Consider the following 57671-nt stretch of genomic DNA (forward strand, 5'->3'; position numbering starts at 1 on the left):
ACCAGGTCTGTTTGGAGAACCAGGTCTATTTGAATTGCCTTGCCTATTAAAGGAGCCAGGTCTGCCTTGATCTGAAGGTTTGTTTCTTAAACCAGGCCTATTGGGCATACCAGGTCTGTTTGGAGAACCAGGTCTATTTGAATTGCCTTGCCTATTAAAGGAGCCAGGTCTGCCTTGATCTGAAGGTTTGTTTCTTAAACCAGGCCTATTGGGCATACCAGGTCTGTTGGGAGAACCAGGTCTGTTTGATGTAGTTTGTTTAAAAGCAATGTTTTGCCTATGATTATTTTGCTTATTAGGATTTATTTTTGGATCTTCTCTTCTAATTGGAGCTCCTACAAGCTCAGGGGTCTTCATTCTATTATCAAAATTTTTTGTTTTAGGTTTGTTGGTATTTTGATCAGGTTTGTTCGATAGTCGTCTTTTATCCCCTGCACTGGAGATGTTCTGGGAAGATTCATTAGATTTAACATTATTGTTAATATTTTTAGGCTTTGCAATTAATTGAATAGGTGGTTTTGCCGGACTTTTGATAGTTGGGGTTGTGTTATTTTCGAGAGTTTTTTTATCTTGGTTGAAATTTTGTGAAGGTTTTTTATTGGAATTTGTAAGATTTGATCGGGATTGTGAACTGTTAACAAAATTAGGTTTATTGGGATTTTGTAGTTGATTTGAAATTATTTTTACATTCTCAGGCTTATTAAGTGGTTTTATCAATAATGGTTTTATGTTTGAATTATCTTTGAGGGGTTTCCCTTTTTTGGGAGAGATAACAGGAGATTTATCTTCCTTGTTTTGTTTATAGTTATCTTTTTTAATTGAAGGTTTGTTAATGGAAAGTATTTTTTTATCTGAATTCTTTTTATTAATAAGATTTTTAATTTTTTTTGCCTCTTCTGCACTAATAGAACTGCTATGGCTTTTTACTGAAATTGAAAGTTTTTGAGCGGCATCAAGTATATCTTTATTTTCCAGATTTAAGTCTCTGGAAAGTTCGTAAATTCTGATTTTATCGCTGATAGTCATTTAATCTGATTTGTACTCTTTTTTTTTGAAATAGAAGAGGAATTAATTTAATTATATTCCCTTAATGGGGGTAGTTATTGTAGCTTGTAATTTCTTTTTCAAAAATTTCAATAAATTCAGTTTCTAAAGATGTTTTTAAAGCTTTTTGAAGCTTTTTTTTGATCTTTGAATCTGAGTAGCATTTTTTTGACTTGCAAATGTAAGCTGATCTCCCCATTCCCTTTTGAAGCATGATGCCTTGCTTATGATCTTTAGTAATCTTTAAAAGATCTTTCCGGTCATATGTTTTTCTACATGAAATGCATACACGCAAAACAGGGATTTGTTGTATCACCGTTTTTTCTCCTCTTTGGCGGATATTTCACCATCTTGAATAGTCTCTAATTGATCGCTATTTGAGAAGGTCTCTTCTTCATATGATTCTTGTCCATATTCATCATCATCTTCAGGAAGTGGATAAAGCTCTCTTAATCTTGCATCTTCTGCAGCACGCTCAGCTTGTTCTGCTTCTAATCTAAGCTCAGCTTCTCGCTGGAGATTTTCTTCATCTTCTCTTTGAATGATTAATTCAGAGACTGCAGCATCTTCTGCTTCTTGATCGTATTCATGTGAGTTTTTAACATCAATCTTCCAACCAGTTAATCTTGCTGCAAGTCTTACATTTTGTCCTTCTCTACCTATTGCGAGACTTAACTGATCGGGAGGAACTAGTACATGAGCATGTTGACCTTCTGGGTCAACGAGTCTCACAAGATCGACTTTCGCAGGACTTAGGGAGTTTAAAATATATTGTATTGGGTCAGATGACCATTTAATAACATCAATTTTTTCTCCTCTTAATTCATTTACTACTTGTTGGATTCTTGCCCCTCTCGCTCCTATACAAGCACCTACAGGGTCAACTTCTTGTTCAACACTATCTACAGCTACTTTCGTTCTTGGCCCAACAGCTCTTGAAGGAGGATTCGCTTCTCTTGAAACAGCAACAATTTTTATTGTACCTTCTTGAATTTCTGGAACTTCATTTTCAAATAAATAAACGACTAATCCAGCATTTGCTCTGCTTACAAAAAGTTGTGGTCCTTTTCTGGCTATTTCGCTAACTTCTTTCAAGAATACTTTGAAAGTTGCATTAGCTCTGTAATTATCATTTGGTAATTGATCTCTTTTAGGAAGTTCGGCCTCTACTTCAGGTCTACCAATACCTGAACTAACTCCCATTATTACTGATTGTCTTTCAAATCTTATAACTCTTGCAGTTAAAACGGGATCTTCCAAATCTGCAAATTCTTCTTGGATCATTTTTCTTTGTTGATCTCTTAATTTTTGCGCTAAAACTTGCTTTGTGGTTGAAGCAGCCATTCGTCCAAAATCCTCTTTTTCTGGAGTAACGTCTAAAACAACCGTGTCTCCTATTTGAGCATCATCAGCCACTTGTTTAACTTCTACCAAAGATATTTGATGATCTTCGCTTTCAACTTCTTCCACAATTATCTTACTTGATAGAATCCTATAACCTTCTTCATCTAGATCTAGTCCAACATCAAAATTACTAAAGTATTCTTCATCAAATGGATCTTCGTTAATTCCAATGTAAAAAGTTCTTCTATATTTTTCGTATCCTTTTAATAAGGCTTCGCGCAAGGCTGCTTCTACGATATTAGGAGGTAACTTTTTTTCCTCACTAATATCTTCAATAAGATTGTTTAAACCTGGGAGAATAACTAATGCCATCTATGATGGGAAAATTGAATAATGTTTGAAAAATAATTAATCTTTTAAGGTACAAAGACTAATTTTTAATACTTCATCGAAAGGGATTTTCTTTATCCTACCTTTAATGTTAATGGCTAAATAATCATTAGACTTTTCATAAAGTAAACCATTCACGAATTTTATTTTTGAATTCTTTTGGTTTAACTCAACATTAACTGGAAAACCCTTAAAAGTTTTGAAGTCTCTTTCTGAGGTTAATTCATCACTGACCCCTTGACTACTAATTTCTAACACATATGAACAATTTAAAAGATTTGATTTTTCTATCTCGTCAGATGCTGGGTTATTAAATAGCGCACAATCATCTAAGGAAATGTCATTCCCATTAGTTTTTCTTATAGTTATTTCAATAACAATTGGAATTTGATTGGTTTGTATATTTAAACCGCAGATTTCTAAATCCCTTTCATTAGCAACTTTTTTTATTAGAGCCTCTAGTTTACTTTTGTTTTCTTTATTCAAATTTATTTATAAATCTATTTAAAATTTATTTTCACACATTAAAGAAGTTTTTTCTATAGAAAAAAATTTAAAATTTGTATTTTATGGATGTAAACAAAAAAACAACAATAATCCTTTTCTTCAATTAGATTTATCAAATAAAGTTAAAAATATTAATTAAATGAAGTTTCTCAAGATTAAATTTATTAATTTAATCCAAACATTCTTTATTATTTGTTTTTGTGTACTCAGTTTATTTCAAAATTCTCATGTTTTAGCTTTAACTTCTTTTGAAGGTAATAACTTCGTATCTTCTGCAGTTAAAAAAATCAGTCCTGCAGTAGTAAAAATTGACACTGAGCGGTTGGTAGAAAGGCAGCAATTTGATCCTAATTTACTTGATCCTTTATTAAGAGATTTACTTGGCGACCAAGGAATTACTCCTGAAAGAGAAAGAGGACAAGGCTCTGGAGTGATCATTAATGATAATGGTTTGGTCCTTACAAATGCTCATGTCGTGGAAAGAGTGGATAATGTTTTAGTTACTTTGGCAGATGGATCTATTTGTGATGGTCAAGTTTTGGGCACAGATGCAGTAACTGATCTAGCTTTAGTAAAAATTGATGAAGATGCTTATTATAGTTTTGCTCCACTTGGAAATTCTGAAGATCTTGAAGTTGGGGATTGGGCAATAGCTCTTGGTACTCCCTATGGTCTTGAAAAAACAGTTACCTTAGGGATTGTTAGCAGTCTGCACAGAGACATTAATAGTTTGGGGTTTTCAGATAAAAGGCTAGATCTGATTCAGACTGATGCGGCAATAAATCCTGGAAATTCTGGCGGTCCACTCATAAATTCAAATGGTGAGGTAATAGGAATCAATACATTAGTAAGAAGTGGTCCTGGAGCTGGTTTGGGTTTTGCGATTCCTATTAATCTAGCTAAAAGTGTTTCTGATCAGCTTCTTAAAAATGGGAAAGTTATACATCCATATTTGGGTGTACAATTGATTTCTTTAAATCCTAGAATTGCTAAAGAACATAATCGAGACCCCAATTCGCTAGTTCAATTACCTGAAAGAAACGGAGCTCTAATTCAATCAGTAATACCCAATAGCCCAGCTGAAAAAGCTGGTTTAAGACGAGGTGATTTAGTAATAGCAGCTGAAAATTTATCTATAAAAGAACCTAAAGCTTTACTGGATGAAGTAGAAAAAGCTCAGATAGGAAAAGTCTTGCTCTTAAATATTTTGAGAGATAATAAGGAGATACAGATAAATATTAAACCAGAACCTCTTCCAGGTTTGACATAAAGCCCCCATTGAAATTTAATAATTTATAACCATTAGAGAAAAGATTTTGGATACACAAACTCAAATGAAACAAGTAGTTGCTGATGCAGCAATAAGTGAAGTAAAGAGTGACATGGTTCTCGGATTAGGATCTGGATCTACAGCTGCGTTAATGATAAAAAGCCTTGCTGATGAAATACGTTCCGGAAAACTTCAAAATATAAGAGGTGTTGCAACTTCTTTTCAATCAGAAGTTTTAGCGCTTGAACTGGATATCCCGCTTATCGATTTAGCTTCTCTTTCTCAAATTGATTTAGCTATCGATGGAGCAGATGAAGTTGATCCAGGATTTCAATTAATTAAAGGAGGAGGAGCATGCCATGTTAGAGAAAAGTTAGTGGCATCTAAAGCTAATCAATTATTGATTGTTGTTGATGAAACTAAACTTGTACAAAATCTAAATAAATCTTTCCCTTTGCCTGTAGAAGTTCTTCCAAATGCTTGGAAGCAAGTTCAGGAAGTCATTTCAGAAATGAATGGCAATTCTTCTTTAAGAATGGCTACTAAAAAAGCTGGCCCAGTTGTTACTGACCAAGGAAACCTCATCCTAGATGTTTTTTTTAATGATGGTATTAAAAATCCAAAAGACATTGAAATGAAGATTAATAATATTCCTGGAGTATTAGAAAATGGATTATTTGTTGATCTTACAGACAAAGTATTAGTTGGTAAAATTGAAAACAACATTCCAGTCGTTTACTCACCCTCAAGAGCTAGCTAATCTTCAAATCTTATTTGTACAGAGTTAGCGTGGCTATGTAATCCCTCACTTTTAGCAAGATTAATAATATCAAGGCTATTAACTTTTAAACTTTCTTCATTAAATTCTATTATTGAAGTATTTTTCATAAAAGTTTCAACCCCTAAAGAACCACTAAATCTAGAATTACCTGACGTGGGTAAAGTATGATTTGGTCCAGCAAGATAATCTCCAACAGCTTCTGGGGTCCATTGTCCCAAAAATATCGCTCCTGCGTTTTCTATACCTGCGAGAATTTTTTTTGAATCTACAGTAAGAATTTCAAGATGTTCAGGGGCAAAGTTATTGCTTAGTTCAACACATGATTCGTTATTTTCGCAAATCACAATTAGACCCCAATTTTTTATTGATTGCATGCAAATTTCTTTTCTTGGATGATCATCTATTTTTTTATAAAGTTCTTCTAAAACTTCTTTTGCCTGGTTTTTTGATGTAGTGAGAAGTATCGATGAAGCTAAAGGATCATGTTCTGCTTGCGCTAGTAGATCAGATGCTATATGAGTGCTTTGAGCTGTTTCATCTGCAATGATTAATATTTCACTTGGACCAGCTAAAGAATCAATCCCTGTAGAGCCATAAATGAGTTTTTTCGCAGTTGTAACATATATATTTCCTGGACCTGAAATAACATCAACTTTATTGATTTGATTTGTGCCAAATGCTAAAGCACCAATTGCTTGAGCTCCTCCAATTCTAAATACTTTACTGACCCCTGATAAGTGAGCTGCAGCTAAAACAGTTTTGTTTATTTCCCCTTCTTTATTCCCAGGAGATACCATTATAATTTCTTCTACTCCTGCTACTTTTGCAGGTATTGCATTCATCAATACCGTACTTGGATAAGCAGCTCTACCTCCAGGAATATAAATACCTGCATTTTTAACTGGCCTCCATCTTCTTTGGACGATATCACCATATTCACCTTTTATAGTGAAAGATTGAGGAATTTCTTTTTCATGGAATTTTTGAATTCTTTTATGAGCTACCACAAGTGATTGCTTCAAATTGTTATCAATTTCGTCCCATGAATTCTTTATTTGATCCCTACTCACTTGCATGGGGTCAGGGTCGAAACCATCAAATTTTTTTGTATATTTTTCTACTGCTACATCTCCAGAAATTTTCACCTCTTTAAGAATTCCTTCAACAATTGTGTTTATCTTATTATTGTTATCTGAATTAGTTCGAGTAGAAATCCTTTTTAATTCTTCAATAGCTTCTTCTTTATTATTTATGATCTTCATTTGCTTAATTTTTTCAAATAGAAAGGCTCAAAACCAAGTTTAATAACTTCTAAATTATATATGATTGATTTGTAGTCGATTTATTTGTTATGATAAATATCTTCTATTTATGCATACTCTGTGGCCAACAACAAATCAGCAAAAAAGAGAATACAAATTGCCGAAAGAAATCGTTTAATAAATAAGTCATATAAATCTACTGTTAGGACTTTAACCAAAAAAACCTTAGAGAACTGCGAAAAATATGCAAAAAACCCTAATGAAGATAACAAAAATTTAGTGAAAACAAGTCTTAATAAAACTTTTAGCTTAATTGATAAAGCAATTAAAAAAAATGTTCTTCACAAGAATAACGGTGCTAATAAAAAATCGAAAATCAACAATTTTGTAAAAACTACTCTTACCACAAAGTAAAAAGACAGATCATATTATGAGCGATATAGAACTCATAGACTCCCACTGTCATTTAATATTTGAAAATTTTGAGAAAGATCTTGAAGACGTTGTTTTAAGATTGCGTTCAAGAGGTGTAAGAAAATTAGTTCATGCTTGTTGTGATTTAACAGAAATTCCAAAGTTGAAAAAAATATCCCATGATTTTAATGAAATTTACTATTCAGTTGGTTTGCATCCTTTAGAAGCAAAAAAATGGGAAAAAAGTTCAAAATCTCTTCTAAGAAAATCAGCTCTAGAAGATAGACGAGTTGTAGCTATAGGGGAATTAGGTTTGGATTTTTTTAAAAATGAAAATAAAACTCAGCAGATTGAAGCACTTATTCCGCAAATGGAGTTAGCTTATGAACTGCAATTGCCTGTAATTATCCATTGCAGAGATGCTGCAAATGAAATGATTGAAATTTGTAGTGATCTCTCTAAAAAAGGAAAATGTCCTAATGGTGTACTTCATTGTTGGACAGGAACTCAAAAAGAAATGAAGCAATTTTTGAAGCTTGGATTTTACATAAGTTTTAGTGGTATAGTCACTTTCCCAAAAGCACATGAAATTCATGAGTGTGCCAAAATAGTTCCAAATGATAAATACTTAATTGAAACTGACTCACCATTTTTAGCGCCTGTCCCTTTCAGAGGTAAAAGAAATGAACCTGCATTTGTTGAAAATGTTGCCAATTATATGGCAGTTTTAAGATCTACTGAATTAACCACAATTGCTAAAGAATCATATAAGAATGCTGAAGATTTGTTTAAATTTGACTTGTTAAGTAGACGCAGCAGCTGTTAATATTAAGAATTACTGGAAATTTTTCTTAATTTTTTTGACTTTAACTTGCACAGTTAATGATTTATCAACATTAAACAAAATTTAATTCTTCTGTATTAGATGGTTTATTTGTTGAAATCGAGATTTATTTGTTGATTTCATTTTAAGTGAAATGTTAAAGAACTAATTTATTGAGTAGATTTAAAGTAAATAGTAAATCTCACAAAATCGCAGTTTTCTTGGATGAGCAGTAGCGCTTTACAGGTAGCAAAAACAGCTACTTATCTACCAGATTTAGTTGAAGTACAAAGAGCAAGCTTTAAATGGTTTTTGGAAAAGGGTTTAATAGAAGAATTACAAAATTTTTCTCCCATTTCTGATTACACAGGTAAACTAGAATTACATTTTATCGGCGAAGAGTACAGGTTAAAAAGACCTAGACATGATGTTGAGGAAGCCAAAAGAAGAGATGCTACATTTGCATCCCAAATGTACGTAATTTGCAGATTAATTAATAAAGAGACAGGGGAAATTAAGGAACAAGAAGTATTTATTGGCGAATTACCATTAATGACTGAAAGAGGAACTTTCATTATCAATGGTGCCGAAAGAGTTATTGTTAATCAAATTGTTCGAAGTCCCGGAGTATATTTCAAAGATGAACTGGATAAAAATGGTCGAAGAACTTACAATGCTAGCGTTATTCCTAATAGAGGAGCATGGTTAAAATTTGAGACTGACAAAAATAATTTACTTTATGTGAGAGTTGATAAAACTAGAAAAATTAATGCTCATGTACTTATGAGAGCGATGGGCCTTTCAGATAATGATGTGGTCGATAAACTTAGGCATCCCGAATTTTATCAAAACTCAATTGATTCAGCTAATGACGAGGGTATTAATTCAGAAGATCAGGCATTACTTGAACTATACAAGAAGCTACGTCCTGGTGAACCACCCTCTGTTTCTGGCGGACAACAGTTATTACACAGTAGATTCTTTGATCCCAAAAGATATGATTTAGGCCGAGTCGGTAGATATAAAATAAATAAAAAATTGAGACTTACCGTTCCAGATGATGTTAGAACACTTACCCATGAGGATGTTCTTTCTACCATTGATTATTTAATTAATCTTGAGTTGGATATTGGCGGCGCTAGTTTGGATGATATTGACCATCTTGGTAATCGAAGAGTTAGATCTGTAGGAGAACTTCTTCAAAATCAAGTAAGGGTGGGACTTAATCGTTTAGAGAGAATTATCAAAGAAAGAATGACTGTGGGAGAAACAGATTCTTTAACTCCCGCTCAACTAGTCAATCCCAAACCTTTGGTTGCTGCCATAAAGGAATTTTTTGGCTCTAGTCAATTAAGTCAGTTCATGGATCAAACTAATCCTTTAGCTGAATTAACACACAAGAGAAGAATCTCAGCATTAGGTCCAGGCGGTTTAACTCGTGAAAGAGCAGGCTTTGCGGTAAGAGATATTCACCCTTCACATTATGGAAGATTATGTCCTATCGAGACTCCTGAAGGTCCTAATGCAGGACTTATAAATTCTTTAGCTACCCATGCAAGAGTTAATGAGTACGGTTTTATTGAAACGCCTTTTTGGGAAGTTAATAACGGTAAAGTTCATAAGGAAGGTAATCCGGTTTATCTTTCAGCTGATTTAGAAGATGAGTGTAGGGTTGCGCCAGGAGACGTAGCAACTGACAAGGACGGCAATATAATTGCAGATCTAATACCAGTAAGATATAGACAGGATTTTGAAAAAGTACCTCCTCACCAAGTTGATTACGTTCAGCTTTCTCCAGTTCAGGTAATTTCAGTTGCTACTTCACTTATTCCTTTTCTAGAACATGATGATGCTAATAGAGCTCTCATGGGATCTAATATGCAACGCCAAGCCGTTCCATTACTAAGGCCAGAACGTCCTTTAGTTGGGACAGGTTTAGAATCTCAAGTTGCAAGAGATTCGGGAATGGTTCCCATAACAAAAGTCAATGGAACTGTATCTTATGTAGATGCTAATGAGATTGTCGTTAAAGATGATAATGGTAATGAACATTTTCACTATCTTCAGAAATATCAAAGATCAAATCAAGATACCTGCCTCAACCAAAGGCCTATAGTGAAAATTGGAGATAAAGTTATATCTGGTCAGGTTTTAGCAGATGGATCCGCATGTGAAGGAGGGGAAATAGCACTTGGTCAAAACGTTTTAATTGCCTACATGCCCTGGGAAGGATACAACTACGAAGATGCCATACTTGTTAGCGAGAGAATGGTAACTGACGATTTATATACCTCAGTACATATTGAAAAATATGAAATTGAAGCAAGACAAACGAAGCTAGGACCTGAAGAAATCACAAGAGAGATTCCTAATATTTCTGAAGAAAGCTTGAATAATCTTGATGAGATGGGAATTATTAGGATTGGTGCTTTTGTCGAGAGTGGAGATATTCTTGTAGGGAAAGTGACTCCAAAAGGGGAATCAGACCAACCCCCTGAAGAAAAACTGTTAAGAGCTATTTTCGGTGAAAAGGCTCGAGATGTGAGAGATAATTCCCTAAGGGTACCTAAAACTGAAAAGGGAAGGGTGTTGGATGTTCGTATTTATACAAGAGAACAAGGTGATGAATTACCTCCTGGGGCCAACATGGTTGTTAGAGTTTATGTAGCTCAGAGGAGAAAGATTCAAGTGGGTGACAAAATGGCTGGGAGGCATGGGAATAAAGGAATAATTAGCAGAATCTTACCAAGAGAAGATATGCCTTATTTACCTGATGGAACCCCTGTGGACATAGTTCTTAATCCTTTAGGAGTACCAAGTAGGATGAATGTTGGTCAAGTGTTTGAATTATTGATGGGCTGGGCAGCCTCTAACTTAAATTGCCGGGTTAAAGTTGTTCCATTTGATGAAATGTATGGTGCTGAAAAATCACATCAAACTGTTCAAGCATTTTTAGAGGAAGCTTCAAAACAGCCAGGTAAAGCATGGGTTTACAATCCTGAAGATCCTGGGAAGTTATTACTTAAAGATGGTAGAACAGGGGAACCATTCGATCAGCCAGTTGCTGTGGGATACTCTCACTTCCTTAAATTAGTCCATTTGGTTGATGATAAAATTCATGCAAGATCTACTGGTCCTTACTCTTTGGTTACGCAGCAACCCTTGGGCGGTAAAGCTCAGCAAGGTGGACAAAGGCTTGGGGAAATGGAAGTATGGGCACTTGAAGCTTACGGAGCCGCTTATACTCTTCAGGAATTGTTAACAGTTAAATCCGATGATATGCAAGGAAGAAATGAAGCGCTTAATGCGATCGTAAAAGGTAAACCGATCCCAAGGCCTGGTACTCCTGAGTCATTTAAAGTTCTCATGAGGGAATTACAATCTTTAGGCTTGGATATAGGGGTTTATACAGACGAAGGAAAAGAGGTAGATTTAATGCAAGACGTTAATCCGAGAAGAAATACTCCATCGAGACCGACTTACGAATCACTCGGAACCTCTGAATATGAGGAAGATTAAATACTCAATTAAAACTTTTTAATTAAAAATCGCCTAAAATGACAAACAGCAACTTAAGAACTGAAAATCACTTTGATTACGTCAAAATTTCAATAGCTTCTCCACAGAGAATAATGGATTGGGGTCAGAGGACATTACCCAATGGACAAGTAGTTGGTGAAGTTACGAAACCTGAAACTATCAATTACAGGACACTTAAACCAGAAATGGATGGATTATTTTGTGAAAAGATTTTTGGGCCATCTAAAGATTGGGAATGCCATTGTGGAAAGTATAAGAGAGTAAGACATCGCGGCATTGTTTGTGAGAGATGTGGGGTTGAAGTAACTGAAAGTAGAGTCAGAAGACATAGGATGGGCTACATAAAACTCGCTGCACCAGTTTCTCATGTTTGGTATTTGAAAGGAATCCCCAGTTATGTAGCAATACTGTTGGATATTCCGCTCAGGGATGTAGAACAAATAGTTTATTTTAATTGTTATGTCGTCTTAGATCCAGGAGATCATAAAGAACTTAAATATAAGCAATTACTCACTGAGGATGAATGGCTGGAAATTGAAGATGAAATTTATGCTGAAGATTCAACTATAGAAAATGAACCTTTTGTTGGAATTGGTGCTGAGGCACTGAAGCAATTACTTGAGGACCTTGATTTAAATCAGGTTGCTGAGGAACTGAGAGAAGAAATTACTAATAGCAAAGGGCAAAAGAGGGCAAAACTTATAAAAAGGATAAGAGTTATTGATAATTTCATTGCAACTAATGCAAAACCAGAATGGATGGTTTTAGATGCAATACCAGTTATACCTCCTGATCTTAGACCTATGGTTCAGCTTGACGGAGGAAGATTTGCAACTTCAGATTTAAATGATTTATATAGAAGAGTTATAAATAGAAATAATAGACTAGCTAGGCTTCAAGAAATTTTAGCTCCTGAAATTATAGTAAGAAATGAAAAAAGAATGCTTCAGGAGGCAGTTGATGCCCTTATAGATAATGGCAGAAGAGGGAGGACGGTTGTTGGAGCAAATAATCGAGCTCTTAAGTCCTTAAGTGACATAATTGAAGGAAAACAAGGAAGATTTAGACAGAATCTTCTTGGAAAGCGTGTTGACTATTCAGGAAGATCTGTAATAGTTGTGGGTCCTAAGTTAAAAATGCATCAGTGTGGCCTCCCAAAAGAAATGGCAATAGAGCTCTTTCAGCCTTTTGTAATCCATAGATTGATACGACAAAATATTGTGAATAATATTAAAGCTGCAAAAAAATTAATACAAAAAGCTGATGACGAAGTTATGCAGGTACTTCAGGAAGTTATTGAAGGTCATCCAATACTCTTAAATAGAGCTCCTACGCTGCATCGTTTAGGAATTCAAGCTTTTGAACCGAAATTAGTTGGAGGTAGAGCAATACAACTTCATCCTTTGGTTTGTCCTGCATTCAATGCTGACTTTGATGGAGATCAAATGGCAGTTCATGTTCCTTTAGCTTTAGAGGCACAAACTGAAGCACGCATGCTTATGTTGGCTAGTAATAATATTCTTTCTCCTGCTACTGGGGAACCAATTGTGACTCCATCACAAGATATGGTTTTAGGATCTTATTATCTGACGGCTTTGCAACCGAATTATCAAAAACCAGAATTTGGAGATAATAAGACTACTTTTGCTTCATTAGAAGATGTCATTTTTGCCTTTGAAGATAAAAGACTCAGCTTGCATGAATGGGTTTGGGTTAGATTTAATGGAGAAGTTGAAGATGAAGAAGAAATGCTTAGCCCACAAAAAACTAAAGAGCTAGAAGATGGCTCAAGATTAGAAATCTGGAATTTAAGAAGAGATAGATTTGACTCTGATAATAATTTAATAAGTAGATTTGTGCTGACAACTGTTGGGAGAGTAGTTATGAACTATACCATCATCGATTCTGTATCTCAAACGTAATCTTTAAGAACTATTTTTCACTTATTTAAAAATCATGACTTCATCTAAACCTAAAAAAACATCCAGAGTACGTAAAACTACTAAAAACTCAAAAAAGAACAATCCAGTTAAAATGCCTGCGCTCGCTAAAACGCCTCCATCATTTAAAAATAAGGTAGTTGATAAGAAAGCCTTAAAAAATTTAGTCTCCTGGGCTTATAAAACTCATGGAACAGCTATAACTGCAGCCATGGCAGATAATCTAAAGGATTTAGGATTTAAATATGCTACCCAAGCTGCGGTCTCTATATCAGTAGATGACTTAAAAGTACCTGAAGCTAAGCAAGATTTAATAGGACAAGCTGAAGAACAAATATCTGCTACAGAAGAATGCTATAGACTTGGTGAAATTACCGAAGTTGAAAGGCACACAAAAGTTATAGATACCTGGACTGAAACTAATGAAAGATTGGTAGATGCTGTAAAGAATAATTTTAATCAAAATGATCCACTAAATTCCGTTTGGATGATGGCTAATTCAGGAGCAAGAGGTAATATGTCTCAGGTAAGACAACTTGTTGGTATGAGGGGATTGATGGCTAATCCTCAAGGAGAAATCATTGACCTTCCAATAAGAACTAATTTTAGAGAAGGACTTACTGTTACTGAATATGTAATTTCTTCTTATGGAGCAAGGAAAGGTTTGGTGGATACTGCCTTAAGAACTGCAGACTCTGGTTATTTGACTCGAAGATTAGTTGATGTTGCTCAAGATGTAATTGTACGAGAAGAAGATTGTGGAACGGAACGATCAATAGTTATTGAAGCTGAAGATGGTAAATTTGGGGCAAGGCTTCTTGGTAGGCTTACAGCTGAGGATATTTTTGATGCTGAAGAAAACCTTGTTGTTCCTCAAAACACTGCTATAGATCCTTCATTGTCGCTAGAAATTGAGAAATCATCTATTCGTGAAGTAAAAATAAGATCCCCATTAACATGTGAAGCCAACCGATCAGTTTGTAGGAGGTGCTACGGATGGGCGTTGGCTCATAATCATTTGGTTGATTTAGGCGAGGCAGTTGGAATTATTGCTGCTCAATCCATTGGCGAGCCAGGAACTCAATTGACAATGAGAACTTTCCATACTGGAGGTGTATCAACTGCCGAAAGTGGAGTTGTAAGATCAAAAATTTCTGGTAAGGTTGAATTTAGTTCAAAAGCAAAGATTAGAGGTTATAGAACTCCACATGGCGTAGAAGCAAAACAAGCGGAAGTTGATTTTATAGTCAAGATAGTTCCTCAAGGAAATAATTCTGGCAAAGCTCAAAAAATTGAAGTTTCTAGTGGATCGCTTTTATTTGTAGATGACGGTGAAGAAATTAGTTCTGATATAACTGTTGCACAGATTACTGCTGGAGCCGTTAAAAAGAGTGTTGAAAAAGCAACTAAAGATGTTGTTTGTGATTTAGCTGGTCAAGTTAAGTACGACAAGGTTATTCAACCAAAGGAGGTAACAGATAGGCAGGGTAACATTACCTTAAAAGCTCAAAGATTAGGCAGATTGTGGGTTTTAGCTGGAGATGTATATAACTTGCCACCAAATGCGAGACCGGTTGTATCATCTGGAAAATCTGTAGATGAAGGGACAGTTTTGGCAGAAGCAAGTCAATCAAGTGAGTTTGGCGGACAAGTTCGATTAAGAGAATCAATAGGAGATTCAAGAGAAGTTCAGATAGTTACTACTTCAATGTCCTTAACTAATTTTAAATTAATTGAAGAAACTACTCACTCAGGTCAAATATATAATTTGGAATCTAGTGAAGGAACATCTTATCGTTTAAACGTTTCCCCAGGAAGTAAAATCAGTAATGGTGAGGTAATAGCAGATTTAACGGATGAAAGGTTCCGCACTAAAACTGGTGGTCTAGTAAAATATGCACCGGGATTAAGCGTCAAAAAAGCGAGATCATCTAAGAATGGTTTTGAAGTAAGTCAGGGAGGGACATTGCTCTGGATTCCGCAAGAAACACATGAAATCAATAAGGATATATCTCTTCTAATGATTGAAGATATGAAATGGATTGAAGCTGGAACAGAAGTTGTAAAAGATATTTTTAGTCAAACATCTGGCATTGTAAGTGTTACTCAAAAAAATGATATCCTTCGCGAAATAACTGTAAGAAATGGAACTTTTCATGAGTGTGATGATGAAGAAGTTTTGAATAGATTTTCAGAAGAAGGAAATCTAGTAAATCCAGGCGAAAAGATTTTAGATGGTGTTGATAATCAAGAAATTCTATTTGTTCAAAAATTAGAAACACCTAAATGTCGAGGCTTGTTATTAAGAACCGTTGAAGAATTTACTATTCCTGACCAGGCGGAATTACCCCAGCTATCACATGTTAAACAGGAAAAAGGTCCACATTTAGGCTTAAAAGCTATCCAAAGGCTTACCTACAAAGACGGCGAATTGATAAAATCAGTTGAAGGGGTTGAATTACTTAGAACACATCTAAGTATTGAAAGTTTTAATGCTACTCCTCAGATGACTATTGACGTCGAGTCAATTGAAGATAAAAATGACAAATCAATCAATAGATTAAATTTAGTAATATTGGAGTCTATTCTTGTAAGAAGAGATACTATGTCTGATTCCAGTCACGGCTCAACACATACAGAACTGCAAGTCAATAATGACCAAATGGTAAAGGAAGGAGATGTAATAGCTACTACTCAAATTCTTTGCAAAGAGAAGGGGTTGGTTCAATTACCAAATGTTGTTGATGATGAGCCAATAAGAAGGTTAATTGTTGAAAGAGAAGAAGATAAAATTAAAATTCAAATTAGTGGTAAAGCAGTAGTTAAAGTTGGTGATCGTGTAGTTGATGGTGATCCTATTTCTGATTCTGTAAAATCAACTTCTTGTGGAGAAATAGAAGAAATTTCTAATAGTTCAGTAATCTTAAGACTTGGTAGGCCTTATATGGTTTCTCCTGATTCAGTTTTACATGTTAAAGACGGAGATTTGGTTCTTAGGGGAGATGGTTTAGCTTTACTTGTTTTTGAAAGGCAGAAAACTGGAGATATCGTACAAGGTTTACCTCGTATTGAAGAGTTATTAGAAGCTAGGAGACCTAGAGATTCAGCAATCCTATGTAAAAAATCTGGAATTGTTCAGATTAAACAAGGTAATGATGAAGAATCAGTTTCTTTATCAGTTATTGAAAAAGATGATTTAGTGAATGAATATCAACTATTAATTGGGAAAAATATAATGGTTAGTGATGGACAACAAGTTAAAGGTGGAGAATCTTTAACTGATGGTCCAATTAATCCACATGAATTATTAGATTGCTATTTTAATGATTTAAAAGATCAAAAACCTCTAATAGATGCAGCGCGAGAATCTATATCAAAATTACAAAGAAGTATGGTAGGTGAGGTACAAAATGTTTATAAGTCGCAGGGTGTAGCAATCGATGATAAGCATATTGAAGTTATTGTTAGACAGATGACAAGTAAAGTCCGTATAGAAGATGCTGGAGACACTACTCTTTTACCTGGTGAACTCATAGAGTTGAGGCAAGTTGAAGATACAAACCAAGCAATGGCAATTACAGGAGGAGCTCCAGCAGAATTTACTCCTGTTTTGTTGGGCATTACTAAAGCCTCTCTCAATACAGATAGCTTTATTTCAGCAGCATCGTTCCAAGAAACAACAAGGGTTCTTACAGAAGCTGCGATTGAAGGTAAATCTGATTGGTTAAGAGGTTTAAAAGAAAATGTTATTATCGGTAGATTAATACCTGCAGGTACAGGTTTTAGTGGTTTTGTGGAGGAATTAGCCTCAGAGGCTGGTCCTCATCCCGATATTCTTGCAGAAGAATCTGGTGGCTACAGAAGGTCACAGAACTTAAGGCCAGATTATACAGTTGATATGCCACAATCACCTGCCGTTAGCTCTACTTCAATACTTGATGATCCTAGTGATGAAGATTTGGAGACAACGAGAAATCGACATGGAATCGATCCTTCTTCGAGTAATTTTGCAGCCTTCGCAAGGCCTAATGCTGAAAATCAATTTTCTGAAGATCAATTACCAGATCCTGCCGCATTGGAGGGATTGCAGGAGGAGGGTCTTCTTTCTGATGAATAAATATTGTCTATTATTGTTTTTAGTGACTAGAATGATTTTTTGAATTTGTAAGTGATGATTAAGCCAGAGATTGTACCCAAAAGAAAATTACCCCGTTATGGTTTCCATTTTTATAATGAAAGACTTAATGGAAGAATGGCCATGATTGGTTTTATTGCCCTTATTCTTACAGAATTCTTTCTAAAACACGGTTTGCTGTTATGGTGAAAATAGTTTTTAAATAAAGACTACTAAATTTGAAAAATCTTCTTGGAAGTAGTATTAAGGACTTAGAAACTGTAGCTTTAGATTATGGGCAGGCTGCTTTTAGGGGTCGCCAAATATATTCTTGGATTTATAACTATAGAAATAAGAACAAAAATATTGATCAAATAGAAGTTTTACCTTTAGATTTTAGAAAGAAGTTAAAGCATGATGGCTTTAAGGTAAGTGAGCTGATTGTTAAAGAAAGAAACTTAGCTAAAGATGGCACTTTAAAGTTGTTACTTTCTACAGACGATAATGAAAGTATTGAGTGCGTTGGTATACCAACTGAAAAAAGATTAACTGCTTGTCTTTCTAGTCAAGTTGGTTGCCCAATGGACTGCAAATTTTGTGCAACTGGCAAGGAAGGTTTGAAGAGATCTTTAAAAGCAAGTGAAATTTTAGATCAAATTTTATTTATCGAAAATGAAATGAATAGAAAAGTGACTAATATTGTTTTCATGGGTATGGGCGAGCCATTGTTGAATATTGATGACTTACTTTTGTCAATTAGATCTATAAATAATGATTTTAAGATCAGTCAGAGAAGGATAACTGTAAGCACAGTAGCTGTTCCAAAAATGATAAGTAAACTATCAACAAAGTCTTTTCAAATTTTGGGTAATTGTCAATTTACATTAGCAATTAGCCTTCATGCTTCAAACCAAAAAACAAGAGAGACGATAATACCTAGTGCAAAAAACTATGAAATCAAAAATATAATCGAAGACTGTAAGAAATTCGTAAAAGAAACTGGTCGTAGGGTAAGTTTTGAATATTTAATGCTAAGTGGGGTGAATGACAAATTTGAACATGCTTATGAATTAAGTAATTTGCTGAAGGGTTTTCAATGTCACGTAAATTTAATACAGTATAACCAAATTGACGAGGTTGAATTTAAACGAACCTCTCTAAAAAATCTCCAATTATTTCAATCTAGACTTATTAACAGTGGCATCGCTGTTAGCTTGCGAAAAAGCAGAGGTCTTGATAAAAATGCTGCATGTGGTCAGCTAAGACAAAATTCAAAAATTAAATAATATTATCTAATAAAAATTTTTTAAAAGTCTCATAAACAGGGTATTATTGTGTTAATTATTCTAAAATCTTTGAGTTTTATTAAAACAAAAATTTTACCTTTCGCTATCGTTTCACTCTTTGGGATTGCTTTCTTTGCGGTTAGCGCGAGAATTTGGTTGCCAGGAGATATGATGTCTCCTGCCCCTATAAATTAATATTTTTAGTTTTTCAAAATGACACAAAATAAAGATCCTAATAAAGAAAGCTTAGTTGATATCGCCGTTGATCCAGATGTTTTAGCGAGAGAATTGGCCTTAGAAATTGAAATAGATCCTCTAGAACAAATTGATGAAGATTCTTTTACAAAAGGTTTAGACATAACTCAGGAGTGCAATGAAGCTTTAAAAATGCTAAAAGGTAACAGAGAAGAAAGAATACAGGGATTAAGAATATTTTGTGAGTATAGAGATTCAAGATCTTTTCCCTTTTTGTTACCGTTACTTGATCAACCTTGTCCTGTTGAAAGAATGAGTGTTGTATATGCTTTGGGTCGTAATCCATGTCCTACCGCAGTCGAAAAACTTGTTAGTCTTTTGGAGACTGACGATAATGCTTATGTCAGAAGAGCGACAGCATGGAGCTTAGCAAATTATGATAATCAAATTGTTTTGGAGCCATTAATAAATGCTTTGAAGAACGATGTAGCTGCGGTAAGGTTATGGTCATCTAGTTCTCTAGCTGAAATCGGAAATGTTTCTTTGGAAAATGCACAATTGGCAGCAGAACAACTTTTAATCAGTTTAAAAATAGATAATGAACCGGGTGTAAGAAGTAATTGCATTTGGTCATTGTGTAGATTGTACGAAAAATTAAATAATTCATTTCAAGAAAGTTTCGTTGATGAATGTACCAAAATAGCTCTTTTCGATAAAGAACCCTCCGTTATGGAAGAAGCAAAAACTGCCTTGGATTCAATGGGGATGCAAGGCTTTTATAACTAAATTCCTTAATTTTTTTATAAGCACATGATTGAAAAAGTTTATTTATTAGATATTCAATATAAAAATTAAAATTAATTAACTTGTACCAACTGAAACAAAAAAATTTCGTTATTCTATATAAAGTAAAAGTACTTAGTACTTGAATTTAATGCCTCAAAAAACATTGAGATTCAAAATTCATCAAGACGGAAGAGTTGAAGAGACAGTAGAAGGTTTTACTGGTAGTTCATGCAATGATGCTACAAAAAATCTTGAAAATGCTCTTGGCAAAGTAACAGTTAAAAATAAAACTTCTGATGCTTTCATCTCTAATCAAAATGAAAAATTAAAACAATTCAACCAAGAATCTAATGTCACACTTTAGTACGATCAAAACTCAGCTCAAAGATGCAGAGCCATTAATTAAAGCCCTAAATAATCTTGGTTACATAATCAACCCAGAAGAAAAGTTTGTTAAAGGCTATAAAGGTAGGTTTACATCTGTTGATATAAGTATGAATCTACCTGGTAATACCAAAGTAGGATTTAAGTGGAACAATAGTTCAAACGCATATGAACTAGTTACTGATTTAGATCTATGGAAATTTGATCTCCCAGTAGAAAGATTTATTTCTAAAGTTACTCAAATGTATGCTTACGAAACAATTATTTCCAAAACGAAAGAGGATGGTTATCAAATTGTAGAGCAAAAAAACCAAAATGATGGCTCTATTGAATTGGTTTTAACCAAGTGGGAAAATTAATGTCATATTATGGATTTAACCAATCCATTCGATAATCTTAAAGAAAATATTGAAATTTCTGGTTTTGAGCCAGTATTAGGTGGTCAATTAGCCGAAAAAGCTGTTTGGGTTGATGAAGCTAAATGCATTGGTTGTCAATACTGTGTACACGTTGCTTCAAACACTTTCTTAGTTGACGAATTTCATGGTAGAAGCCGAGCAATGAGACAAGATGGTGATAGTGTTGATGTTATACAAGAGGCAATAGATACTTGCCCTGTTGATTGTATTCATTGGGTCAAGTTTGAAGAATTAAATGATTTAGAGAATAGCCTTGATAGGGACATGTTTCAAACATTTGGAAAGCCACCGAGAATGAATAAGCACTAATATCAAAAAGATGCAATATCGTAGATTTGGTAGAACCAATCTGAAGATTCCTGTTTTATCTTTAGGTGGAATGAGATTTCAAAAAAGTTGGGATCAATTAGATTTTTCTGAGGTTTCATACGAAGAACAAATTAAAGTAGAAAATTTATTAGATCTTGCAACACAACATGGCTTAAGTCATGTAGAAACCGCCAAGTACTATGGAACTTCTGAGGTGCAATTAGGGATGTGTTTTAAGAATACTAAGAAAATCCCAAATATAATTCAAACAAAGATTCCACCTAATAGTGATCCGGAAATTTTTGAACGCGATGTATTAACTAGTATTGAAAAATTGCAAGTTAAAAAAATTGATTTGTTAGCAATACATGGAATTAATACAGATGAACATTTACATCAGGCTATTCGAGATGGAGGTTGCATTGATATTTTGAGGAATTTTCAAAAAGAAAATTTAATTGGATCTATTGGATTTTCAACCCATGGAAAATCTTCACTTATTGAAAAGGCCATATCAACAAACTTATTTGATTATGTAAATTTACATTGGTATTTCATTAATCAGGAAAATACAAAGGTTATTAATTTAGCCAATAAGAATGATCTTGGGGTTTTCATAATAAGTCCCACTGATAAAGGGGGGCATCTTCATACTCCCTCAAGAAAAATGTTGGAATTTTGTAAACCACTTCATCCTATAGTTTTTAATGATCTTTTTTGCTTAAGAAATCAAAATGTCCATACTTTGAGTGTGGGTATTGCAAAAGAGACAGATTTCGCTCTGCATTTAGAAGCTGTCTCGTTGTTATCAGAATCTGAGAAGTATGTGCCTAGGATAATTAACAAATTAAGGCAGGAATCAATTAATAGCTTAGGTCTAGAGTGGCATCAAAATTGGAATAGAAATTTACCAAGTTGGGAATATACGCCGGGAAATATTAATATTCCTGTTCTGCTTTGGCTTTCAAATTTAATTGATTGGTTGGGTATGGAAGGATATGCAAGAGCTAGATATCAATTGCTTGGTAATGGAAGCCACTGGTTCCCAGGATTCAATGCAAATTTACTAGATGTAGATGTTTCTGAAGGACAATTATTGAAAGTATTAGAAGGTCATATAAATCCAAAAAAAGTTATAAGAAAATTGAGAAATTTAAAAGAACAGTTTGGAGATAAGAATGCTAGAAGATTATCAAAAAAATAATTTCATAATGGATTTTTTTCAGGTTTGCCAACTTTTCTTGGGTAAATTTCAGGGCATAATCTTTTTTGTTGAATAAGAATTATATTTCGGGTGCCTCTATTTCTTGGTAATAGTATCTCTTTTTTATCTTTAACTTTCCCTTCTAAAATTTCTAAAGTTTTATCTAGATTTTTGCTTTCTTCATTCGTCCATTTGCCACAATATAAAACTCCAAACCCTTCTTTTTTTAACATTGGTAGTATATACTCTGAAACTGTTGATGGATTACTAACTGCTCTAGTTGCTGCAATATTAAAATTATTTCGCATTGACGATTGGTGGGCTAAGTTCTCAATACGATCGTTGATTACATGAATATTGTTTTTAAAATTGATCTGTTCAACTAAAAATTTTATTGCATCTGTTTTCTTTTTCAAAGAATCAATTAGATATATCTCAGAATTAGGATGAGTTATCGCATAAGCTAAACCTGGGAAGCCACAGCCTGATCCAATATCTAAAAATTTTTTATTATCAAAATTAATATTCGTGAAAGCTTTGAATGGCCAAATGCTGTCAAAAACTTGAGATACCCAATAATCGTCCCCATCAGTTAATCTTGTCAGATTGGTTTTATTATTTAATTCTTTAATTTTAATTTGTAACTCTTGAAATAAATTGATTTCTTCTTCAGTTATTAAGGAAAGAATTTCTTCTGGAATGTTTTGTTTTTTCATTTCGTTATAAATATTAATTTTAACCATCCATTAAATACATTCTATTTAGTAAAAATTTATTAGAATTACAATATTAATAAAAGATTATTTTGAAAGGGAAAACTTCCTATTACAAAATTTTAGGTGTAAATGAAAATGCATCCAATCATGAATTAAGAAAGGCATTTTGTAAACTTTCTATTGAGTTGCATCCCGATACAACTTCATTAGAAATAGACGTTGCTAAAAGGAAATTTCAAGAAGTTCTTGAAGCTTATGAACATTTAAATAATAGTAATTTAAGGAAAATATATGATGACAAACTAAAAGAAAACTCTAGAAGTACAAATAATACTATCGTTTTAAATAATTTAGTAATAGATTCTAATAATCAAAATTTATTAGGAAATAGAAGACCTTTTTCAAATGGAGAATTGTTTTCGTTGTTTCTTTTAATTATCATCATTTCTATAAGTTTAATTTGTTCAATTTTTATTGCTTCTTTTACTGGAAAAGAATTAGAGACAATACCGCTTTGGCTAATTAAATAATTTTTTTAAAAAGTCTGTGAATCCCTCTAAAAAACCTATCAATCAAAATTCACTGCAATCATTGGAATTGTGGTTAACTGATTTAGGTGCTGTAAAGGATATTAATAATCCATCTAAATGGTATTTGTTACTTTCAAATTGGAATGCAACTATTATTTTTGAACAAGAAGATTTAAGTGTGATCTGGGAAAGCGAAGGACAAGAAACTAAAAGACTATTTTCCTATTGCATTAATAGAGAAGATGTGGAAAATGCAATACTGCAGGGACCTTAAATTTCTATCTAAAGATTTTTTAAGATTTGCCTTATTATCCAGTAACTTTTTTCTAATTGATCATCGGTTATACAGAGAGGTGGCAAGAGATAAATAACATTCCCGAGGGGTCTAATAAATAAACCTTGCTCCATTGCAAGACTCTTTATTTCTTTCCCAATATTATTGAAATAACCTTTTTTGCTTCCAATATCTAAATCGAAGGCAGAAATTGTGCCTGATACCCTTATTTTTTTTATATAAGGTAAGTTTTTAAATTTAATTAAGTGAGATAAATGTTTTTCTTCAAATGAAAGGTATTTGTGTGGTTCTTTTTCTAATAAATCAAGGCTAGCATTTGCTGCGGCACAACCTAAAGGATTAGCAGTAAAACTATGTCCATGCCAAAAAGTTTTTCTTGGGGAATCATCAATAAAGGATTGAAAAATTTTTTCTTTACATAAAGTTATTCCCATTGGTAAGAATCCACCAGTTAAGCCTTTTGAAATACTTATTAAATCAGGAACGATTTTTGCCTTTTGAAACGCAAAAAGACTTCCACATCTTCCAAACCCAGTCAAAACTTCATCAGCAATTAACAAAGAATTATTATTTTTTATAATTTCTGAAACTTTATTAATAAACTGAGGCCTAACCATATTCATTCCTCCTGCCCCTTGAACAAGTGGCTCAAGGATTACTGCAACTGTGGGAGTTTTAAGTAGATTTTCTAATTTTTGGATCGCCTCATTTTCTTTATTTTCTACTTCTTCATCGTTAATCCAAGTTGAAGGCCAGGGGACTCTCCTAACTGGGAACATAAGATTATCGAAATTCTCATTAAAAATATTTCTTTCACCTAAAGCCATTGCTCCAAATGTATCACCATGATAGGCTCCATCAAAAGCTACTATTTGAGTCCTTGTTTCTCCTCTATTTTGCCATGATTGGAAGGCAATTTTTAAAGCGACTTCCACTGCAGTAGAACCGTTATCAGAAAAAAATAATCTTTCTAGTTTTGTTAATTTACTAAGTCTTTCCCCTAATTTTTTTGCCTGTGGATGTAAGAAATCAGCAAATATAACTTGCTCAAGTTTTTTTGATTGATCGAAAATGGCATCCGCAATATATTCGTTACTATGACCATGAAGAGTTACCCACCAACTACTAATTGCATCTATTAATTCTTTTTCAGGATTTTTAGTAAATAGGAGGGCATCTCTACCATGAGTTACTTCTATTTGCGGTTTGCTGCTATTGATTTGTGTAAAAGGTGGCCAAATATTTGGGTGCCATTCTTGATTTGGAGTTTTTGAATCCAAAGATTTCATTTAACTTATTTTTGAGTTTAAAAGTGAGATTAACTTATTTTTAATTTCAAGTTCTTTCCATAGTATATCTAAATTATTTGGGTCCATTTTTTTAATGTAAGGAAATTCAGCAATTAAAGGAATACCACTAAAATCAACTAGGGTTTTGGGATTATCTAGGTGTTTTTCGCCATTGACTACTAAACCTAAAATCTCAATATTTCTTCGTTTTAAGGCCTCAATACTAAGCAGGGTATGGTTAAGAGTGCCAAGTGAGCTCTTACATACAAGTATTACTGGAAGATTCCATTGTTTTATTTGATCTATTTGCAAAAAATTGCGTGTTATTGGAACCATTAATCCACCTGCAGTTTCCACAATTAATGAGCCCTTTACTTTAGGCAATTTCAACATGTCAAAGTTAATAGTTTTTTGATCTATTTCAGCAGCCCAATGAGGAGATAGAGGTTTTGTAAAGACATAAGCTTCTTTAATTATTTTCTCTTTACTTACTTGTGAAAGTTTTTCAACAGTTTGACTATCAGTTTGAGATTCAATACCACTTTGAATAGGCTTCCAATAAAAGGAATTTAATCCTTTAACGAAAAAAGAGCTTATTAAAGTTTTCCCAATATCAGTATCTGTTCCACAAATTATAAATTTGAAAATATTTTTGTGACTACTCATAATTTCTTTATAATTTGAATCTCAATTTGCCATGAAAGGTTCACTGTATCATTGTAATTCTTTGGCCAAAACTTTTGAATTTCCTTTAACTCTTTCACTGTTTTGCGTTTACAATTTGTTGATTGTGCTCCTACATTCCTTATGCTTCTAAAAAGCTCATATATATTTTTAAAATTTTCAAGATAATTAAACTGTTCAGAATAATGTATTTCAGTTGATTTGAAATCTTTTATTAATTCTTTAGAGCAAAGGAAATTAAGACCACTATATTCAGTATCAATTTTTTTACAAGTTTCTTTCCATTCAGGAAAACAATCTTTTGTTGGATATGAAATGATTAAAAAACCTCCAGGTGTTAATTTGCTAAACCAATTTTTTATTATCTTTTTTGGGTTGTTTAACCAATGTATGCAAAAGTTAGATGTTAATAGAGAACAGTTATTTATTTCAGGAGGTAAATTATTATTCAAATCCCATAAGATTTTTTTTCTAGATAATTTATTCTCAAGAAGCATTTTTTTGCTGAAATCAATTCTGGATACTTTTTGAGAAGAAAATTTTTTTTCTATTTCATCTGCTAATAGTCCTGGTCCTGATCCTAGATCTATCCATTCACCTTTTTTGGGAGGATTTAATTCTTTGATAAATTGAACAATCTTTTTTGCAAAAAATTTCTGAATATTTGAATGCTCTAAATACCTATATGCAGCATCATTGAAATTATTTTTTATTTTCTCATTCCACTTCTTACTATCCATTTTAATCATTAAGTGTATGAAGTAAGATCTCGTATAAATTTAAATTATTCAAGCAATGACCTTGTTGATCTAATTTAATTAAAATTGGCTTCCTATCAAGTGTTTTATTTAAGTAATCAAAAAAGTTATTATTTGATTCGTTGTCAAGAATTAAATCATTTTCTGACTTTATAAAAATAATTTTGCAATCTTTTCTTAAAAATACTGGAAAATCTCTATTGATGTAAAGTTGTTTTAAATCACTTAAAAGAAGAGTTTTATTTAAACTCTCTAGACTTTTATAAAAGATATTTTTAAAACTATTATTCATATGATTTGGCATAAATGATCTATTTATAAATTCTTTCAACATATCCTTATGTTCATCTTTTATGATTTTTGTTTCCATTCTTTTCAGAGATCTCAAAATAAAGTTTCTCTTATTACTTGAAGGAAGAAAATTATTAAAAGAATTTATAAGAACAATATGAGTTGCTTCTTTTAAAATTTTTTTTTGCATTAAATGAAAACCAAATGAATGGCATAAAGTCATTCTGATTTCTTTTTTAGATTCGCTTTTAATCCATTTTGCTTGATAATTATTTTTCGAAAAATAGCCCCTTTCATTATCTTGCCAATGCCAATTATTATTTAAAAAATCAACTTTATAATCATCCCAGAAATATTTATTTAGTCCCCACCCATGTTGAGTAATAATTTGTTTCATTTAAACTCTTTTAATACTGCAATGAAATTCTTTAGCAAATTAAAATCTAAGTTTCTTCGTATTGTTATTCTGATTCTTGATTGCCCCACTGGCACAGTTGGAGGTCTTATCGCAATTGCTAAAAACCCATTTTCTTCGAGATATTTTTGTAGATAAATTGCCTTCTCTTCTTGGCCAACAATAATTGACAAAATGTGAGAATCTCCCTGAACTGGAAAACGTAGATTTTTAGTAATTTCATCTTTCCATACATTCGCAGAAGATAATAAATCATTACCCCATTCTTTATTTTTTAAAATTTTTTTTAAACCTTCTAACGCCCCAGCAGCTAAAGATGGCGCAAGTGCGGTTGTATATCTAAATGCACCACTTGTTTGGATAAGATATTCTCCAATTTCTGAGTTGGAAGCTATAAAAGCTCCACCGCTTCCAAATGCTTTCCCAAAAGTTCCAGTAACCATAGTTATATCTGAACGACAATTAAAACTTAAACCCCTACCTTCAGGGCCCAAGATTCCAATTGCATGAGCTTCGTCAACTAATAATTGAACATTATTTTTTTTGCAAATTTCCGTTATTTCTCTGAGCGGAGAAATCGATCCCTCCATGCTATAAAGAGATTCAACAATAACTAAAATGGAATTTTTTGTAGGGTTAGATTTAATAATTTTATCCTCTAAATCTTTTAAATTATTGTGTGAAAATCGAACCAGTTTTGCTTGAGCAGCTTTGACTCCAACCAATAAAGAGTTATGGATCAATTTATCTGCTATTACGATACTATTTCTGTTTGCTAAAGCCTGGATAGCGGCTATATTTGCTTGAAATCCGCTTGGGAAAAGTAACACTTTTTGTTGATCAAGCCACTTAGCAAGTTCTGTTTCTAATAAGTTATGTATTGGTCTTGAACCTGTAATAAACCTAGAGCTTCCTGAACCAATACCTTCTAACAAACTTATCTCGTAAGCAGCTTTTATTAAATCCTTGTCTCTACTTAATCCAAAATAATCATTACTGCATAAGTCTATAAGTTTTTTATTTTGCGAATTCGAACTTAGAAGTTCGAATGATTTTTTACCTAAAGAAAATGTTTTTAATTTACGGATTCTATTTTTTGGGATTTTTACTTTTTTCATTTTGCAAAATAAAATATAGTGGATTTAATTAAAAAGATTTAGATTTACTATTAAAGTTTGCAAGGTATTTTTTGTTTATTAATATCTATATAGATCATATATTAAGAAGTTAACTCATCCTCTCTTCAATCACAATTATTGCTTAATTTAGAGGAATATTTCCCATTTCCGCTAGATGATTTCCAATTAGAAGCAATACGAGCTATAAATAGCGGAAATTCTGTTGTTTTAACGGCACCAACAGGTTCGGGTAAAACATTGATAGGTGAATTTGCTATATATAGAGGTTTATCTCATGACAGCAGAGTTTTTTATACAACGCCTTTAAAGGCCCTGTCAAACCAAAAGTTTAGAGATTTTGCTAATCAATATGGTGAGAATAAAGTTGGTCTTTTAACTGGAGATATAAGCATAAATAGAGAAGCACCAATCTTAGTCATGACGACTGAGATTTTTAGGAACATGCTTTATGGCGAATTTGATGAATTTGATGATCCCTTAGAAAATTTAGAATCTGTGATTCTTGATGAATGTCATTATATGAATGACCCCCAAAGAGGCACAGTTTGGGAAGAAACTATAATCCATTGCCCTAGTAGAACTCAAATAATAGCTTTATCAGCAACAATAGCTAATGCAGATCAATTACAAAATTGGATAGAAAAAGTTCATGGGCCCACAGTACTAATTAATAGTGATAAGAGACCAGTCCCACTTGATTTTAATTTTTGTAGTGTTAAAGGCCTCCATCCACTTTTAAATAATAAGGGCAATGGTATTCATCCAAACTGTAAGATTTGGAGGGCTCCTAAAGGGCAGAAAATAAGAGGAAAAGTGGGCAGGATAATGCAACCAAAGTCTCCCTCAATTGGTTTTGTGATCTCGAAACTATCTGAACGAAATATGTTGCCAGCTATTTATTTTATTTTTAGTAGAAGAGGATGTGACAAGGCAATTGAGAATATAAAAGATTTAACTTTAGTAAGTTATTCAGAAGCAAGTATGATATCCCAAAAATTAGATGTTTATCTTAAAAATAATCAGGAAGCAATTAAAGATAAATCTCAATGCGAGGCATTAAAACGAGGTATTGCATCCCATCATGCTGGATTATTGCCTGCATGGAAAGAATTGGTTGAGGAATTATTTCAGCAAGGTTTAATAAAAGTTGTTTTTGCAACTGAAACTCTTGCTGCAGGAATAAATATGCCTGCAAGAACAACTGTTATTTCTTCCTTATCAAAAAGGACAGAAGATGGGCATAGATTATTATTTAGCAGTGAATTTTTGCAAATGTCAGGAAGAGCTGGAAGAAGAGGAAAAGATACCCAGGGATATGTTGTTACATTACAAACAAGATTCGAAGGTGCCAAAGAAGCAAGTGCACTGGCTGTTAGCAAACCAAATTCTTTAGAAAGTCAATTCACTCCAAGCTATGGAATGGTACTTAATCTTTTACAAAGTTATACTTTAGAGAAGTCTAAAGAATTAATTAAAAGAAGTTTTGGTAGTTTTTTATATTTAGGTGAATCATCAGGTGAGAATATAATTCTTGAAAAATTAGATAAGGATTTAATTGAATTAAAAAAAATAACATCTAACGTTTCATGGAAAGATTTTGATGCATACGAAAAATTAAGAAATCGTCTTAAAGAAGAGAGAAGACTCTTGAAAATTTTAGAAAAACAATCAGCAGAAAAATTATCAGAAGAGATAACTAATGCACTCCCATATATTGAAGATGGAAGCTTAATTTCAATCAAAGCTCCTCAAATGAAAAGAAAAATTGTCCCAGGATTAATTTGTAAGAAAATATATGAATCCCAAAAAATTAAGAGTTTATTGTGTTTGACAATTGATAATTTATTTATTCTTATAAAACCCTCATCCATAGTAAGTATTTTTAATGATTTGGATTCAATTGATGTCTTAGGACTTGAAGTGCCAAAAATGTATTTTTCTGGAGAGGTATTTAGGGGAGATGAAATGTCGCAGCGTTATGCGGATCGAATTTTTGAAGTTTCTAAAGAAAATGATTTACAAACTCCACAATATGATTTGACAGCGGAAGTTTTGGCACAACAGCAACAAATTAATAATATAGAAGAAACAGTTACTAATCATCCTGTACACAGATTTGGAGACTCCAAGAAATTAAAGAAATATAGAAAAAGAATTATTGATGTTGAACAAGAAATAAATATTAGAAAAAAACATCTTGAGGATAAAGAAAATCATAACTGGAGAACTTTTACCGATTTGATACAAATTTTGAATCATTTTGGTTGTTTAAATGATTTGGAATTGACAGAAGTTGGACAAACAGTGGGTGCAATAAGAAGTGAAAATGAATTATGGATTGGCCTTGTTTTAGTTAGTGGTTATTTAGACGATTTAGATCCTCCTGAGTTAGCTGCAATTATTCAAGCTATATGTGTTGATGTAAGGAGGCCTAATCTTTGGTGTAATTTCAAGCCTTCTTTAAAGGTAATAGATGTTTTTAATGAATTAGATGGTTTAAGAAAATTAGTCTCTTTTCAACAAAATAAGTTTAATATTGAAATTCCTATCTATTTAGAAACGGAGTTGACTGGAATTATTTCTGAATGGGCAAGAGGAAAAAAATGGAAAGATTTGGTTTTTAATACTTCATTAGACGAAGGTGATGTAGTAAGGATTATTAGAAGATCAGTTGATGTCCTTTCTCAAGTACAGTACTGTATTGGTGTTAGTAATAAATTAAAAAGCAAAGCAAAGCAAGCATTAAAAGCTATTAATCGTTTTCCTGTTTCTGAATCTAATGATCTTATAAAAGTCTCTGAAGATATTAATCCTGCAACAAAAAGAATTGACAATAATTCTTAAATTTTTTTAATCAAATCATTGAATTGATATTCATTGCTTCATCAAATTCATCTTCGTTTAAATAACCTAATTTAAGTGTTGCCTCTTTTAAATTTAATGATTCTTTGAAGGCAAGGTTTGCAATTTTAGCAGCTTTTTCATAACCAACTTTCGGCACTATGGCTGTAACCAACATTAGTGAATTTTCTAAATTTAACTTCATTTTCTTTTGATTAGGTTCCATCCCATCAACTAAATTTATTCTGAAGTTTTCTATTACATTTTTAAGTAATTTTAAACTTGTGAGAATATTAAATCCAATAAGAGGCTTATATTCATTCATCTGTAAAGTGCCGCTAGAATTTGCCATTGAAACTGCATATTCAAGACCCATTATATGAGTGCAAACCATTGATAAGGCTTCACATTGAGTTGGATTAACTTTACCCGGCATGATAGAACTTCCAGGTTCATTTTGAGGAATAATTAGTTCATATATTCCTGATCTTGGACCAGAAGATAGAATTTTTATATCATTTGAAATTTTAAATAATGCACCTGCTAATATTTTTATCTGACTCATTACTTGAGCTAGACGATCATGCGAGGCCATGATAGAAAAATTATTTTTTGATTTATAGAACATTAGATTAGTATCATCGGAAATTGATTTTATAGACTCTTCACAAAATCCTTTTGGACAATTAATCCCTGTTCCAACTGCAGTTCCTCCTAAAGGTAAAAAATACAATTCATTCAGACTTATAATAATTGCATTCTCAGCATCTTTAAGTTGCTCTGACCATCCTGATATTTCTTGCCCAAAAGTAAGGGGCACTGCATCTTGAAAATGGGTTCTTCCTATCTTTATGAGGTCTTTCCATTGTTCACTTTTTTTATCAAGTATCTTAGTAAGTTCTCGTATCGTTGGAACTAAATTTTTGATTATTTCATTAACAACTGATATTTGAATAGCAGCAGGAAAAGTATCATTAGTTGACTGAGATTTATTTACATCATCATTGGGATGAATTGGTTGATGACTACCAAGCTCTGAATTTGTTTTTAATGCTGCAATATTTGAAATTACCTCATTAACATTCATATTTGTTTGCGTGCCACTTCCTGTTTGCCAAACCTTTAAGGGAAACTGTGAATCATGAAGTCCATCAAGTATTTCTGTACATGCTTCAACAATCAAATCTTTTTTTCTTTTTTCTATTAACCCTAAATTGAAATTCGCGATTGAAGCAGCTTTTTTTATGAGGGTGAGTGAATAAATTAATTCAATTGGAATTAATTCTTCTCCAATAGAAAAATTTTTTATCGATCTTTGTGTTTGAGCGCCCCACAAAGCTTCAATCGGAACCTCTATTGTTCCCATACTATCTTTTTCAATCCTAAAGTTTTTTGTCATTATTCCTCTGCAAACACTGGTTTAACTTAGAAAAGGTTTTCAGTAATCCTAGATACCTAACTTCTCCCATATTACACTTAAATTATTGAGATGAATTGAAGGATTAAAACATTCTTCTAAGTCACTTTGATCAATAAAATCCATTATTTCATTATCTCTCTCTATATTTTGTTTGAAATTTCCATTTTCGGTATTCCAGGCATAATGCGCATTTTTTTGTACTAAGCTATAAGCTTTTTCTCTAGACAACCCTTTCTCTACAAGCAAAAGTAAAACTTTCTGACTAAATATTACACCACCATATATATTTAAATTTTTGAGCATATTTTTTGGATAAACTTCCAAATTGCTTACTATATCTTTCATTTCCCTGAGCATAAAATGCAAACAGATTGATACGTCAGGTAACATGATACGTTCATTTGAACTATGGCTTATATCTCTTTCGTGCCAAAGTGGAACATTTTCCAGTGCTGTTAAGACGTAACTCCTTAAAATTCTTGCTAAACCGCTTACTCTTTCACTTCGAATAGGATTTCTTTTATGAGGCATGGCAGAACTTCCTTTTTGCCCCTTTGTAAAGCCCTCCTCAACTTCTAAAACATCAGTTCTTTGTAAATTTCTTATTTCAGTTGCGAATCTATCTAGAGAAGCGCCAACTAGTGCAATAGTTTGAACATATTCTGCATGCCTGTCTCTCGATATAACCTGCGTACTTGCTGTATCTGGCTTTAAGCCGAGTAAATCACAAGTTATTTGTTCTACTTTGGGATTTGTATTAGCGTAAGTTCCCATTGCACCACTTATTTGTCCAATAGCTACAGATTCTTTCAGTGTTAACAATCTTTTTTTGTTTCTTATTATTTCTGCTAACCATCCAGCAAGTTTAAACCCGAAGGAAATTGGCTCCCCATGAATGGCATGAGATCTGCCAATCATTAAGGTATTTTTATGCTTTCTTGCTAATAATCTGACTTCATTTTCGAGGGTCTCAATTTCTTTTAATAACAATTCGCAAGAATCTTTTAACTGAAGAGATAAGCCAGTATCAAGTACATCACTACTGGTCATACCAACATGTATATATCTTCCAGAATCTCCTACAAATTCATTAACGCTTGTAAGAAATGCTATGACATCATGTTTAACTTCTTTCTCAATTTCTGTAATTCTAGATTCATCAAACTTTGCATTTAAACGTATCTCTTTCATTGCATTCTCAGGAATTTTTCCCAGGGAAAAATTTGCTTCACATGCAGCGATTTCAACCTTAAGCCAACTCTGGAATTTTGCGCTATCAGTCCAGATTTTCCCCATTTCGGGTAATGTGTAACGCTCGATCACAATTTTTATTAATTATCAATTTAAACTTTATAACCAAAATCAAATTATTGCTTTATACCTTAAAGATGTACTTGCCATTGAAGATATTTGCCTGGCTATTATTTTCTTATGTAACATTTTTCTAGCTAGTTAAGAAAGCTTAAATTTAAAAATGTTTGCATTTATTCCTTTATTCCTTTCGTTAATAATGGGTAATTTTTTAGTTCTTATTTAAAATTGGAAGGTATTAAAGAATTTGGATCTTAATCTTGTAGAAGTTCATTATTCAGTCTTTTTTTATTGATTAATATATGATTAAAAAAAGTAGATTAGACCTTTATCTTCTTAAAAGTGGTTTATGTGAAACTCGTCAAAAAGCCCAAGGTTTAATTCTTGCGGGCAAGGTTAGAGATATAAATGGAAAAGTATGGGATAAACCTGGACAACAAGTATCAATTGGATCTGAATTTTTTATTGATTCCGAACCGATGTTTGTATCAAGGGGCGGCGAAAAATTATTTGAGGCATTTAATAAACTTGAAATTAAAGTAAAAGATAAAATATGTATTGACGCAGGAATCTCTACTGGGGGATTTACTGATTGCTTATTGCAACAAGGAGCAAAGTTAGTTTATGGGATAGATGTTGGTTATGGGCAGACTGCATGGAAGATTAGAAATAATCCAAAAGTCATACTTTTTGAACGAACTAATATTCGAAATTTAAAACCTAATGATCTTTTATCTAGAAGTAATGAGTTACCAAATTTTGTGGTTGCTGATTTGTCTTTTATTTCATTAAAATTAGTTTTTAAATCTATTGGTAATTTATTAGAGGGTGATTGTATTGAGGGAATATTTTTGATTAAACCCCAATTTGAGGTGGGTAAAGATAAAGTCAGTAAAGGCGGTGTTGTTCGTAATCCTAAATTCCATACTGAGGCAATAGAGTCTGTTATTTATGCTGCTAATAATTTCCAATGGAATATAAAGAATTTGATAGCTTCTCCTTTAGTAGGTCCAGCTGGAAATCATGAATATTTAGCTTGGATGACCCTAGGAAGTCAATCAAATAAAAGGATTAATAGTGAATATATACAAAATTTAGTAAAAGAAACTCTTTGAATTAAAGAGCTTCTTCGTCTTTGTCGCCAGTTCTAATTCTTACAACAGAATCAATTGATGTGATGAATATTTTTCCGTCACCTATCTCTCCAGTTTTTGCTGCTTCAGCAATTGCATCTATGACTGAATTAACCTTTTCATCTTCTACGACAACTTCTACTTTAAGTTTTTGAAGGAATTCCACGGTAAATTCGGAACCTCTATATCTTTCAACTTGTCCTTTTTGCCTTCCAAAACCTCTTACTTCACTAACCGTCATTCCAACAATACCGGAGTTTACTAATGCAATTTTTACATCTTCCAGCTTAAAGGGACGTATGATTGCTTCAATTTTCTTCATGATAAAAGAATGAACATTACTATCTTAATTGTTTTTTGGGAAAACATCCAACATTGAAATATCAGAAAAACATTCAATATTAAGGCCTGCATTCGTGGCGTCTTCAATTAAAAGTTGGGAATTTTCTTTAGAAATTATTACTGTACTATTTGACAAAGCTTCCCACTGATCATTCTCAAAGTGTGTTTGAAGCCATAACATTCCAAATGCACTTTTTGGTTGAAGGGATCTATTTAAGTTGTTATCGATAGTTATCAAACAAATGTCCATTAATTTTTCATTGAACTAAACACATATAACCCTTTTAGCCGACATTATGAATGTTACAACTGTTACAAAAATAAGATTTAACAGCTTTTGACTTAGTCAATTGTAATACTTAGATTTGTTTATAATTTTGCGAATTTTTTGCCTTATATAATAGTTTTTATATAGGTTTAGTAAAAAAGTTCTTTTAAAAATGAATACAGCTGAATTAGAAGATTCGACTCAAAGACCGCTATATGGTGAAAGAATTATTGAAGAATCAAGAATAATTTGTTTCGATAATCCTAACAAGAAAAGAATTTATGAAATTTCTATTCAGTTACCTGAATTTACATGTAAGTGCCCTTTTTCTGGTTATCCAGATTTTGCAAAGCTAAATATTATTTATCAACCTAATTTGAGAGTATATGAGTTGAAGTCTTTAAAGCTTTATATTAATAATTTTAGAGATATAAAAATATCTCATGAGGAGGTTGTGAATAGAATTATGGATGATTTAGTGAATGAAGGTTCACCTCACTGGATACATTTAAACGCTGCATTTAACCCCAGAGGGAATGTTTCTATGCAGTTAGATATTTTTAGTGGTCAGAAAAGAAATTAAATTTTTTTTATTTCTTCTGATAATTTGCAAAATTCTTTTTTAAAACCAACTAGATTTTTATTGCTAAGGCCTCCAATAGATAACTTTTGCGATTCTTTATTTACAAGAATCCATAATTGGTTAGTAGGTATAAGACTTATTATTGTTCCAAAAATTATTAAAATAAAAGAAAAGTAAATAAATGGTATGGACGGATCATTTTTTATTATTAAACCACTACTAGGAATTATTTTTTTCAGAGAAACTCTTGAAGAATTAATTTCTAAGGGATTATCATTGATATAAAGATTAATCCCGGAAAAATTTTCTATATTCGAAATTTTAAGTGGACCATTTTCATTATCTATTGTTAAAAGGAAATTTTTTTTAGTCTCTGATCCTAATTCAATTAAAATCCCCCAAACTTGATTACCGATTTCGGGAATTTCCTTTAATTGTAATTGATAAATGATATTATCTATTTCTAAAATAACATTTGATATTGCCCAATCTGCTTGATAAATAGTTAATCCTTTAAACCTGATTGGGTGATTAACTTTGGTGGTTTTTATTTCATTTAGATTTAAATCTTCAGAAGAAAAATTTAATTTTGAAATAAACTGTTTGGGTACACCATCACTTTCTCGTTCTATAGAAAAATCGACTAATTTTACATTTGCTTTTGAGTTTGTGCCCTCATTAACAAGATCCAAACTTTCTCCAGGCAGTAGATATTGTTCTTTTGTGTGACTTGTAAAACTTCCATATGCTGAACCTATAAGTAAGACTATTAATCCGATATGTACAACTAAAGGACCGATTTTTCCAATTAAACCTCTTCTTGCAGAAATATGACTTTTAAATTTGTATGTTTTCCATCCTTTTTTTTTAAGTAATAAATCTACTTTTGATATATGTTCTCCATCTTCATTGATTGGATGACTTGTAGTTAGTTGTAGTTTGCTAAATTTTTTTTCGCTGTTGTATTCAATCCATTTTAATGAAGCTTTTAATGAAGGGATTTGCCTCCTGAAACTACAAGCTGCTAGAGAAATACAAAGAAGAATTAAAGCAAATAAAAACCAAAAGCTTGTATATATGTGATCCAATTGAAGTTTTAAGACTTTTTCTCCATCTAAAAATCCAAAAATGGGAGCACTATCGAAATTATCAATATAAAATTTATTACTACTACCTTGAGGTATAAAGGTCCCTATGCCGCTTGTAATAGCTATGAAAATTATCAGTGATATGGCGAATCTTAAACTTGATATTTTTAATATTAGATTCTTAAAAATAATCATTCAAATCCAATTTGATAATAAATTTAATAACCCTAGGGAAACTAAAAATATCCCACTTAAAGTAGGAATTATTTGACTAAATTTTCTAAGCGCTAAAAATTGTTTTAAGTTTTCTGTAGTAGCTCCTGCAACGATTAATGGGGTTACTTGGCCTATCCCAAAGAAAAATAAAAAAATAACAGATATTGTTGGATTTTTAGCTTGCGATACCCAAGCTAGAAGAGTTGCTAAAACTGGAGTAATGCAAGGTGAAGAAGCTAGTCCAAAAGTAGTCCCTATGGCAAAAGGTGCTATAAATGTTGGTATTTTATCTTCAATTATTTTTATATCAGGTCCATTCGGGAACTGAAACTTTAGAATACCTAGTAAATTTAAACCCATTGTTATTGCTATTAAAGCAACGATCGAAGTGTAAAAAGATGGGATTTGCCCATATATCCTACCAAGGAATCCACTTGCAGCGCCAAGGGTAACGAGTGAAAAAACGACTCCTCCTGAAAAACTAATAAGTTTATTTTTATTTTTCTCTGTTCCTCCTATATAGGCAATAGTGATTGGAAGTAATGATAATGAGCATGGGCCAAGACTTGTTAAAAGTCCTGCGCTGAAAACCAAAAATATAGTAAATGGTCCAGGGTTATCAAGGCCATTCTGCATAAGCAGATTACCCTTTTGAGATAATTCTGAAATAACTAAATTAAATGATTCGATAGCTTGACTTTAATCTTATAAATTCTAACTAATTAAAAGTCTTTCGTGTACTAATCCTACCTATGAAGCCTGTAGATTCTAATGAACATCTCAGTAACATCCCTGCAATAAAAAATGATGCGATTAATGAATTCCCACCATAACTAATGAAAGGTAGTGGTAAGCCAGTAGTAGGCATAGAGCCTGTTGCTACAGCAATATGCATTATTGATTGACCTATCAACAATACACCACATCCAATAGAAACTAATTTTGTATAGTTGTTCCTGCACTTTAGAGTAATTCTTAAAGTTATATAAGAAAAAACAGCTAGAAAACCTAGGAATAAAGTACACCCTAACAAACCAAATTCTTCAGCAAAAATGGCAAAAATAAAATCTGTGTACATAAAAGGTAGATACTGTAATTTTTGTATAGACAAGCCAAAACCTTGACCGAATAGACCACCTGAACCTATAGCTAATAAACTTTGAACCAATTGAAATCCACTTTCCTGTTGATCTTTCCAAGGATTAATAAATGAAGTAACTCTAAGTTTTTGATATTCGTTATTGAGGATACTAATACATCCAGTAATAAATCCTAATGAGGCAAATGATGAGAGAGAACTTAGTTTTACGCCTCCACATAAACCCATTACCCAAAAAAGGATTCCCGTTAATGATGCAGTACTCAAATTAGGCTGCTTTAGTATTAATAAAATTAATAATCCAAAAGAGAATATTGAAATTAATTTTTTATCATTCTTAATCAAATTCCAATGAGCGAAAAGGTTAGAAGCTTCTAGAATTAGAAAAGGCTTAATTAATTCAGATGGTTGTAGACGTAAATTTCCTAGTACTAGCCATCTTGAAGATCCGTTAACAGTAATTCCAGTAATATTGGTTAGTAATAATAGAAAAAATAAAACAAAAAAAATAATTCTTGAAAACTTTAAAAGATTTCTAATGTTTGTATTCACGACAGAATAAAATAGAACAATTCCTGGAATTGTCCAAATAATTTGTTTTTTTAAGAAGTAAGCCCAATTTCCCATTTCCCTACTAGCCACCCACCAACTTGATGATCCAAGAATGCATATTCCTAATATTGACCAAATTCCAATGAGAACAACGAGGATTTTTGCCTCATAAGGCCATATCGTCCAAGGCAATGGAAATATAGACTCTGTTAAATTGCTTAGATTTTTTTTGTAATTAGAACTAAAGGTTTTTTTTCTTTTAGAAATTCTCTTGTATTTTATTTTTTCTTGACTTATCTCCAATTTTTTAGATGTATATGTACTATTGAGACGTTTAATTGAGATTTTGCCAAGTCTTTTATTAACGTTTTAAAGTGTTAAAGCAAAAAAAAGATGACTTTTCATAAATTTTATTTTTGAAGAATAAAGTATTTATTTTTTCAAGAATAAAGTAAAAAAAGGACTACATATTCATCATAAATCTTAAGAATTAATTTTTTATAAAAAAAAACTAGCTAAAAGGTACCTCTCCATGATAGATTCCGTGAGTTTATATACTTACTTCAAACCATTCAAAGAGGGTTCTAAACTATGTTCACATCCGTGGACTCAAATAGAAAAAATCTTGAGCATCCCTCCAATGAGAATGTTCAATTTCCTCCATCCCTGAATAATTCGATCATTAAAGAAAGTAAATCTGGCATTGCCAATCAAATTGATAATTTGCTTTCTCATAATGATGAATACACAAAATTGCAATTAACAATTTTTGGAATTACTTTTATTTTTTCTATTTTATTAGCGACAATAACTGGAATTTTTCTAGGATTTACTTTTGGTTTTAGTATTTTTACTGGTGCAATAGCCGGAATTTTTTACCTACGTTTGCTTGCCAAAAGTATAGGAAAACTTGGTAAAGAATCATCAGGTGTATCAAAATTGCAACTATTAGTTCCAGTTTGCCTCTTTATTTTTGCGAGCAAGCTAGGATCTTTGGATGTTTTTCCTGCAATGATAGGTTTTTTCATTTATAAGCCTTCACTCATTCTTTATTTTACACGTTCTTAAGTAACTTTTTTATTCAAAACAAATGTTTTTTAATTCCTTGCTAACAAATTTTGCAGCATTAGAAGTTGGTCAACATCTTTATTGGCAAATTGGAAATATCAGACTACATGGGCAGGTATTTTTAACATCTTGGATTTTATTGGGAGCGTTATTAGTTTTTATTTCTTTAGGAACTAAAAAGATGGAAAATGATCCTAAAGGCCTTCAAAACTTGCTTGAGTTCCTCTGGGATTACATAAGAGATCTTGCTAGGACGCAAATAGGTGAAAAAGTTTATAGAGATTGGATGCCATTTATAGGTACTTTATTTTTGTTCGTCTTTGTTAGTAATTGGGGAGGAGCTTTAATTCCTTGGAGATTGATTAAGTTGCCAAGTGGAGAATTAGGAGCACCTACTGCTGATATCAATACAACTATAGCCTTGGCTTTATTGGTTTCACTTTCCTATTTCTATGCAGGTTTAAGCAATAAGGGTTGGAGATATTTCGAATATTATGTTCACCCAACTCCGATTATGCTTCCTTTCAAAATTTTAGAGGATTTTACGAAACCTTTATCACTCTCTTTCAGGCTATTTGGAAATATTTTGGCTGATGAACTTGTTGTTGGTGTTCTAGTCTTTTTAGTTCCGCTAATTCTCCCAATACCTGTTATGTTCCTAGGATTGTTTACTAGTGCAATTCAGGCATTGATTTTTGCAACTTTGGCGGCCTATTACATTGGAGAAGCTGTTGAAGAACATCATTAGCTGTCTTCCAATACATTCAGACGCTTTTACAAAGAGTCTGTAATCTGGCAAAATATCTAATCGCGTAGGTCTGAATTTATCAGACCCATTCTTAAAAGAAAGGATGTCCAAGCGTGTATGACAACAAAGATTATCACAAGTATTAAGCTCTTTATTTCAAAATTATGGATTCGATTACTTCCGCTGCATCAGTTGTAGCTGCTGGTTTAGCAGTTGGTCTAGGTGCTATTGGCCCAGGTCTTGGACAAGGTAACGCAGCTCAAGGTGCTGTTGAGGGTATTGCCCGTCAACCAGAAGCTGAAGGTAAAATCAGAGGAACTCTTCTTTTATCTTTCGCTTTCATGGAGTCATTAACAATTTACGGATTAGTTGTGGCTTTGGTACTACTTTTTGCGAATCCTTTTTCCTAAAAGTTAATATTGCTTCTAATCCTTATTAGCAATATTTAAATTTAATTTTTTAACTTCAACTGAATCATATGTTGGCCTTTAATTTTTTTGGTGCTACAGAAGGTGGATTATTTGACATAAATGCCACTTTGCCACTTATGGCGATACAAGTAGTTGCTCTTACTTACATTTTAAATTCTCTCTTTTTTAAGCCTGTTGGCAATGTTGTAGAAAAAAGAGAAAAGTTTGTAAGTAATAATATTATTGAGGCCAAAAATAAACTTTCTGAGGTTAAAAAATTAGAAGCTGATTTATTAACTCAGCTTCAAAGTGCTCGTGCAGAAGCTCAAAGAATTGTGAGCGAAGCTGAGAATGAGTCTGACAAGCTTTATAAAGAAGCACTAGAACTTGCCAACAATGAAGCAAACGCTTCAAAAGAAAAAGCAAGACTAGAAATTGAAAGTCAGACGTCTGCTGCTCGTGATCAACTTTCTAAACAGGCTGATGATCTAAGCGAACTTATTGTTAATAGATTGATTCTAGAAAAATGAATTTAACTCTTTTAGCTACAGAAGGTTTTGGATTGAACTTCAATTTATTCGAAACAAATATCCTTAATTGGGCTGTAGTAGTTTTCGGTCTTTATAAATTTTTGCCTGGTTTCCTAGGTAAAATGCTTCAAAAAAGGAGAGAAGGAATCCTTCTTGAATTAAAAGATGCTGAAGATCGACTCCTAAATGCAACTCAAGCTTTAGAAAAGGCGAAGAAAGATTTATCTACAGCAGAAGAAAAAGCTTCTCAAATAAAAGCGGATTCTCTTAAAAGATCTGAATCAATCAGAATGGAAAGTGAGAAAAAAGCGATAGAGGAGATGGCACGAATTAAACAAAGTGCAATCTCTGATGAGAGCTCTGAAGCATCCAGAGCAATTTCTCAACTTCGAAAAGAAGCTGTAGAACTGGCAATTAAGAAAGCTTTAGCTTCTCTCCCAAATCGACTTGATAAAACAACTCAAGAAAATTTGGTAACTCAATCAATTAACAATATTGAGGTTAACTAATGCCACTTTTAAATTCAGTTACTACACCATACGCAGAGGCATTACTTCAAGTTGTGAATGAAAATTCGCAAACTGAAGAGATGGTTTCTGAAGTTAAACAACTCTTGGAATTAATAAATGATTCCCCTGAATTGGAGAAGGCACTATCCTCTCCCATTTTAGAGACAGATGCTAAGAAGAAAATCATTAATGAAATTTTTTCAAAAAAGGTTAATTCTTCTTTATTGAATTTCTTAAAATTATTGGCCGATAGGCAAAGAATTGGAATCCTTACTTCAATTCTTGATAGATTTTTAGAGATTTACCGAGAAAATAGTAATATTGCTTTGGCAACTGTTACTTCTGCAGTCGAGCTTACTGATGAACAGAAAGGTTTAATTACCAAAAAGATCATCAATATTGCTGGAACTGAAAAATTAGAACTTGTAACTAAAATCGATCCATCTCTCATTGGTGGTTTCGTCGCCAGTGTAGGATCAAAAGTAATTGATGCTTCTCTTGCTTCACAAATAAGAAAACTTGGCTTATCCCTTTCCAAGTAACTTTTAAATCAACCTTAAATTCTTAAATCCATGGTATCTATACGCCCTGATGAAATCAGTTCAATCTTAAAACAACAAATAACTGATTATGACCAATCTGTAAGTGTTAGCAATGTAGGAACTGTTCTGCAAATCGGTGATGGCATTGCAAGAATATATGGCTTAGATCAGGTCATGGCAGGTGAGTTATTGGAATTTGAGGATGGTACCGAAGGTATAGCTTTAAATCTTGAAGATGATAATGTTGGGGCCGTTTTAATGGGAGAGGCACTTGGTGTTCAAGAAGGAAGTAACGTAAAGTCCACGGGTAAAATTGCATCTGTTCCAGTTGGTGAAGCAATGCAGGGGAGAGTTGTTAACCCTCTAGGACAACCAATAGATGGGAAAGGAGAAATTCCAACAAGTGATACTAGATTGATTGAGGAAATGGCTCCTGGAATAATCAAGCGAAGATCAGTACATGAACCAATGCAAACAGGTATCACATCTATTGATGCAATGATTCCTGTTGGTAGAGGTCAAAGAGAATTAATTATTGGTGATAGACAAACTGGAAAATCCGCGATTGCTATTGACACAATAATCAATCAAAAAGGTCAAGACGTAGTTTGTGTTTACGTAGCTATTGGTCAGAAGTCAGCGTCAGTAGCAAACATCGTAGAGGTATTAAGAGAGAGAGGAGCCCTAGATTATACAGTCGTAGTTAGTGCAGGAGCTTCAGAACCGGCTGCTTTACAGTACTTAGCACCCTATACAGGGGCAGCAATTGCTGAACATTTTATGTATCAGGGTAAAGCTACACTTGTTATTTATGATGATCTAACTAAACAAGCTCAGGCTTATAGACAAATGTCTCTTCTTTTAAAAAGACCACCAGGAAGAGAGGCTTATCCAGGAGACGTTTTCTACTTACACAGTAGATTGTTAGAAAGAGCAGCAAAACTTTCTGATGCTATGGGAGGGGGCTCTATGACAGCTCTTCCAATTATTGAAACTCAGGCTGGGGATGTTTCTGCTTACATCCCAACTAATGTTATTTCAATTACAGATGGACAAATATTCTTGAGTGCAGATTTATTTAACTCGGGATTAAGACCAGCTATTAATGTTGGTATTTCTGTTAGCCGTGTTGGAGGAGCCGCTCAGACAAAAGCAATTAAAAAAATTGCAGGAACTTTAAAATTAGAACTCGCACAGTTTGATGAACTAGCTGCTTTTTCTCAATTTGCATCTGATCTTGATGAGGCAACGCAGCAACAACTTGAACGAGGCAAAAGACTAAGAGAGTTATTGAAGCAACCTCAATTCTCTCCTTTGAACCTTGCAGAACAAGTTGCAGTTGTTTATGCAGGAGTTAAAGGACTTATTGATGAGGTTCCTGTTGAAGATGTTACTAAATTTGCAACTGAACTTAGGGAATACCTAAAGTTAAATAAAGCGGAATTTATAGAAGAGATTCTTAAAGAAAAGAAATTAAATGATGGATTAGAAGCGACGCTAAAAGATGTGATAAATGAAGTTAAATCATCAATGCTTGCCACAGTTTAAATTTATTTAGGAGATACCATGGCAAATCTTAAAGAGATTAGAGATCGAATCGTTTCCGTTAAAAATACAAGAAAAATAACGGAGGCCATGAGACTTGTTGCAGCTGCAAAAGTGAGGAGAGCTCAAGATCAAGTTCTTAAGAGTAGACCCTTTGCAGATAAACTTGCACGAGTCTTAGAAAATATTCAATCTAGAGTACAATTTGAGGCTGTCGACTCTCCTCTATTATCCAAGAGAGAAGTAAAGAGTATCTCCTTGGTTTGCATAACTGCCGATAGAGGTTTATGCGGTGGTTACAATACAAATATTATAAAAAAGGTAGAAATAAGATACGCAGAATTAGTCAAACAAGGGTATCAGCCAAATTTAATTTTGGTAGGGAAGAAAGCTATTGGATATTTTCAAAATAGAAAGGATAGATATGTAATTAAAAGTACTTTCAAAGAGCTAGAACAGGTACCCACCGTCAAGGATTCTGAAGGAGTTACAAATGAGATTTTAGCCGAATTTCTTTCGGAAAATTCTGATAGGGTGGAAATTATCTACACGAAATTCATCACTTTAGTTAGCTGTGCCCCTGTCGTTCAAACACTATTGCCACTTGACCCTCAAGGAATTGCTGAGGAAAACGATGAAATTTTTAGGTTAACTACAAAAGATAGTAAGTTACTTGTTGAAAAATCAAATATTGAAAAAAGTGATTCAGAGAAGTTGCCATCAGACATTGTTTTTGAACAAAGTCCTGATCAATTATTAGATTCGTTATTACCATTATATTTACAGAATCAGGTACTAAGAGCTCTTCAAGAGTCGGCAGCCTCAGAACTCGCTTGTAGGATGACTGCTATGAATAATGCTAGTGATAATGCTAAAGAATTAGCGAGTACTTTGAATCTAACCTATAACAAAGCCAGACAAGCAGCTATTACTCAAGAAATATTAGAAGTTGTTGGAGGTTCAGCAGTTTAGCAATAAGATTTAGGATATGCCTGAGTACAATATAAAAGTTCAATTTGAGCAAGAGACTTTTAGTTTTTCATGTTCTGAAGATCAAGATATTATTTCAGCAGCAAAAATGAATGGAATAGATTTACCAAGTAGTTGTTGTTCAGGAGTTTGTACAGATTGTGCATCCATGATATTGGAAGGATCTGTAGATCAAGAAGATGCTATGGGATTAAATGATGATTTGAGGGAAAAGGGCTTTTCACTTTTGTGTGTGGCATATCCTAAGTCAGATTTGAATATTCTCATTGGTAAAGAAGTCGAAGATGATTTATATAACGATCAATTTGGAAAATATCAAAAATGAAATTAAGTTCAGTTGATTTTTATTTAGATTGGCCAGTTTCAATAAAATTAAAAAATTTAAGGAAATTTATCATCGCATATTTAGAAAAAAAAGGTGATGTAATTCGCTGGTCAATTGTTGATATTAATAATTCTATTGACTCTTTTGGAACAAAACAACTTAAAATTAAAGCTGTCTTAGTTAATTAAAGAATATAAATTGAAATATTTTTATTAATGGAAATTTCACCAACAATATTCATTGTTCCTACCGGTATTGGTTGTGAAGTAGGAGGTTTTGCTGGGGATGCACTCCCTACCGCTAAATTATTAGCATCGGCAAGTGGATGTTTAATAACTCATCCAAATGTTATGAATGGTGGTAGTCTTTCTGAAAAAGATAAAAATATTTTTTATGTTGAAGGTTATAATTTAGACCGACTTGCTAAAGGAGAAATCGCTTTAAAAAGGGTAAAGCAACAGAAAATTGGGATAATTTTTGATTCAGCCATTGAAAGTCAAATATTAGTAAGACATTTACAAGTTGCTGATGCATGTGTTTCCACTTTAGGGATTAATGTTCATTCTTATGTTGTTACAAAACAGCCATTAAACATAGTTATTGATTCTGATTTGTCAAAAATAAGTGGTGGCACAATTGAAAATCCAGATGCTCTAATTGATGCTGGAAAATGTTTAATAGAAAAAGGAGTTACTGCAATAGCAATTGTGGCAAAATTTCCAGATGATTCAGATTCTTCAGACACAAATATCTATCGAGAGGGGAAAGGGGTTGACCCTATTTCTGGAGTCGAAGCAGTTATAAGTCATTTAATAAGCAAATTTTTAAAAGTTCCTTGTGCTCATGCACCTGCTTTACATCCAATTGAATTGAATGAAAATTTAGATCCTCGTGCAGCTGCAGAAGAAATAGGATACACATTTTTACCATCAGTACTGATTGGGTTAAGCAATGCACCTGACATTGTTGAATTGCCTGCTGAAAATGAATCAATCTCACTACACCCTTATCAGATAGAATCTATTGTTGTTCCTAATGGAGCACTAGGTGGAGAAGCAGTACTAGCAGGAATTGAAAAAGGTTTAAATATTATCTCTGTAAAAAATCAAAATACATTAAAAGTAACAAATGAGTTTTATGATTATCCTAATCTTTTTGAAGTGGATAATTATTTAGAAGCTGCAGGCATAATTCTTGCAATCAAAAAAGGTATCAACATTAAGTCAATTAAACGGCCTTTAAAAAAAATCCAACAGTTCTTGTAGTGATTAATAAGATATCGCTATAGGAACTCTCCAGTCACTTCCTAATGATTGACTACTTAGTTTTAGGATAGGAGGAGCCTGCTTTCTTTTAAATTCAGCTTTTTTTATGAGTGAGATAATTTTTAAAATTAAATCTTTTTCATAACCATCTTCTTCTAGTTGTTGTAAATCTTTTTTCTCTTCGATAATTCCTTTAAGAATATTATCTAAAATAGAATAAGGTGGTAGAGAATCAGTATCTAATTGATCAGGACCTAATTCTGCACTTGGAGCTTTTGTAAGTATATTTTTTCCAATTATATTTACACTAGTATCAAACATATATGACTGTCTACGATTTATTGAATCTTTACTATCAAGCCAGTTGCATAATTTAAAAACATTTGTTTTATATAAATCCCCAATTACCGATAATCCCCCATTCATATCACCATAAAGTGTGCAATATCCTACGGCCAGCTCTGATTTGTTGCCTGTTGAAAGTAACAAATGCTTTTCTTGATTTGCTAAAGCCATAAGAAGTGTGCCTCTTATCCTTGACTGAATATTTTGATTTGTTATTTCAGCCATTTCGAAATCTATGGTTTTTATAAATGATTCTTCAAAAGAGGTCATCAAGTTTTCAATTGGAATGCTCTTGAAACTAATCTTTAATCTTCTAGCTAAATCTTTTGCATCACTCTTTGAATGAGATGAGCTCCACTTAGAGGGCATTGAAACGCAATAAACATTATCACTTCCAAGGGCCGCAGTAGCAATAGCTGAAACAAGTGCTGAATCAATGCCACCACTTAATCCAACTAAAGCTGTTTTGAATCCACATTTTTTTGCATAATCTTTAACACCAAGGACTAATGCATCAAAAATTGATGACATTTCGGAGTTTTCAAATTCATTTTTTTCAGGTTTTGTTTGCTCAATTTTCCAGCTGGAGAAATCTTCCGTAAAAGGTTTTAATTGCTTAATTTTATTTCCATTCTTATCAAGAATAAAACTATTTCCATCAAAAATTAAATTATCATTTGCTCCAATCTGGTTGACATAAATCAGTGGTACTTGAAGATATTGTGCAGCAAAACTGGAAACCTTGGATCTTAGCTCTAACTTTTTCAGGGTATATGGGGAGGCTGATAAATTTACTAAAATATCAACTTTTTTTTTCTTTAAATCAATAATGGGATTTTTTCTATGAATTCCTCTACCTTCTATATCTTTGTTGACCCATAAATCCTCACATATAGTAAAGCCAAGTCGCCAAGTTTTACTTTTAATTTGTTTAACCAATACGGAAACTTTTTCTTCTGATCTAAAGTATCTTTTCTCATCAAATACTTCATAGGTGGGAAGAATAATTTTACGAGCAATTATTTTCCACTCACCGTGTTCAAGCAATGCAATAGAGTTATAAAGATTTGGGAAAAAAGAATCATTTATTACCTCAGCTATCCCTACTGTGATACTCAAGCTTCCATATTTTTTACTAATATCTATCGCTAATTGGTCAAGAATTTGATATTGATTTTTGATCAAATTTTTTTTTAGAAGTAGGTCGTTTGCTGGATATCCCCATAGTGATAATTCTGGAGTAAGAACTAAATCTGCAGAAATTGATCTAGCTTTCGAAGCAATACAAAGTATTTTTTTTGCGTTACCCTCTAAATCACCGACAACTGGATTAATTTGAGCAAGTAAAAACTTCATTCAACTAATTTAGTGGATTCATATAAATTATTCCTTTTAACAATTTCTATTAATGAAGTTGGTAAATTAGAATAATTAAAATTTGACCTGAGCTTAGAACTTGAAATGTTTGGGATTTTTATGGTTGAAATCTTAAATTTCACTTTATAAGTTTCCAACATTTTAAGAGTATTTGATTCAATAGGATATCCCTCTCTTAAAATTACTAAAAAACTTACCTCTTCATTAATTTTATCAAAATTTTTCCAGTAGAAAATATCTTTAATTAAATCGCTCCCAATAACAAAATCTAAATTATTTAATTCATAAATTTTTTTACATTTTTTTATTGACTCTACTGCCCATTGGCTACTAACACTTTGATTAAATAAAACTTTAGGATTATCTAAATCTTCAATAAGAGTTTTTAATAAATGGCTACGAATTGTTATGTTCTCTGTGTGATTTTTGTTGGGGTTGTTACTAACATAACCAATTGTAAAAGCATATATTTTGGATAATTCTTCAAGTATTTTTTTATGTCCAATGGTAGGTGGATCTGCACTAGTACCAAATAATGCAATTCTTTTTCCCATTTAAGTTTTAAGGCAGAGCGCTAACAAAATTTTTATTTAAATTTCTATTTGAAAAATAAATATTTATTTGGTTATAAATCTCTGGGTCATTGGAAGCCATATTTTTGATCATTGTTGCAGGTTCTATAAAAGAAGCTTTGCTTCTTGTAAATATCTCTTTTGCTGCTAACTTCCCTATGATTTTTGTAGAATGCACTGCGATTGCTGCTTGAATAATCGCTATGGGTCCATAGGGTAATAATGAAATCCCGTTAGTAAAAGGCGCTGTTACTAGAATTACTTTCTTAATAACGTTGAAAGAGGTATTGATGCCGACTTGAGTGAATCCCAAACATAAATTATTAATGGATATATTTTTAAATATTTTTCTTGTAGATTCACCTTTCAACTTTAAGCCGTAAATCTTACTTAATTCGCTAATCAATGCAGTATCTAGTGCGAAACTACCAGCAACATCAAATAAAATAAAAGGATTAAGAGCTACTGCGGATGCCTTTATAGTCGAAAATTTACCAATAGTTGATTGAGCTAATTTCTGCCTTCTTTTCAATCTTTGCTCTTTTATTCTCAGAAACAATTTGTCAGCCAATTGAATAGAATTTAATGTTACTAACATTTCACCATATAGATTTATAAATTCTGTTATGTAATTTTTAAGATTGTTTTCGTAATTAATAAGTATTGGAATATTTAAATCTTTTGGAAGCTTATACTTTATATTTTCAAGTATTTCTTTTAATTCATTTTTATTATATAGATCGATTTTGTTTAAAATTACAATTATTTTTTTCCCATCTTTTATAAAAGAGCTAATTTCGCTTAACTCATTTCTATTTAAATCTCCCGAAACTATAAATAAAATAAGGTCTGAATGATTTATAAAAGAGTAAACTTTATCAGGGAATTTAATATTGCAGAGATCAAATCCTGGAGAATCTAGCAACTCTAAACTATTGATTGTTTGATCTTTAAGAGTCCAAGTTTCCGATTTTATTTCTTTTGTTGTTCCATTAATGATATCTGTTTTGAATATGTCTTTTTTTAATAAAGAATTTAAAATAGAAGATTTTCCTACACCTGATTTACCATATGCGACGATTCTTATTTTTTTTTCTTTAAGTCTTAAAAGTTGTTGATTAAATGAAATTATTTCTCTATTAAGAAAACTTTTTTCATAATTGGTAAGATCAATATTCTCCCACCATTTTTTTAACAGTAAATAATTTTCTTTAATTTTAAATTGTTTCATGATTTATTTTTCCACCACCCTGCCAATACAGATAAAACAGCTTCTGCACCAATAATTCCCACGAATCCCCCGAATTCATCTACTACTACTTTCACTCCTTTATGATTCTTGTCAAATTTAGTTAATAATTGATCTGCTTTAATCATTTCAGGAATGTAGTCCACAGGTTCGCAAATTTCTGATAATAATTTTTTATTTTCCCCATTAATTAAATCTGACAACATTTTTTCACGTTTTACTACCCCTTGTATTTTGTCAACTTTATCTCCCAGAATTACCCACCATGGAGAGCTGTCAGACATTATAAGTTTTGAAATTTCATCTAGATTTGAAGACCCATCAAGACAAGGTGCCGATACCCTAGGGGTCATTAAGTCTTTAGCTTTTAAATCATTTAATTGAAAAACCTTAAATATCATTGCTGCCTCATCAGCTTCTATTAAACCTTTCTGACTTCCAATTTTTGCCATTTGTCTAATTTCTTCTTCATCAGTTGAAATTTCGTTTTCTGCTGTAATAACCGGAAATATCTGTTCAATTAATATTAAGAATGGCCTCATAAAAGTATTTAATATTCTCAAGATAGGAACCGATAATAATGCTATTTGAATTGAAAATCTTGTGCCAAGAGCTTTGGGCAGTACTTCTCCTAATAAAACAACAAGTATGTAAAAAGCTATTGAAAAAAGGGTTAAACCAAAACTGCTATTAATTACTAATGCTCCGTATACTCCTAAAATAAGACTGCCAATTATATTAAATCCATTATTAGTTATAGTAATTACAGTTAGAGTCCGTCCAAGATGTTTTCTAAGTTTTAGAAGTTGATTTGCAGAACTTTTTGGCTTTTGTCTAGAGGCAATTTCTAAAACTCTAATTGAATTTACAGCTAAAAAAGCTGCTTCTACTCCCGAACAACATGCCGAGCCAATTAATATAATAATTATAAGGAAAATTAAACCGTAAACACTTGGTTCCATTAAAGTAGAGATTAGGGACTAAACCTGTTTTAATTCATTCTTCCATTTTTTTTTTAAACACGCCAATACACAATTTATGTTTGAACCTGACCATAAAGTTTTTGAAGAAAGAAGAGAAGTTTTCCTAAATAATTTAGATGGAAAAGCTGCCATTATCCCTGGCGCTAATCTTGTAAAGCATCACGCCGATTGTGAATACCCTTTTAGACAAGATAGTAATTTTTGGTATTTAACTGGTTTCGATGAACCGGATGCAATTGCTCTTTTCTTATCGCATAAGCCAAAGGGAGAGAGATTTATTATGTTTGTTGCTCCTAAAGATGTTATTAGTGAAGTCTGGCATGGCTTTAGATGGGGTTTAGAAGGCGCAGAAAAAGAGTTTAAGGCTGACAAGGCTCACTCTATAACTGAACTAAGAAATTTACTCCCAAGTTACATAAATGGTTCCGATGAACTTGTTTTTTCAATAGGTAAGTATCCATTAATTGAGAAAATAGTACTCGAGATATTTTCACAACAACTTGAAAATCGATCAAGATTAGGGATCGGGGCAAATTCTATAAAATCTCCAGAAATTTTTTTAAATGAGATGAGATTAATTAAAAGTGAATTTGAAATTAACAGAATGAGAGAGGCTATACAAATTTCAGCTGAAGCTCATGAATTAGTAAGAGAATCTATCTCATCAAAGAAAAATGAAAGGCAAATTCAGGGTCTTCTAGAGGGCTTTTTTTTGGAAAAAGGGGCGAGAGGACCTGCATATAATTCTATTGTTGCTTCAGGAGATAATGCCTGTATTTTGCATTACACTTCAAATAACTCACCATTGAAGAAAGAAGATTTATTGTTGGTAGATGCTGGCTGCTCATTAACTGATTATTACAATGGAGACATAACAAGAACTATCCCAATAGGTGGGAAATTTTCTCATGAGCAAAGAGTTATTTACGAAATTGTATTAAGTGCGCAGAAAAATGCAATTAAAAGTGCTGTTACTGGATCAAATTCTAATACTGTTCATAATGTTGCTTTAACAATTCTGATAGAGGGATTAAAGGAGATTGGTTTATTATCGGGCAGCACTGAGGAGATAATAGAGAATCAATCATATAAACATCTTTACATGCATAGAACTGGACATTGGTTAGGCTTAGATGTCCATGATGTTGGAGCATATAGAATGGGAGACAATCAAGTGCCATTACAGAATGGAATGATTCTTACGGTAGAACCTGGGATCTATATAAGTGATAGGATCCCAGTACCTGAGGGACAACCTAAGATTGATGAAAAATGGAAAGGAATTGGGATAAGAATAGAAGATGATGTTCTGGTCAAAGATGCAAACCCAGAAGTTTTAAGTATTGCTGCACTCAAAGAAATTTCGGATATAGAATTTTAAAATTTGACTAATTTAATTAATAGATTTATTTTTATAAAGTTTAAAGTTTAAAAATGAATAAGTCAGATTCAAATGATTTGAAACTCTCCGAGGCTAGAGGTTTGGCTAGTCAGCTTGGAATGTTTGCAGAAGAAAACGATATCCCTAAAGATCTTTGGGATTCATTGGAAGCTACAATTTATGATTTTTATCAAGTTCCTCATGATAGATAAAAATTCTGTTTGGAAAGTATGAATAACTAAAATCAAGAAATTTTGAATAAATCAATCAAAATGTGACCATAAACTGATAAATTATTTAGTAAACATAAATACTTGAATGACCTCCTCAGATAAGTTAAATCAAAATTCAAAAGAAAAAAACATTGATGACCAAAAGTCTAAAAATTCTTCTCCCAATTCGGGAATGATGGGTGCTTCAGCTGTATTAGCGGCTGCTAAAATTGACGAGGATGGAGTTCCTACTGGTTATACCCCTAAACCTGACGAAGGGAGATTTATCATTAAAGTATTGTGGTTGCCTGATAATGTTGCTTTGGCTGTTGATCAAATAGTGGGGGGAGGTCCAAGTCCTCTTACTGCTTATTATTTCTGGCCAAGAGATGATGCATGGGAAAAATTAAAAAGTGAACTCGAGAACAAAGCTTGGATTACAGATAACGAAAGAGTAGAAATATTGAATAAAGCTACTGAGGTAATAAATTATTGGCAAGAAGAAGGTAAAACAAAAAAATTAGAAGAAGCCAAATTAAAGTTTCCTGAAGTAACTTTTTGTGGAACTGCTTAAATATTAGTTCTTTGCAGCTTGAATCCTAGCCTCAGCCTTTGAAATATCTTTCAAGGCTTTGATTCTTTCTGGACTTTTTTCATTTTCAGAAAATTTGCTGATTATTAATTTTGCTTCTTGAAGATCTTGTTCGGCATTTTGAACATTAATCTCAGAACCAATTTCAGCATTATTTACTAAAACTATGACTTCATCTGATTCAATTTCAGCGAAGCCTCCCATAAGAGCTATTGATTTCCACTGGGAATTCATTCTTAGCCTTAAAACGCCAATATCTATAGCAGTAACTAAAGAGATGTGTCCAGGTAGTACGCCAAGTTGCCCTGTAGTACTAGGAAGGATTACTTCTTCAGCTTCGCCTTGATAAACATTTTTATTAGGAGCTAATACTTTTAGAGAAATTGCCATTAATTTAAGATTATTGAAGGTTAAATATATAAATATTCAAATATTTATTTTTCTGATTTTATTTTTTCAGCCTTTGCTTTAACTTCATCAATATTACCAACTAGGTAAAAAGCCTGTTCTGGTAAATCGTCTAATTCACCTGACAGAATCATATTGAAACCGGCAATGGTATCTTCTAATTTTACATATTTACCAGACATTCCTGTAAATATTTCTGCTACAAAGAAAGGTTGTGAAAGAAATTTTTCGATTTTTCTAGCCCTGTCGACTGTTAATCTATCCTCTTCTGAAAGCTCATCTAAACCAAGAATTGCGATAATATCTTGAAGTTCTTTGTATCTTTGTAAAGTTGATTGCACAGCTCTTGCTGTTTTGTAATGCTCATCGCCAACAACTGAGGGCTGTAACATAGTACTCGTTGAGTCTAAGGGATCAACTGCTGGATAAATTCCCTTAGCTGCAAGAGCTCTAGCAAGCACAGTAGTAGCATCTAAATGGGCAAAGGTTGTCGCTGGAGCAGGATCTGTTAGGTCATCAGCAGGTACATAAACTGCCTGGATAGATGTTATGGACCCTTCTAATGTAGAAGTAATTCTTTCTTGCAATTCACCAACATCAGTCCCCAGAGTCGGTTGGTATCCAACAGCAGAAGGCATTCTACCAAGTAATGCAGATACTTCAGAACCAGCTTGAACGAATCTAAAAATGTTATCAACAAAAAGTAGGACATCTTGTTTATTCACATCTCTAAAATGTTCGGCCATTGTAAGTGCTGATAATCCTACTCTCATTCTTGCACCAGGTGGCTCATTCATCTGTCCAAAACATAAGGCAACTTTTGATTGAGTTAAATCATCTGCATTGATAACTCCCGATTCTTTAAATTCTTCATATAAATCGTTCCCTTCTCTAGTTCTTTCACCTACACCGCCAAAAACCGAAACACCACCATGCTCCTTTGCGATGTTATTAATTAATTCTTGAATGAGAACTGTCTTCCCAACACCAGCACCTCCGAATAATCCAACTTTTCCTCCTTGCCTGTAAGGAGCCAAAAGGTCGATAACTTTAATACCAGTTTCAAAAACTTTTGGCTTAGTTTCAAGGTCTGTTAACTTTGGCGCAGCTCTGTGAATTGGAGCAGTATCTTTAGTATTAACTGGACCTTGTTCATCTACTGGTTCTCCTAAAACATTAAATATTCTTCCTAGAGTTGCTTCTCCTACAGGCACAGATATTGGCGCACCTGTGTCGATTGCCTCCATGCCTCTTACAAGACCGTCTGTGCCACTCATTGCCACTGCCCTTACTCTATGGTCACCCAGGAGTTGTTGGACTTCTGCAGTGAGCGCTATGTCTTGTCCAGCTGGATTTTTAGCTTCAATTCTTAATGCATTTAATATTTTGGGCAATTTCCCAGCTGGAAATTCTACATCTAGAACTGGTCCAATTACCTGACGTACTACGCCTTTTGTTTGTGAAGAAGTTGATGGAGTTGCTACCATTTTTATTGATTGGTGATGAATAGCTGATTTAAACAGCTCATAATCCGAAAATACTACCATCTCATGGGTAGATTCGTTAAATGGGTTCGGCCACCCGCACAGTTTAAGTATGGTTTAATTGCCGCTTTGCAGATTATCTTGTTGATGATAAGGACAGAGAATTTCTCTTTCCATTTTATGGCGCAAAGCGTCTCAATTATGATCCTCCATTAATCTATGGCAGCTGTTTCACTTACAGTCTCTACAGTAAAACCACTGGGAGATAGAATATTTATTAAAGTTTCCGCATCTGAGGAAAAAACTGCTGGGGGCATCCTTTTGCCTGATTCAGCTAAAGAAAAACCACAGGTCGGAGAAGTTGCTCAGGTGGGCCCTGGCAAACTTAATGACGATGGTTCTCGACAAACTCCAGAAGTGAGTATTGGCGATAAAGTTTTGTACAGCAAATATGCTGGTACAGACATTAAATTGGGAGGAGATGAATATGTCTTACTCTCAGAAAAGGATATTTTAGCTGTAGTAAGCTAAAATATTTGTTTCAAAAATTATTAAAACTTATTACTAAATCACTGCCTAAACATGGCTAAAAGAATTATTTACAATGAGCAAGCTCGTAGAGCGCTCGAGAGAGGAATTGATATCCTTGCTGAGTCTGTGGCTGTAACGCTTGGACCTAAAGGAAGAAATGTTGTACTAGAGAAAAAATTTGGTGCTCCACAAATTATCAACGATGGTGTCACAATCGCTAAAGAGATCGAATTAGAAGATCACATTGAAAACACAGGGGTTGCTTTAATCAGACAAGCTGCTTCAAAAACTAATGATGCAGCTGGGGATGGCACCACAACGGCCACCGTTTTAGCTCATGCAATGGTTAAATCAGGGTTGAGAAACGTTGCTGCAGGAGCTAATGCAATCACCTTGAAAAAGGGAATTGATAAAGCGACTGAATTTCTAGTTGGTAAAATTCAAGAGAATTCTAAACCTATTAGCGATAGCAATGCTATAGCTCAATGTGGAACTATTGCAGCTGGAAATGATGAAGAAGTTGGTCAAATGATTGCCAGTGCTATGGATAAAGTTGGCAAAGAAGGTGTTATCTCCTTAGAAGAAGGTAAATCAATGACTACTGAATTAGAAGTTACTGAGGGAATGCGCTTTGATAAAGGCTATATCTCACCTTACTTCGCAACAGATACGGAGAGAATGGAGGCTGTTTTAGATGAACCATATATCCTTCTGACTGATAAAAAAATTGCCTTAGTGCAAGATTTAGTTCCTGTTTTGGAACAAATTGCTAAAACTGGTAAACCACTAGTCATTATTGCAGAAGATATTGAAAAAGAGGCTTTAGCAACTCTTGTCGTTAATAGATTACGAGGCGTGTTAAATGTTGCTGCAGTTAAAGCTCCTGGATTTGGCGATAGAAGAAAAGCCATGCTTGAAGATATGGCCGTTTTAACTAATGGACAACTTATTACTGAAGATGCAGGCTTGAAATTAGAGAATGCTACCTTAGACATGCTTGGAACAGGTAGAAGAATAACTATCAATAAAGAAACTACAACTATTGTAGCTGAAGGTAACGAGCAAGCAGTTAAATCTAGATGCGATCAAATTAAGAAGCAAATGGATGAAACAGATTCTTCATATGATAAAGAAAAGCTTCAGGAACGTCTGGCTAAATTAGCTGGAGGTGTAGCAGTGATTAAGGTTGGGGCTGCTACTGAAACTGAGATGAAGGATAAAAAGCTTCGTCTTGAGGACGCTATTAATGCAACAAAAGCAGCTGTTGAAGAAGGAATTGTACCTGGAGGAGGAACAACACTCGCTCATTTATCTCCTATTTTAAAAGAATGGGCTGATAAAAATTTAAAGGGAGAGGAATTAATTGGAGCTAACATTGTTGAAGCTTCACTTACTGCTCCTCTTATGAGAATTGCTGAGAATGCAGGTTCTAATGGAGCTGTTATTGCTGAAAATGTAAAAACTAAACCATTTAATGATGGATTCAATGCTGCTACTGGAGAATATGTAGACATGTCCTCTGCTGGTATAGTTGATCCTGCAAAAGTTACACGTTCAGGATTACAAAATGCAGCTTCAATAGCAGGAATGGTTCTTACCACTGAATGCATAGTTGCAGATCTA

General features: G+C 33.0%; 59 protein-coding genes (1 of these 59 running past the window's edge). 35 read left to right on the top strand and 24 right to left on the bottom strand.

What is annotated here, in order from left to right:
- The 4 genes from EU98_RS0109120 to rimP form a co-directional block, all read right to left on the bottom strand.
- Positions 1-1026, bottom strand: a 1026-nt coding sequence (locus tag EU98_RS0109120; protein ID WP_032516237.1) for a translation initiation factor IF-2 N-terminal domain-containing protein, incomplete at its 3' end; no start/stop codon positions are given.
- 61 nt (positions 1027-1087) lie between these two features.
- Positions 1088-1360, bottom strand: coding sequence for a YlxR family protein (locus EU98_RS0109125; protein WP_072165468.1), 273 nt, complete (start codon positions 1358-1360; stop codon positions 1088-1090).
- On the bottom strand, positions 1357-2760 hold the full coding sequence (nusA, locus tag EU98_RS01935) for a transcription termination factor NusA (RefSeq protein WP_032516238.1): 1404 nt from the start codon (positions 2758-2760) through the stop codon (positions 1357-1359). Before nusA ends, EU98_RS0109125 begins: the two co-directional genes overlap by 4 nt.
- A gap of 36 nt (positions 2761-2796) precedes the next feature.
- Positions 2797-3264 carry a ribosome maturation factor RimP gene (rimP, locus tag EU98_RS01930; RefSeq protein WP_032516239.1) on the bottom strand — a complete coding sequence of 156 codons (468 nt, stop codon included), beginning with the start codon at positions 3262-3264 and terminating at the stop codon, positions 2797-2799.
- Positions 3265-3424: 160 nt separating this feature from the next.
- Here rimP and EU98_RS01925 point away from each other — a divergent pair, with 160 nt between their 5' ends.
- Both EU98_RS01925 and rpiA read left to right on the top strand, forming a co-directional pair.
- Positions 3425-4555, top strand: coding sequence for a trypsin-like peptidase domain-containing protein (locus tag EU98_RS01925; protein ID WP_032516240.1), 1131 nt, complete (start codon positions 3425-3427; stop codon positions 4553-4555).
- Positions 4556-4601: 46 nt separating this feature from the next.
- The gene (rpiA, locus tag EU98_RS01920; RefSeq protein ID WP_342665656.1) at positions 4602-5315 is read left to right on the top strand and encodes a ribose-5-phosphate isomerase RpiA; all 714 of its coding nucleotides are present in this window, start codon (positions 4602-4604) and stop codon (positions 5313-5315) included.
- Here rpiA and hisD read toward each other — a convergent pair.
- Positions 5312-6598, bottom strand: coding sequence for a histidinol dehydrogenase (gene hisD, locus EU98_RS01915; RefSeq protein WP_032516241.1), 1287 nt, complete (start codon positions 6596-6598; stop codon positions 5312-5314). The genes rpiA and hisD overlap by 4 nt on opposite strands.
- Positions 6599-6718: 120 nt before the next feature.
- Here hisD and rpsT point away from each other — a divergent pair, with 120 nt between their 5' ends.
- The 12 genes from rpsT to EU98_RS01855 all read left to right on the top strand — a co-directional run bounded on the left by rpsT (position 6719) and on the right by EU98_RS01855 (position 22012).
- A complete protein-coding gene (gene rpsT / locus EU98_RS01910; protein ID WP_032516242.1) occupies positions 6719-7012 on the top strand; it encodes a 30S ribosomal protein S20 in 294 nt (97 codons plus the stop codon).
- 16 nt (positions 7013-7028) lie between these two features.
- Complete coding sequence (locus EU98_RS01905) at positions 7029-7838, top strand: TatD family hydrolase (RefSeq protein ID WP_032516243.1); 810 nt, start codon at positions 7029-7031, stop codon at positions 7836-7838.
- Positions 7839-8060: 222 nt separating this feature from the next.
- Positions 8061-11354 (top strand): DNA-directed RNA polymerase subunit beta, encoded by a 3294-nt coding sequence (rpoB, locus tag EU98_RS01900; RefSeq protein WP_032516244.1) that lies wholly within the window; start codon positions 8061-8063, stop codon positions 11352-11354.
- A 38-nt stretch (positions 11355-11392) separates the two neighbouring features.
- Positions 11393-13297: a DNA-directed RNA polymerase subunit gamma gene (locus tag EU98_RS01895; RefSeq protein WP_032516245.1), complete on the top strand. Its 1905-nt coding sequence runs from the start codon at positions 11393-11395 to the stop codon at positions 13295-13297.
- A gap of 34 nt (positions 13298-13331) precedes the next feature.
- On the top strand, positions 13332-17432 hold the full coding sequence (locus EU98_RS01890) for a DNA-directed RNA polymerase subunit beta' (RefSeq protein WP_032516246.1): 4101 nt from the start codon (positions 13332-13334) through the stop codon (positions 17430-17432).
- A 54-nt stretch (positions 17433-17486) separates the two neighbouring features.
- Positions 17487-17639: a high light inducible protein gene (locus tag EU98_RS01885; RefSeq protein WP_011863593.1), complete on the top strand. Its 153-nt coding sequence runs from the start codon at positions 17487-17489 to the stop codon at positions 17637-17639.
- Between the two features lie 29 nt (positions 17640-17668).
- The gene (gene rlmN, locus EU98_RS01880; protein WP_032516247.1) at positions 17669-18715 is read left to right on the top strand and encodes a 23S rRNA (adenine(2503)-C(2))-methyltransferase RlmN; all 1047 of its coding nucleotides are present in this window, start codon (positions 17669-17671) and stop codon (positions 18713-18715) included.
- Positions 18716-18928: 213 nt separating this feature from the next.
- The gene (locus EU98_RS01875; protein ID WP_032516248.1) at positions 18929-19696 is read left to right on the top strand and encodes a HEAT repeat domain-containing protein; all 768 of its coding nucleotides are present in this window, start codon (positions 18929-18931) and stop codon (positions 19694-19696) included.
- Between the two features lie 148 nt (positions 19697-19844).
- Positions 19845-20060 carry a DUF2997 domain-containing protein gene (locus tag EU98_RS01870; RefSeq protein ID WP_032516249.1) on the top strand — a complete coding sequence of 72 codons (216 nt, stop codon included), beginning with the start codon at positions 19845-19847 and terminating at the stop codon, positions 20058-20060.
- Entirely contained in the window at positions 20047-20439 is a 393-nt protein-coding gene (locus EU98_RS01865) for a DUF1257 domain-containing protein (protein ID WP_032516250.1), read from the top strand. The genes EU98_RS01870 and EU98_RS01865 overlap by 14 nt, the downstream gene beginning before the upstream one ends.
- A gap of 9 nt (positions 20440-20448) precedes the next feature.
- Positions 20449-20808 carry a ferredoxin gene (locus tag EU98_RS01860; RefSeq protein WP_032516251.1) on the top strand — a complete coding sequence of 120 codons (360 nt, stop codon included), beginning with the start codon at positions 20449-20451 and terminating at the stop codon, positions 20806-20808.
- A gap of 10 nt (positions 20809-20818) precedes the next feature.
- Entirely contained in the window at positions 20819-22012 is a 1194-nt protein-coding gene (locus EU98_RS01855) for an aldo/keto reductase (RefSeq protein WP_032516252.1), read from the top strand.
- 2 nt (positions 22013-22014) lie between these two features.
- Here EU98_RS01855 and rsmG read toward each other — a convergent pair whose 3' ends face one another.
- Entirely contained in the window at positions 22015-22728 is a 714-nt protein-coding gene (rsmG, locus tag EU98_RS01850) for a 16S rRNA (guanine(527)-N(7))-methyltransferase RsmG (protein WP_032516593.1), read from the bottom strand.
- Positions 22729-22817: 89 nt separating this feature from the next.
- On the opposite strand from rsmG, the gene EU98_RS01845 reads away from it, so the two are divergent.
- Complete coding sequence (locus tag EU98_RS01845; RefSeq protein ID WP_032516253.1) at positions 22818-23258, top strand: J domain-containing protein; 441 nt, start codon at positions 22818-22820, stop codon at positions 23256-23258.
- Between the two features lie 16 nt (positions 23259-23274).
- Positions 23275-23532 carry a DUF3143 domain-containing protein gene (locus EU98_RS01840; protein ID WP_025923542.1) on the top strand — a complete coding sequence of 86 codons (258 nt, stop codon included), beginning with the start codon at positions 23275-23277 and terminating at the stop codon, positions 23530-23532.
- Positions 23533-23540: 8 nt separating this feature from the next.
- On the opposite strand, the gene bioA is transcribed toward EU98_RS01840, so the two are convergent.
- From bioA to EU98_RS01815, 5 genes are read right to left on the bottom strand one after another with little or no spacing between them, the layout of a single operon-like run.
- On the bottom strand, positions 23541-24842 hold the full coding sequence (bioA, locus tag EU98_RS01835) for an adenosylmethionine--8-amino-7-oxononanoate transaminase (RefSeq protein WP_032516254.1): 1302 nt from the start codon (positions 24840-24842) through the stop codon (positions 23541-23543).
- Complete coding sequence (gene bioD / locus EU98_RS01830) at positions 24843-25508, bottom strand: dethiobiotin synthase (protein WP_032516255.1); 666 nt, start codon at positions 25506-25508, stop codon at positions 24843-24845.
- On the bottom strand, positions 25505-26275 hold the full coding sequence (locus EU98_RS01825) for a methyltransferase domain-containing protein (RefSeq protein ID WP_032516256.1): 771 nt from the start codon (positions 26273-26275) through the stop codon (positions 25505-25507). Before EU98_RS01825 ends, bioD begins: the two co-directional genes overlap by 4 nt.
- On the bottom strand, positions 26268-26972 hold the full coding sequence (locus tag EU98_RS01820; RefSeq protein ID WP_032516257.1) for a hypothetical protein: 705 nt from the start codon (positions 26970-26972) through the stop codon (positions 26268-26270). Before EU98_RS01820 ends, EU98_RS01825 begins: the two co-directional genes overlap by 8 nt.
- Positions 26969-28108 carry an aminotransferase class I/II-fold pyridoxal phosphate-dependent enzyme gene (locus EU98_RS01815; RefSeq protein ID WP_032516258.1) on the bottom strand — a complete coding sequence of 380 codons (1140 nt, stop codon included), beginning with the start codon at positions 28106-28108 and terminating at the stop codon, positions 26969-26971. Before EU98_RS01815 ends, EU98_RS01820 begins: the two co-directional genes overlap by 4 nt.
- A gap of 138 nt (positions 28109-28246) precedes the next feature.
- Here EU98_RS01815 and EU98_RS01810 point away from each other — a divergent pair, with 138 nt between their 5' ends.
- The gene (locus EU98_RS01810; RefSeq protein ID WP_032516260.1) at positions 28247-30973 is read left to right on the top strand and encodes a DEAD/DEAH box helicase; all 2727 of its coding nucleotides are present in this window, start codon (positions 28247-28249) and stop codon (positions 30971-30973) included.
- Positions 30974-30983: 10 nt separating this feature from the next.
- Here the strand turns inward: EU98_RS01810 and EU98_RS01805 are convergent, their stop codons facing one another.
- Positions 30984-32369 (bottom strand): class II fumarate hydratase, encoded by a 1386-nt coding sequence (locus EU98_RS01805; protein WP_032516261.1) that lies wholly within the window; start codon positions 32367-32369, stop codon positions 30984-30986.
- Between the two features lie 48 nt (positions 32370-32417).
- Complete coding sequence (purB, locus tag EU98_RS01800) at positions 32418-33713, bottom strand: adenylosuccinate lyase (RefSeq protein ID WP_032516262.1); 1296 nt, start codon at positions 33711-33713, stop codon at positions 32418-32420.
- A gap of 290 nt (positions 33714-34003) precedes the next feature.
- Between purB and EU98_RS01795 the strand changes: the two genes are divergently transcribed.
- On the top strand, positions 34004-34816 hold the full coding sequence (locus tag EU98_RS01795) for a TlyA family RNA methyltransferase (RefSeq protein ID WP_032516263.1): 813 nt from the start codon (positions 34004-34006) through the stop codon (positions 34814-34816).
- Between the two features lies 1 nt (position 34817).
- Here EU98_RS01795 and EU98_RS01790 read toward each other — a convergent pair whose 3' ends face one another.
- Together EU98_RS01790 and EU98_RS0109130 are read right to left on the bottom strand one after the other, a co-directional pair.
- Entirely contained in the window at positions 34818-35156 is a 339-nt protein-coding gene (locus tag EU98_RS01790; RefSeq protein ID WP_011377098.1) for a P-II family nitrogen regulator, read from the bottom strand.
- A 24-nt stretch (positions 35157-35180) separates the two neighbouring features.
- Positions 35181-35426: a hypothetical protein gene (locus tag EU98_RS0109130; RefSeq protein ID WP_032516264.1), complete on the bottom strand. Its 246-nt coding sequence runs from the start codon at positions 35424-35426 to the stop codon at positions 35181-35183.
- A gap of 190 nt (positions 35427-35616) precedes the next feature.
- On the opposite strand from EU98_RS0109130, the gene queF reads away from it, so the two are divergent.
- Positions 35617-36027, top strand: coding sequence for a preQ(1) synthase (gene queF / locus EU98_RS01785; protein WP_032516265.1), 411 nt, complete (start codon positions 35617-35619; stop codon positions 36025-36027).
- On the opposite strand, the gene EU98_RS01780 is transcribed toward queF, so the two are convergent.
- From EU98_RS01780 to EU98_RS01770, 3 genes are all read right to left on the bottom strand, one after another.
- The gene (locus tag EU98_RS01780; RefSeq protein WP_032516267.1) at positions 36024-37310 is read right to left on the bottom strand and encodes a cytochrome c biogenesis protein ResB; all 1287 of its coding nucleotides are present in this window, start codon (positions 37308-37310) and stop codon (positions 36024-36026) included. The genes queF and EU98_RS01780 overlap by 4 nt on opposite strands.
- Entirely contained in the window at positions 37311-37967 is a 657-nt protein-coding gene (locus EU98_RS01775; RefSeq protein WP_032516268.1) for a cytochrome c biogenesis CcdA family protein, read from the bottom strand. It abuts the gene before it with no gap.
- A gap of 82 nt (positions 37968-38049) precedes the next feature.
- On the bottom strand, positions 38050-39285 hold the full coding sequence (locus tag EU98_RS01770; RefSeq protein WP_032516269.1) for an FtsW/RodA/SpoVE family cell cycle protein: 1236 nt from the start codon (positions 39283-39285) through the stop codon (positions 38050-38052).
- A 288-nt stretch (positions 39286-39573) separates the two neighbouring features.
- On the opposite strand from EU98_RS01770, the gene EU98_RS01765 reads away from it, so the two are divergent.
- The 11 genes from EU98_RS01765 to EU98_RS01715 all read left to right on the top strand — a co-directional run bounded on the left by EU98_RS01765 (position 39574) and on the right by EU98_RS01715 (position 46914).
- Positions 39574-40050: an ATP synthase gene (locus EU98_RS01765; RefSeq protein WP_032516270.1), complete on the top strand. Its 477-nt coding sequence runs from the start codon at positions 39574-39576 to the stop codon at positions 40048-40050.
- A gap of 22 nt (positions 40051-40072) precedes the next feature.
- Positions 40073-40798 (top strand): F0F1 ATP synthase subunit A, encoded by a 726-nt coding sequence (atpB, locus tag EU98_RS01760; RefSeq protein ID WP_011863567.1) that lies wholly within the window; start codon positions 40073-40075, stop codon positions 40796-40798.
- A gap of 164 nt (positions 40799-40962) precedes the next feature.
- Complete coding sequence (atpE, locus tag EU98_RS01755) at positions 40963-41208, top strand: ATP synthase F0 subunit C (protein ID WP_002805169.1); 246 nt, start codon at positions 40963-40965, stop codon at positions 41206-41208.
- A gap of 68 nt (positions 41209-41276) precedes the next feature.
- On the top strand, positions 41277-41738 hold the full coding sequence (locus EU98_RS01750; protein ID WP_032516271.1) for a F0F1 ATP synthase subunit B': 462 nt from the start codon (positions 41277-41279) through the stop codon (positions 41736-41738).
- Positions 41735-42247, top strand: a complete 513-nt coding sequence (locus tag EU98_RS01745; RefSeq protein WP_032516272.1) for a F0F1 ATP synthase subunit B — start codon at positions 41735-41737, stop codon at positions 42245-42247. The genes EU98_RS01750 and EU98_RS01745 overlap by 4 nt, the downstream gene beginning before the upstream one ends.
- Positions 42247-42789, top strand: a complete 543-nt coding sequence (atpH, locus tag EU98_RS01740) for an ATP synthase F1 subunit delta (RefSeq protein ID WP_025923523.1) — start codon at positions 42247-42249, stop codon at positions 42787-42789. The genes EU98_RS01745 and atpH overlap by 1 nt, the downstream gene beginning before the upstream one ends.
- A 30-nt stretch (positions 42790-42819) precedes the next feature.
- Positions 42820-44337: a F0F1 ATP synthase subunit alpha gene (gene atpA, locus EU98_RS01735; RefSeq protein WP_025926989.1), complete on the top strand. Its 1518-nt coding sequence runs from the start codon at positions 42820-42822 to the stop codon at positions 44335-44337.
- A gap of 18 nt (positions 44338-44355) precedes the next feature.
- Complete coding sequence (locus EU98_RS01730) at positions 44356-45306, top strand: F0F1 ATP synthase subunit gamma (RefSeq protein WP_025946391.1); 951 nt, start codon at positions 44356-44358, stop codon at positions 45304-45306.
- 16 nt (positions 45307-45322) lie between these two features.
- Positions 45323-45649, top strand: coding sequence for a 2Fe-2S iron-sulfur cluster-binding protein (locus EU98_RS01725; protein ID WP_032516273.1), 327 nt, complete (start codon positions 45323-45325; stop codon positions 45647-45649).
- A complete protein-coding gene (locus EU98_RS01720; protein ID WP_032516274.1) occupies positions 45646-45837 on the top strand; it encodes a hypothetical protein in 192 nt (63 codons plus the stop codon). Before EU98_RS01725 ends, EU98_RS01720 begins: the two co-directional genes overlap by 4 nt.
- A 27-nt stretch (positions 45838-45864) precedes the next feature.
- A complete protein-coding gene (locus EU98_RS01715; protein ID WP_032516275.1) occupies positions 45865-46914 on the top strand; it encodes a DUF3326 domain-containing protein in 1050 nt (349 codons plus the stop codon).
- Between the two features lie 3 nt (positions 46915-46917).
- On the opposite strand, the gene EU98_RS01710 is transcribed toward EU98_RS01715, so the two are convergent.
- Genes EU98_RS01710 through EU98_RS01695 form a run of 4 tightly spaced genes read right to left on the bottom strand, consistent with a single transcriptional unit; the run spans position 46918 to position 51419 of the window.
- The gene (locus EU98_RS01710) at positions 46918-48615 is read right to left on the bottom strand and encodes an NAD+ synthase (protein ID WP_032516276.1); all 1698 of its coding nucleotides are present in this window, start codon (positions 48613-48615) and stop codon (positions 46918-46920) included.
- A complete protein-coding gene (locus EU98_RS01705) occupies positions 48612-49190 on the bottom strand; it encodes a nicotinate-nucleotide adenylyltransferase (RefSeq protein ID WP_032516277.1) in 579 nt (192 codons plus the stop codon). The genes EU98_RS01710 and EU98_RS01705 overlap by 4 nt, the downstream gene beginning before the upstream one ends.
- Before the next feature lie 7 nt (positions 49191-49197).
- Entirely contained in the window at positions 49198-50439 is a 1242-nt protein-coding gene (locus EU98_RS01700) for a GTP-binding protein (protein WP_032516278.1), read from the bottom strand.
- Positions 50436-51419 carry a CNNM domain-containing protein gene (locus tag EU98_RS01695; RefSeq protein ID WP_032516279.1) on the bottom strand — a complete coding sequence of 328 codons (984 nt, stop codon included), beginning with the start codon at positions 51417-51419 and terminating at the stop codon, positions 50436-50438. The genes EU98_RS01700 and EU98_RS01695 overlap by 4 nt, the downstream gene beginning before the upstream one ends.
- A 76-nt stretch (positions 51420-51495) precedes the next feature.
- Between EU98_RS01695 and EU98_RS01690 the strand changes: the two genes are divergently transcribed.
- The 3 genes from EU98_RS01690 (at position 51496) to EU98_RS01685 (ending at position 53607) form a co-directional block, all read left to right on the top strand.
- Positions 51496-52821 (top strand): aminopeptidase P N-terminal domain-containing protein, encoded by a 1326-nt coding sequence (locus EU98_RS01690; RefSeq protein ID WP_032516280.1) that lies wholly within the window; start codon positions 51496-51498, stop codon positions 52819-52821.
- A 53-nt stretch (positions 52822-52874) separates the two neighbouring features.
- A complete protein-coding gene (locus EU98_RS09925) occupies positions 52875-53033 on the top strand; it encodes a hypothetical protein (RefSeq protein WP_193743029.1) in 159 nt (52 codons plus the stop codon).
- Positions 53034-53139: 106 nt separating this feature from the next.
- On the top strand, positions 53140-53607 hold the full coding sequence (locus tag EU98_RS01685; RefSeq protein WP_032516281.1) for a 30S ribosomal protein PSRP-3: 468 nt from the start codon (positions 53140-53142) through the stop codon (positions 53605-53607).
- A gap of 3 nt (positions 53608-53610) precedes the next feature.
- On the opposite strand, the gene atpC is transcribed toward EU98_RS01685, so the two are convergent.
- Both atpC and atpD read right to left on the bottom strand, forming a co-directional pair.
- The gene (atpC, locus tag EU98_RS01680; protein WP_032516282.1) at positions 53611-54015 is read right to left on the bottom strand and encodes an ATP synthase F1 subunit epsilon; all 405 of its coding nucleotides are present in this window, start codon (positions 54013-54015) and stop codon (positions 53611-53613) included.
- A gap of 44 nt (positions 54016-54059) precedes the next feature.
- Entirely contained in the window at positions 54060-55520 is a 1461-nt protein-coding gene (atpD, locus tag EU98_RS01675; protein WP_011863550.1) for a F0F1 ATP synthase subunit beta, read from the bottom strand.
- Between the two features lie 216 nt (positions 55521-55736).
- Here atpD and groES point away from each other — a divergent pair, with 216 nt between their 5' ends.
- Complete coding sequence (gene groES, locus EU98_RS01670) at positions 55737-56048, top strand: co-chaperone GroES (protein ID WP_002806275.1); 312 nt, start codon at positions 55737-55739, stop codon at positions 56046-56048.
- 51 nt (positions 56049-56099) lie between these two features.
- Positions 56100-57671, top strand: the 5' portion of a protein-coding gene (gene groL / locus EU98_RS01665; RefSeq protein ID WP_032516283.1) for a chaperonin GroEL. It continues 66 nt past the right edge of the window; only the first 1572 of its 1638 coding nucleotides appear in the window; its start codon is at positions 56100-56102; its stop codon lies off the right edge, out of view.

Origin of the sequence: Prochlorococcus marinus str. MIT 9314 (genome assembly GCF_000760035.1) — a bacterium.
In the GTDB taxonomy this organism is placed as follows: domain Bacteria; phylum Cyanobacteriota; class Cyanobacteriia; order PCC-6307; family Cyanobiaceae; genus Prochlorococcus_A; species Prochlorococcus_A marinus_B.

Bases quoted from the DNA above. Each gene is read 5' to 3' on its own strand.
- EU98_RS01710 (WP_032516276.1), bottom strand. From the start codon at position 48,615: ATGAAGTTTTTACTTGCTCAAATTAATCCAGTTGTCGGTGATTTAGAG.
- EU98_RS01895 (WP_032516245.1), top strand. From the start codon at position 11,393: ATGACAAACAGCAACTTAAGAACTGAAAATCACTTTGATTACGTCAAA.
- EU98_RS01750 (WP_032516271.1), top strand. From the start codon at position 41,277: ATGTTGGCCTTTAATTTTTTTGGTGCTACAGAAGGTGGATTATTTGAC.
- atpA (WP_025926989.1), top strand. From the start codon at position 42,820: ATGGTATCTATACGCCCTGATGAAATCAGTTCAATCTTAAAACAACAA.
- rpoB (WP_032516244.1), top strand. From the start codon at position 8,061: ATGAGCAGTAGCGCTTTACAGGTAGCAAAAACAGCTACTTATCTACCA.
- EU98_RS01780 (WP_032516267.1), bottom strand. From the start codon at position 37,310: ATGATTATTTTTAAGAATCTAATATTAAAAATATCAAGTTTAAGATTC.
- EU98_RS01690 (WP_032516280.1), top strand. From the start codon at position 51,496: ATGTTTGAACCTGACCATAAAGTTTTTGAAGAAAGAAGAGAAGTTTTC.
- EU98_RS01730 (WP_025946391.1), top strand. From the start codon at position 44,356: ATGGCAAATCTTAAAGAGATTAGAGATCGAATCGTTTCCGTTAAAAAT.
- bioA (WP_032516254.1), bottom strand. From the start codon at position 24,842: ATGAAATCTTTGGATTCAAAAACTCCAAATCAAGAATGGCACCCAAAT.
- EU98_RS01700 (WP_032516278.1), bottom strand. From the start codon at position 50,439: ATGAAACAATTTAAAATTAAAGAAAATTATTTACTGTTAAAAAAATGG.
- nusA (WP_032516238.1), bottom strand. From the start codon at position 2,760: ATGGCATTAGTTATTCTCCCAGGTTTAAACAATCTTATTGAAGATATT.
- EU98_RS01725 (WP_032516273.1), top strand. From the start codon at position 45,323: ATGCCTGAGTACAATATAAAAGTTCAATTTGAGCAAGAGACTTTTAGT.
- atpB (WP_011863567.1), top strand. From the start codon at position 40,073: ATGTTTTTTAATTCCTTGCTAACAAATTTTGCAGCATTAGAAGTTGGT.
- EU98_RS01795 (WP_032516263.1), top strand. From the start codon at position 34,004: ATGATTAAAAAAAGTAGATTAGACCTTTATCTTCTTAAAAGTGGTTTA.
- EU98_RS01790 (WP_011377098.1), bottom strand. From the start codon at position 35,156: ATGAAGAAAATTGAAGCAATCATACGTCCCTTTAAGCTGGAAGATGTA.
- EU98_RS01820 (WP_032516257.1), bottom strand. From the start codon at position 26,972: ATGAAACAAATTATTACTCAACATGGGTGGGGACTAAATAAATATTTC.
- queF (WP_032516265.1), top strand. From the start codon at position 35,617: ATGAATACAGCTGAATTAGAAGATTCGACTCAAAGACCGCTATATGGT.
- EU98_RS01890 (WP_032516246.1), top strand. From the start codon at position 13,332: ATGACTTCATCTAAACCTAAAAAAACATCCAGAGTACGTAAAACTACT.
- EU98_RS01905 (WP_032516243.1), top strand. From the start codon at position 7,029: ATGAGCGATATAGAACTCATAGACTCCCACTGTCATTTAATATTTGAA.
- rsmG (WP_032516593.1), bottom strand. From the start codon at position 22,728: ATGAAAAAACAAAACATTCCAGAAGAAATTCTTTCCTTAATAACTGAA.
- groES (WP_002806275.1), top strand. From the start codon at position 55,737: ATGGCAGCTGTTTCACTTACAGTCTCTACAGTAAAACCACTGGGAGAT.
- EU98_RS01855 (WP_032516252.1), top strand. From the start codon at position 20,819: ATGCAATATCGTAGATTTGGTAGAACCAATCTGAAGATTCCTGTTTTA.
- EU98_RS09925 (WP_193743029.1), top strand. From the start codon at position 52,875: ATGAATAAGTCAGATTCAAATGATTTGAAACTCTCCGAGGCTAGAGGT.
- EU98_RS01865 (WP_032516250.1), top strand. From the start codon at position 20,047: ATGTCACACTTTAGTACGATCAAAACTCAGCTCAAAGATGCAGAGCCA.
- atpC (WP_032516282.1), bottom strand. From the start codon at position 54,015: ATGGCAATTTCTCTAAAAGTATTAGCTCCTAATAAAAATGTTTATCAA.
- hisD (WP_032516241.1), bottom strand. From the start codon at position 6,598: ATGAAGATCATAAATAATAAAGAAGAAGCTATTGAAGAATTAAAAAGG.
- EU98_RS01870 (WP_032516249.1), top strand. From the start codon at position 19,845: ATGCCTCAAAAAACATTGAGATTCAAAATTCATCAAGACGGAAGAGTT.
- EU98_RS01775 (WP_032516268.1), bottom strand. From the start codon at position 37,967: ATGCAGAATGGCCTTGATAACCCTGGACCATTTACTATATTTTTGGTT.
- EU98_RS01745 (WP_032516272.1), top strand. From the start codon at position 41,735: ATGAATTTAACTCTTTTAGCTACAGAAGGTTTTGGATTGAACTTCAAT.
- EU98_RS01925 (WP_032516240.1), top strand. From the start codon at position 3,425: ATGAAGTTTCTCAAGATTAAATTTATTAATTTAATCCAAACATTCTTT.
- atpH (WP_025923523.1), top strand. From the start codon at position 42,247: ATGCCACTTTTAAATTCAGTTACTACACCATACGCAGAGGCATTACTT.
- EU98_RS01685 (WP_032516281.1), top strand. From the start codon at position 53,140: ATGACCTCCTCAGATAAGTTAAATCAAAATTCAAAAGAAAAAAACATT.
- atpD (WP_011863550.1), bottom strand. From the start codon at position 55,520: ATGGTAGCAACTCCATCAACTTCTTCACAAACAAAAGGCGTAGTACGT.
- EU98_RS01815 (WP_032516258.1), bottom strand. From the start codon at position 28,108: ATGAAAAAAGTAAAAATCCCAAAAAATAGAATCCGTAAATTAAAAACA.
- bioD (WP_032516255.1), bottom strand. From the start codon at position 25,508: ATGAGTAGTCACAAAAATATTTTCAAATTTATAATTTGTGGAACAGAT.
- EU98_RS01695 (WP_032516279.1), bottom strand. From the start codon at position 51,419: ATGGAACCAAGTGTTTACGGTTTAATTTTCCTTATAATTATTATATTA.
- EU98_RS0109130 (WP_032516264.1), bottom strand. From the start codon at position 35,426: ATGGACATTTGTTTGATAACTATCGATAACAACTTAAATAGATCCCTT.
- EU98_RS01805 (WP_032516261.1), bottom strand. From the start codon at position 32,369: ATGACAAAAAACTTTAGGATTGAAAAAGATAGTATGGGAACAATAGAG.
- EU98_RS01875 (WP_032516248.1), top strand. From the start codon at position 18,929: ATGACACAAAATAAAGATCCTAATAAAGAAAGCTTAGTTGATATCGCC.
- EU98_RS01825 (WP_032516256.1), bottom strand. From the start codon at position 26,275: ATGATTAAAATGGATAGTAAGAAGTGGAATGAGAAAATAAAAAATAAT.
- EU98_RS01715 (WP_032516275.1), top strand. From the start codon at position 45,865: ATGGAAATTTCACCAACAATATTCATTGTTCCTACCGGTATTGGTTGT.
- EU98_RS01765 (WP_032516270.1), top strand. From the start codon at position 39,574: ATGTTCACATCCGTGGACTCAAATAGAAAAAATCTTGAGCATCCCTCC.
- atpE (WP_002805169.1), top strand. From the start codon at position 40,963: ATGGATTCGATTACTTCCGCTGCATCAGTTGTAGCTGCTGGTTTAGCA.
- EU98_RS01705 (WP_032516277.1), bottom strand. From the start codon at position 49,190: ATGGGAAAAAGAATTGCATTATTTGGTACTAGTGCAGATCCACCTACC.
- EU98_RS01720 (WP_032516274.1), top strand. From the start codon at position 45,646: ATGAAATTAAGTTCAGTTGATTTTTATTTAGATTGGCCAGTTTCAATA.
- EU98_RS01860 (WP_032516251.1), top strand. From the start codon at position 20,449: ATGGATTTAACCAATCCATTCGATAATCTTAAAGAAAATATTGAAATT.
- EU98_RS01885 (WP_011863593.1), top strand. From the start codon at position 17,487: ATGATTAAGCCAGAGATTGTACCCAAAAGAAAATTACCCCGTTATGGT.